Below are 56833 nucleotides of genomic sequence, written 5' to 3' on the forward strand. Positions count from 1 at the left end.
GACATCGCCGGGCCCCGCTCGGGCACGCCGGTCGCGGTGTTCTCGATGGCCGCCGACACCGGACAGATCCTCGGCCCGATCCTCGCCGGCATCATTGCCGACCGGGTCGGCATCCGGTACGCGTACGTGACGGCTACCCTGCTGATGGGCCTGGCTGCGCTCGCCTCCGCGCGGATGCCGCGCCGGACGCCGGCCGACCCTGCGAAGGAGACCGTACGATGAGCCGCTTGCCCCTGCACGACCTGGTGGCGCCGGACTGGGCCGAGGTGCTGGCCCCGGTGGAGCCGGTCGTGACCCGGATGGGTGACTTCCTGCGCGCCGAGCTGGCCGCGGGACGTGGCTACCTGCCGGCCGGTGACCGGGTGCTGCGGGCGTTCAGCCGGCCGATGGCCGATGTCCGGGTGCTGATCGTCGGCCAGGATCCGTACCCCACGCCGGGCCACCCGGTGGGGCTGAGCTTCTCCGTCGCGCCGGACGTGCAGCCGCTGCCGGCCAGCCTGCGCAACATCTACGCCGAGCTGCACAGTGACCTGGGCATCGAGCCCGCGCCGAACGGTGACCTCACCGGCTGGTTCGAGCAGGGCGTGCTGCTGCTCAACAGGTGCCTCACCGTCCAGCCCGGCAAGCCCGCCTCGCATCGCGGCAAGGGGTGGGAGGAGGTCACCGAGACGGCGATCCGTGCCCTGGCCCGGCGCGGCGGCCCGCTGGTGGCGATCCTGTGGGGCCGCGATGCCCGCAACCTGGCGTCGATGCTGGCCCCGGTGCCGGTGATCGAGAGCGCCCACCCCTCGCCGCTCAGCGCGCGCAACGGGTTCTTCGGTTCCCGGCCGTTCAGCCGGGCCAACGCCCTGCTGGTGGAACAGGGCGGTCAGCCGGTCGACTGGGACCTGCGCCACCGGGCCTGATCGGCCGGGATATACGGTCGGGCTCGCCGGTCGGGGGCGCCGGGGCCCACGGACGTCGGGCTCGCCCGGGGCCACGGACGTCGCCGGACCCCAGCCGCTTCGATCCCAGCCGCCCCGCCCCCAACCGCTTCGATCCCACAAAGCCGCCGCGCTCTCATTTCGCCGCGGCTTGCCAGCGGGCCGCAGCGAAATGAAAGCGCGGCGGCTGACGGATATCGCAGCGGCTACGGCCATCCCGGCATGACGTCGGACCGGCACCCCGCCCGGGTTCGACCCGATCAGCCAGGTCGTCAACCCCGGCACGGCACCCGGCTCGACGCGGCTCAGGCCTGGCGCACCAGGCGGGACGCGAGGTGGCGGGCCATCGGCTGCCCCACGGCCTCCATGTCGAGGACCGTGTCGAGGGTGTCGCCCACGATCCGGTACGTACGCTTCGACGCCGAGACGTCCTTGGCGGTCGAGGTCGACCAGACCCGCGCGTCCAGCTCCAGCGAGAGTCCGTCATCGTCCGACCGCAGTGTGCCCTCGGCCAGCTCGACCTGACCGGTCGGCAGGGCGAGGACGAACTCGACGTGCCCGTCACCGGTGTGGCGCAGGTAGCCGGTCTCCATGTGCAGGGGCCGGCCATCGGCGGAGCGGGTGCGCTGGGTGTAGACGAGGAACGGCTTGCCGACGAAGGCGAAGGTGATCTCCTCGTGGTACGGGAACGACGCGACGGTCGGGTATTCCCCGACGCCTTCGCCGGCCCAGGTGCCGACCAGCCGGGCGAGCGGGACAAGGTTGGGAGTGAGCTCCATGCCAGGATCGTAGCGACTCCCCTCGATGCCCCTGGGGGCATCCCCCAGGACGGGAACATCGTCGAGCCCGGGGCGTGACGCCGATCCCCTCACGACCGGCGGCCTCCTCAATCCCGGTGAGGATCGTGGAACATCGTCGAGCCCGGGGCGTGACGCCGATCCCCACCGGCCGGTCCCCACGGTGACATCACCGGACCCCGGACGCGGTGCCGCCGCAGAACTTCACCGCAGTACACCGCACGCACCGCACCGCACGCACCGCACCGCACCGAGCGCCCGGCCACCCCGGGTGCTGGTCCGTGTGGTGCCCGGCGCCTACCCTCGGGGCATGTTCTTCTTCCAGCGTCCGGCCCCGATCATGGTCACCCGGGAGCAGGCACTGCCCGGGCGTACGCACCGGATCCTGCCCACCCCCGCGCCGGCGAACCTCGTCTTCGGGGTGCCCGACGACGCGACCCCGGAGGGCTCGGAGGCGGCCTGCTTCGCGCTCGGCTGCTTCTGGGGGGAGGAGAAGATGTTCTGGAACACCGACGGGGTGACCAACACCGCGGTCGGCTACCAGGGCGGCTTCACCCCCAACCCGACCTACGAGGAGGTCTGCACCGGGCGCACCGGTCACGCCGAGACCGTCCGGGTGACGTACGACCCGGCCCGGGTCACGTACGAAGCGCTGGTACGGCAGTTCTTCGAGGCGCACGACCCGACCCAGGGCTACCGGCAGGGCAACGACGTCGGCACCCAGTACCGCTCGGCGCTCTTCCCGGTCTCGGCGGCCCAGGAGGAGATCGCCCGCCGCCAGCTCGCCGCGTACGCCGCGGCGTATGCGAAGGCGGGCTACGGGGCCATCACCACCGAGATCACCCGGCTCGACGAGGCGACCGGCGAACCGGCGTTCTGGTACGCCGAGGAGTATCACCAGCAGTATCTGATCAAGAACCCGGACGGCTACTGCCCGATCCACTCCACCGGCGTCAGCTGCGCCTGAGCGCGGGTCGCCATGGTCCGGGGCATACGAGCGCGGGTTGCCCGGTAAAGGTCGCGTACGAACGCGGCCGCTCAGACCACGAGGCCACGCCGGGGTGCGCTAGGCGATCACGCCGAACGTGTAGCCCTTGTCGCGCAGGTCGTGGATCACCGTCCGCAGCGCGTCGGTCGACAGGGTCATCCCCTCCGCGTCGTGCATCAGCACCACGGCGACCCGCGGGTCACCGGCGGCCGCCAGTCCGGCGGGCACCATCCGCGCGGCCTGGCCGGCGGTGTGGGGGGCGCGTTGCGCCGGCTCGGCGTCGCCGGTCATTGTGTTCCAGTCGATCCAGTGCACGCCCCGGTCGGCCAGGGCGGCGTCGGCCGGCGCCATCCCGCGCCACGACATGTGGCCGCCCGGGTAGCGGTAGCAGCCGGCGGCGTACCCGTCGCCGAAGACGCCGCGCAGGTCGGCGATCGCCCGGTCGTGGTCGGCGACGATGTGTTCGGCATCGGCCCGGCGCCCCGGATAGAGCTCGTGGTAGTTGTGCGACCTGCTGTGCACGCAGACGGCATGGCCCTCCGCCATCGCGCGCCGCGGGACCGCGGGATCGACCTTGGCCAGGGCCTTGTCGCCGGTGATGTAGAAGAAGGTGGCCGGCACCCCCTCCGCCTTCAGGATGTCGAGGTCCTTCGGCGTGGTGGTGCTGCTGGGCCCGTCGTCGAAGGTGAGGAAGGCGACCCGCTGCTCGGGGTAGTGCGGCGCGCGGTCACCGTCGACCAGCCAGGCGTGCACCTCGGCCGCGGAATGGGCGTACGCATCCGCGGCGTAGGAGTGGTTGGTCCCCGGGCGCAGCTCGGTGGGCACCGGCGTGGGTGTCGGGGCGGGGGTCGGGCTCGCCGCCGACCGTCCCCCCTGCACGCCGCTGGCCGGCGCACACGCGGTGAGTGCCGCCGTGGCCAGCGCCACCGTTGTCAGGGCCGCCACGATCCGTGTCACGCCCTGGCTCCGCGTCGCGGCCCGTCGCCGACCGTACGATCCGCCCACGTCCTTGCTCACCCGTCATCTCCCCCCGGCCGGGAGGGGTCCCGGCGGCCCGGCCGAGGTTAGCACCACGCGGCGTCAGGTCGGTGAATCAGCCCGGACGGTACGGTGTCCCGCCGGGCCGCTCAGTGCCGGCCAGCACCGTCAGCGTCAGCACCGATCACCGAGATACCGATCAGCGGGACAGCGATCAGCGGGTCACGCGGCAGCGAGTCGCCCGTCACTGCCGGTCGACGGCCAGGTACGAGGCGAGGGCGACGGCCCCGGTGACGGCGAAGACACTCGGCCAGGTGCCGATCTTCTTGGCCAGCGGATGCGAGACCCCGAAGGCGCCCAGGTACAGCGCGCCGAGCGCGCCGGCGGTCAGCGGGCCCCCCTTGGCGAGCCAGGTCCGGCCCGCCCAGACGGCGCCGGCGACGAGCGGGACGGTGCCGAGGGAACGGACGCCGCTCTCCCGCGCTGTGATGTAGCCGCCCAGGATGCCGCTGGCAGCGACCAGCGCGGAGTTGACGTCCTCAGCGCTGCGGAACTTCATGTTCTTGCCCATGACGCCCACTCTAGGAGGGCCCGGTCAAGAGCCGCCCGCACGGACCAGGGGTCCTGCGCGGATCAGAGCTCCGTGCGAACAGGGGCTCCGTTCGCACAGGGGCTCCGTTCGCACAGGGATCGGTGCAGAAGAACACCCCGTACAGGAAAGGGTCCCCCGCAGAAGAGGCCCGTATCCGGCGGGGAACCGACAGGCCGGGCGGGAACGGGCCATGCGCCGGCGGCCGGGATGGCACCGTGGTTGCCATGACCGTGATGCATGCCGTCGACCGGGACCAGTGGGCCGGCGCGGACTGGCCGCTGGGCGCGTCGGTCGACCCGGCGACGGGCCTGACCACCGTGGCCGTGTACGCCCCCGCGGCCACCCGCGTCGTCCTCGAGCGCTACGCCGCCGCACTCGGCCACCCGGCCGAAGAGTCGGTCGGCCTGGCCCGCGGCGCCGACGGCGTCTGGCGGGGCCGGGTCGCGGGCCTGGGCCACGGGGCGCTCTACGCCTTCCGCTGCTGGGGCCGCAACTGGCCGTACGACCCCGCCTGGACCCCGGGCAGCGGGGTCGGGTTCCGCAGCGACATCGACCCGGACGGCAACCGGTTCAATCCGAACAAGGTGCTCTTCGACCCGTACGCCCGGGAGGTGACCCACGCCCCGATGGACCCGGCACTGCGGGACCGCGGCGGCGACGGCGGATTCTGGGGCACCGGCGGCGACGACTACCACGGTCGCCCGCGCCGCGAGGCCGACACCGGCCTGTGGGCCCCCAAGGGGGTGGTGGTCGTCGATGACACCGGCTACGGGCACCGGCCGCGGTTGCCGGCCCACAAGGCGGCGGTGTACGAGGCGCACGTGAAGAACCTCACGATGCACCCGTCGTCGGCCCGGCTCGGTGAACTGCTGGACGACATGCCCGGGTTCGAGGACGTCGTGGACATCCCCGACGCGCTGCGGGGCACCTTCCGCGCCGCCGGGCTGATGGCCCCCTACCTGAAAGGCCTGGGGTTCACCACCCTCGAGTTGCTGCCCGTCCAGCAGACCGACTCCGATGACGTCGGCGACTCCCAGGGCGGGCACAACCACTGGGGCTACATGACGATGGCCTTCTTCGCCCCCAACCGGGACTACAGCGCCGACAAGAGCCCCGGTGGCCCGACCCGGGAGTTCAAGGAGATGATCCGCGCCTTCCACGACGCCGGGCTGGAGGTCTACATCGACGTCGTCCACAACCACACCGCCGAGGGCGGCGCCTGGCACGGTGATCCGGCCACCACCGGCTACACCAGCCTCGGCGGCTTCGCCGCCGGGGAGTACTACGTGATGACCGCCGGCCACATCCCGGTGGACGGCGCGACCGGGACCGCCAACCAGGTGGACTACTCCTCCGGTGCGGCGTGCGACCTGGTGATCGACTCACTCACCTACTGGACCGATGTGATGGGAGTGGACGGGTTCCGCTTCGACCTGGCCCCGGTGCTGGGCCGTACGCCACTGGCCTGGCGTCCCGACGACTGGGCCGACCAGCGGCGGTTCTTCCCGCAGCACCCGCTGCTGGAGGCGATCGCCCGGCTCGGCGAGGACAAGCAGGTGGAGGTGATCGCCGAAGCCTGGGACCTGTGGGGCTACGAGGTGGGCAACTTCCCGCCCGGCTGGGCCGAGTGGAACGGCCGCTACCGCGACGCCGTCCGCCGCTACGCGAAGGGCGACGGCGATGTGCAGACTTTCTCGGCGATGGTCAACGGCGATTACCACCACTTCGCCGACCAGGGCGGGCCACAGCGCTCGATCAACTTCGTCACCGCCCATGACGGGTTCACCTTGATGGACCTGGTCTCCTACAACACCAAGCAGAACGACCAGCCGTACCCCTTCGGCCCCTCCGACGGCGGCACCGACGCCAACGACTCCTGGGACTCCGGCGGTGACCCCGGCCTGCGCCGGGCCCGGTGGCGCAACTTCTGGGTGTTGCTGTTCTTCTCCCGCGGGGTGCCGATGGTCGTCTCCGGCGACGAGTACGGCCGCACCCAGAACGGCAACAACAATCCGTGGGCGCTCAACACCGTCGGGATGTGGAACAACTGGGCCCAGACGGCGTCCCACGTGCCCACCCGGCTGCCGGTCGACCCCCGCAATCCGGCGGCGTTCGCCTACCACGACGTCGTCGGACAGACGGTCGCCCCCGAGGGGACCAACCCGCTGTTCGTCTTCGCCGCCCACGTCACACGGATCCGGCAGCGCGACCCCGGCCTGCGGCAACGCAACTGGGGCGGCCTGGTCTTCGACAGTGGCGACGTCACCTACCTGTTCCGGCGCCCCGACCTGCAGGACTGGCCGGCGCCCGGCGACCGGGCGGTGTCGCTGGCCATCGACGGCTCCCCGGTGGGCGGCCACACCTACCTGGTGATGATCAACATGAACGATCACCGCCAGGAGTTCCGGGTGCCCGGGACGGACGGGAGCTGGAAGCGGATCATCGACACGGCGCCGTGGGCGGAGCACCACTTCAACTGCTGGGCCCCGGCCGAGGCCACCGTGATCGGCGAGGGGACGTACGTGGCCGGCCCCTGGTCGGTGGTGGTGCTGCAGGGCGAGCGCAGCCACCGGGCGGGCGACGGGCCGGGTTTCGCAGACACCGATCGGTTCCACTACGCTTCGTAGTGCTGAAGGAGGTCCACGGTGCAAATCGGAGTGCCAAGGGAGTCCTCACCATCCGAGACCCGGGTGGCCGCGACTCCGTCTACCGTCCCGCAATTACTCAAACTCGGTTACGACGTGGTGGTGGAGCGAGGAGCCGGTCACCGGGCCAGTCTCCCGGACTCCGCGTACGAGGACGCCGGCGCCCGCTTCGGGACGCCCCAGGAGATCTGGGCGTCCGACGTCGTGCTGACCTGCAACCCGCCCACCGACGAGGAACTGGCCCTGATGCGGCCGGGTGCCACGCTGGTGTCGATGCTCTCCCCTGCCCTGCATCCCGAGGTGGCCGAACGCTACGCCGACGCCGGGATCAGCGCCCTGTCCCTGGACGCCGTGCCGCGCATCTCGCGGGCCCAGGCCCTCGACGTACTGTCGTCGATGGCCAACATCGCGGGCTACCGGGCGGTGATCGAGGCGGCCGAGGCGTACGGCGGGATGTTCACCGGACAGGTGACCGCCGCCGGCAAGGTGCCGCCGGCGAAGGTGTTCGTCGCCGGTGCCGGGGTCGCCGGCCTGGCCGCGATCGGCATCGCCGGCTCGATGGGCGCCCAGGTGCGGGCGTTCGACGTACGTCCCGAGGTCGGTGAGCAGATCGAGTCGATGGGCGCCGCCTTCGTCGAGGTCGGCGCCGTGGACACGAACGTCTCCGCCGACGGCTACGCCAAGGAGATGTCCGCCGACCAGGCCGCGCTGGCCGCCCGGATGTACGCCGAAGAGGCGCGCAACGCCGACATCGTGATCACCACCGCGCAGATCCGCGGCAGGGCCGCACCGATCCTGCTGACCGCCGAGATGATCGCCGCCATGAGGCCCGGCAGCGTCATCGTCGACATGGCCGCGTCCACCGGGGGCAACACCGAGCTCACCCGGGCCGACGAGAAGGTCGTCACCGACAACGGCGTGACGATCATCGGCTGGACCGACCTCGCCGGCCGGCTGCCCCGACAGGCCTCCCAGCTGTTCGGGACGAACCTGGTCAACCTGCTCAAGCTGGTCACCCCCGGCAAGGACGGCGAGCTGGTCCTCGACTTCGAGGACGAGGTCGTCCGGTCGATGACGGTCTCCCGCAAGGGTGCCGTCACCTGGCCGCCACCACCGGTCAAGGTGTCCGCCGCCCCCACCCCGGTCCCGGCGCCGGCGGCCGAGGTGGCCGTGCCCGCCGAGGACCCGGCCGCCGTCGCGAAGCGCAAGCGGACCCGCAACCTGGTCGCCGCCGGCCTGGCGATGGTGCTCTTCTTCCTGATCGGTGGGGCGTCGCCGCTGGGGATCCTCGGGCACTGGATGGTGCTGATGCTGGCGGTGTTCGTCGGCTTCTACGTGATCTCCAACGTCACCCACGCCCTGCACACCCCGCTGATGGCCGAGACGAACGCCATCTCGGGCATCATCATGGTCGGCGCCCTGCTGCAGGTCGGCAACTCCGACCCGGTGGTGATGGTGCTGTCCTGGGTGGCGATCCTCGTCGCGTCCATCAACGTCTTCGGCGGCTTCCTGGTGACCAACCGGATGCTCGCCATGTTCCGGAAGGGCTGAGCGACGATGCACCTCACCTCCATGGTGCCGGCCGCCTACATCATCGCGGCCGTCCTGTTCATCCTCGCCCTGGCCGGTCTGTCCAGGCACGAGACCGCCCGGATGGGCAACGTCGCCGGCATGCTCGGCATGTTCATCGCCGTCGGCGGGGTGATCACCGAGGCGGTGACCACCGCGCCCCGCGGCTTCTGGGTCACCTCGCTGCTGATCGGCTCGGCCATGCTGATCGGTGCCGTGATCGGCACCTGGCGGGCCCGTACGGTCGAGATGACCGGCATGCCGCAGCTGATCGCGATGCTGCACTCCTTCGTCGGCCTGGCCGCTGTCCTGGTCGGCTTCAACTCCTTCCTGGCCGCCGGGACCGAGGGTGGCGTCGCCCACCTGATCGAGGTCTTCGCCGGCGTGCTGATCGGCGCCTACACCCTCACCGGGTCGCTGGTGGCGTTCGGCAAGCTGAGCGGGCGCCTGACGTCCAAGCCGCTGATGATCCCCGGGCGCAACATGGTCAACCTGGCGATCGTCGTGGTCTGTGTGGCCCTCGGCGTGTGGTTCGTCCTGGTGCCGGGCCTGCTGCCGCTGGCGCTGATGACGGTGCTCGGCCTGGCCCTCGGCTGGCACATGGTCGCCTCGATCGGTGGCGGCGACATGCCGGTCGTGGTCTCGATGCTCAACTCCTACTCCGGATGGGCCGCGGCCGCCGCCGGCTTCATGCTGGGCAACGACCTGCTGATCGTCACCGGTGCCCTGGTCGGCTCCTCCGGTGCGATCCTGTCGTACCTGATGTGCCAGGCGATGAACCGCTCGTTCGTCTCGGTGATCCTCGGCGGGTTCGGCGAGGGCACGACGACGTCGAGCGGACAGGCCCGGGAGTACGGCGACTACCACGAGACCACCGCCGCCGACGTGGCCCGGGAACTGACCGACGCGAAGTCCGTGGTGATCACCCCGGGCTACGGCATGGCCGTCGCCCAGGCGCAGTACCCGGTCGCCGACCTGGCCCAGAAGCTGCGTGACCGCGGCGTGCAGGTGCGGTTCGGCATCCACCCGGTGGCCGGCCGGCTGCCCGGCCACATGAACGTGCTGCTCGCCGAGGCCAAGGTGCCGTACGACATCGTGCTGGAGATGGACGAGATCAACGAGGACTTCGACGACACCGACGTGGTGCTGGTGATCGGCGCCAACGACACCGTCAACCCCGCGGCCCTCGACGAGCCGGACTCCCCGATCGCCGGCATGCCGGTGCTGGAGGTGTGGAAGGCCAAGGAAGTGGTGGTCTTCAAGCGGTCGATGAACCCCGGCTACGCCGGCGTGCAGAACCCGCTGTTCTTCCGCGACAACTCCGAGATGCTGTTCGGCGATGCCAAGGAGCGGGTGCAGGACATCATCGCCGCTCTCTGACGGCCCGGACGCGCCCTGACGGTCGCCCGGACGAGTCGACCCCCGGTCAGGATCCCTTTGGGGGACCCTGACCGGGGGTACGTCGTCGTGGGCACGCGCCCTCCACCGCGGCCTGCCCGGGTCAGGTCCCCGACCGGGTCACGTCACGGATCGGCCCGGCTCAGACCGGGTCGGCCCGGAGAGCCTCCGCATCCTCAGCGCCGACGCCCTCCGGCCGCGGCACGCTGGGCTCGGTGATGGGCGGCAGCGTCGACCACGGGAAATCGATCCAGCGGTCGGTGTAGCGCCAGACATAGTCCGCGTGCAAGCGGGTGTGCGGCTTCTCGAAGATGACCGCGGTCCGCGTCTCGGCGGCGTGCTGGAGCAGGAAGTCCTGGGTGAACTTCAGTGTGGTGCCGGTGTCGGAGACGTCGTCGGCGATCAGCACCTTCAGGCCGCGCAGATCGTGCGGCTGCGGGCTCGGGGGGAGCAGGACGGGTGCCGGGAGACGGTCGTTGATCCCGGTGTAGAACTCGACGTTCATCTCGGTGATCTGCTTGATGTCGAGGGCGTAGCCGAGCGCACCACCGAAGGGCAGCCCACCCCGGGCGATGCACATGATGATGTCGGGGACGAACCCGTCGTCGACGATCATCTGGGCGACCTCCCGGACGGCGACGCCGAAACCGGGATACGTCAGGACCTCGTGCTCCTCGCTCATGCGGATCACCCTATCCCCCTGCTTCCCGGCCCTGCGAAGGTCCGGGGTGCACGCCGCGGAGCCCGCTAGGCTGCCGCCATGGAGCTTCGCTGGGCCGGGCCCGAGGACGCCGCGCTGGTCGAGGAGGCCCTGCTCGGGATCGCCGACGCGGACCCGGCGCAGCCGGCGGCGGGCCTCGAGCAGCTGCGTGGCGACCCGGCCCTGTCGCGCTGTCCGGTGGACTTCGCCGCGGAGGGCGCGGCCGCCGAGGAGGTGGCGCCGCGCCGCCCGTTCGGCGTTGTCGCCGAGCTGGCCGGTCGGCCGGTCGGCCTGGTCTGGACGGTCTTCTCCCCCGCCGACGCCCCGGGGCCCGGCTTCGTCAGCGCCGAGGCCCCGGAGGTCCGGCTGTGGGTCCGTGACGGGTTCCGTGGCCGGGGCATCGGGCGTACGCTGCTCGGCTCGTTGGTCCTCGAGGCGCAGGCCCGCCGGCTGCCCGGGCTGAGCGTGTCGGTGGATGCCTTCTCCCCGGCGGTGCGGCTGTTCTTCGAGGCCGGGTTCCGTACGGTCGGGGCCGGCGGTCACGGCGAGACGATGCTGCTCTCGCTGCGCTGACCCTCGTGCTGCGCGGCCTCGATCGCCGCCAGCCGCTCGCGGTCCCCGGCGAGCACGATGTACTCGGTGGTCGAGCGCGCCCCGGGCCGGCCGACCTTGCGGCCCTTCCCGTCGTACACCCCGATCACCGAGCCGATGTGGCGCCGTGCGTCGAAGGCGAGGACCGCCACGTGCTCGGCCCGGTCGCGACACATCCGCTCGACCTCGGCGCGGCTGACGAAGGACTCGTCACTGATCGACACGGCGACCACCTCGGCCCGCAGGTCACCGATCACCGAGGCGAGCGCCGAGGACATCGTCCGGCGGCCGTTGAACGGGCTCTTGGTCGCATCGTCGCGACAGTCGACCCGCTTGCACGCCACCCCGTACACCTCCGGCTCGTCCCAGCGCACCAGGGTCTCCCAGATGTGGTAGTTCGTGTAGTAGCGGTGCTGGTTGTACGGCGGGTCGAGGTAGGCCAGGTCCACCGGCGGCAGCGCCCCGGCGACCGCCACCGCGTCCGCGCGGACCGCCCGCCCGGTGCCGGGGATGAACTCCGGCACCGCCAGCCGGAGCTCCTGGTACGACCGGGGCGACCATCTCTTCAGGTACGCCATCTGCAGGCCCACGGTCGAGTCCACCGCGTCGGCCGCCTCCAGCAGACTGGTCACCAGCACCGGCCACAGCGGCGTACCGGCCCAGCGCTCGTCGATCGCCGTACGGATCGCGTCGATCCGCCGCCCGTTGTGCGGCTGGAAGTAGCGCGACCGGTGGCAGTACGTCTCGGTCACGTACCCGTCGGTGCCCGGCAGGGCGTTGAGCTCGTCGACCGCGGCCTGCACCGCGGCGACGTCGACCGTCGCAGCGTCCGGCTCGACGTAGGTCCGGGCGAAGACCTCGGAGTAGCGCGCGATGTCCACCGCCGTCACGTACGCTCCCCGGCGACAGAACTCCTGCGCCACCCGGGTCGTCCCGGTGAACAGGTCGAGGGCCGTACGTGCCTCGACCGCCTCGGCCAGCCGGCCGAGGACAGGGACGAGGGTGCGCTTGGACCCGAGGTACTTGATCACGCGGTGCCGATGGTCGCAGGGTACGTGCAGATGGTCGCGGAGTACGTGCCGATGGTCACAGAGTGCGCGCCGACCAGGTGTCACAGGTGTTCGGGTCACCGGAGCGGTAGCCCTGCAGCAGCCACTTCTCCCGTTGCGCGGACGAGCCGTGGGTCCACGCCTCCCGGTCCACCCGGCCGGTGGTGTTCTGCTGGATCCGGTCGTCGCCGATGGCCTGGGCGGCCGCCCGGGCCTCGCGGATGTCCTGCTCGGTGACCTGGGCGATCGGCCCCTTGGTGTCCTTCGCCGCATTGGCGAACCACACGCCGGCGAAGCAGTCGGCCTGCAGCTCGGACCGGACGGAGGCGGAGTCGGCGCCGGTGCCGCCCTTGCTCACCTGGCCGAGCACGCCGATCTGGTTCTGCACGTGGTGGCCGTACTCGTGCGCCATCACGTACGCCTCGACCGCGGGGGTCGAGGTGGCGCCGAACTGCTGCTTCAGCGTGGTGAAGAACGACTCGTCGAGGTAGACCTTCTCGTCGGCCGGGCAGTAGAAGGGACCGACCGCCGAGGTGGCGGTGCCGCACCCGGTCTGGATCTGTCCGGTGAACATCACGAACTGGTTGGCCGGGGTGTAGCCCTTGACCACGCTGCCCCAGTAGCGGTCCAGCGAGTTCTGGTAGGCGACGAAGCGGCACTGCGGATTGGCCTCGATGTCCTTGACCGTCGTGCACTTCTGCAGGGTGTTCTGCCCGGTGGAGGTGCTGGCCGTGTCGACGGGCTGGTCGCCGCCGAGGATGTTGGCCGGGTCGATGCCGAAGAAGAGCGCCACCAGGATCAGGACCAGGCCGCCGATGCCACCGATCGCGATCCGCCCGCCACCGCCACCACCGCCCGACGTGGCGCGGGAGGGGTCGAGGTCGGCATTCTCGTTGAACTTCATCAGCGTCTCCCGCACAGATCGCCGGCGCGCCGGTCGAGGAACGGACCATCATCACCGTCGTACGGTGCTGCCCCACGATCCTACCGCGAGGCACGGCGCCGGGTCGGTGCCAGCGCCGCCGGTCAGTTCTGGCGGAAGTACGACAGCAGCCGGAGCAACTCGGTGTAGAGCCACACCATCGTGACGGTCAAGCCGAACGCGGCGACCCAGGACTGGTCGGCCGGGGCCCCTCGGCGGACGCCGTCCTCGATGGACGCGAAGTCGACCAGCAGGTTCATCGTGGCCAGCCCGATCGCGACGGCCGTCACGAGGAAGGCCAGCCCGCCGGCCTGGGGTCCGAAGCCGATGATCCCGGTGCGGACGCCGAACAGCGACAGCACGAAGTTGAGCAGATAAACGACGGCCAGTGCGCCGGTGGCGATCATCAGACCGCGCGAGATCCGGTTGGCGAAGCGCTCGAGGTTGAAGATCTTGTAGCTGGCCAGGACGAGGCCGGCGACGACGAAGGTGGCGATCACGGCCTGGACCACGATGCCGGGGAACAGACTCTCCAGGAAGCTGGAGAAGATCCCGATGAAGATGCCCTCGAGGGCGGCGTACGTGATCACCATGCCGGGGCGGACGCCTCGGCGGCCGATGACGAGGAAGGAGACCACCAGGGCCGCGACGGCCGAGCCGATCCAGGCCACGCCGACCAGCGCCGGGGGGACCAGGAGCCACGACGCGGCAGCCGCCAGGACGACGACTCCGAGGGTGAGGGCGGTCTTGGTGACCACGTCGTCCATCGTCATCCGGTCGACGGGCTGCGGGGCGGCGTACGGGTCGAAGCCCTGGCCCTGGTATTGCGGAGCATAACCGGCCTGTTGCCCGGCCTGCGGGTTGAACGAGGCCGAGCGGTTGAGCACGGGATTGTTGGAACGCATGCGCGTGAATCCTTCTGTTCAGGAGGTACGCCCCCATCGTACGGAGCCGACGGGGCGATCCGGGATGTCCGGCCCGAGCCCCGGGACAAACCCGGAGGACCCCTGAGGTCGGCCACACCCGACCGTCCCGAGGGCCGACACGACTCCCGACAGGCCCGGCGGCCTTCACTCCGCCCGGGAGAACTCCGAGGCCTCGGCGACCAGCTCGGGGGTGAGGGGGACGCCGGTGTAGCGCTCGAACTGGCGCGCCGCCTGCAGGGCGATCACCTCGGCGCCGGTGATCAGGTGTTTGTCCTGCGCGCGCCCGGCCCGGATCAGCGGGGTCAGGGCCGGGAGGGCGACCACGTCGAAGACGACGCTCGCCGCCGCGATCTGAGCGTCGGAGAAGGACTGGGTGTCGGCCTGCGGCCCGTTCATGCCCAGCGGGGTGACGTTGACCAGCACCTGCGCGCCGGGCGCGGGGTCCTCGGCGACCCAGCGGTAGCCGTACGTGTCCGCGAGGGCCGGACCGGCCGCGGTGTTGCGCGCGACCACGGTCAGGTCGTCGAACCCGGCACCGCGGAAGGCCGCCACCACCGCCTTGGCCATGCCGCCCGATCCCCGGACCAGGACCGGCAGGGAGGGGTCGACCCGGTGGCTCGCCAGCAGGCTGGCGACCGCCTCGTAGTCGGTGTTGGAGGCCGACAGCCGGCCCCCGTCGTTGACGATCGTGTTGACCGACTCGATCGCCGCCGCGGACGGCTCCATCTCGTCGACCAGCGCGATCACCGCTTCCTTGAACGGCATGGACACCGAGCAGCCGCGGATGCCCAGGGCCCGTACGCCCCGGATGGCCCCCTCGAGGTCGTCGGTCGAGAAGGCCTTGTAGATGTAGTTGAGGCCCAGCTTGTCGTAGAGGTAGTTGTGGAAACGGGTACCGATGTCGGACGGTCGCCCCGACAGCGAGATGCAGAGGGTCATGTCCTTGTTGAGGATGGGCATGGGGCCATTGTGGGCCGTCCTCCGCGCCGGGGCGCAGGGGCATCCGGGCATCACCGCAGGCCGGCGACTGCCCGGGCACGTACGACCGGGCCTGCCCGGGCACGTACGACCGGGCCTGCCCGGGGGGCACGTACGACCGGGCCTGCCCGGGGGGCACGTACGATCGGGCCTGCCGGGGGGCACGTACGATCGGGCCATGGCGACCCCTGACGTCGGCCGGCTGCCCGACGACGCCGCTCCCGACGATCTTCTCTCCCCCGGCTCCACTTCCCCCGACCCCGTTGCCTCCGACTCCGTTTCCTCCGGTCCCGGCTCGCCCGACCTGGTGGTGGGCGAGGACGGGTTGGCCCGCCCGAGGTGGGCGGTGAGCGACCCGCTGTTGTGCGAGTACTACGACACCGAGTGGGGCATGCCGATCCGCGACGAACGGGGGATGTTCGAGAAGCTGAGCCTGGAGGCGTTCCAGTCCGGTCTCTCCTGGCTGACCATCCTCCGCAAGCGATCGGCGTTCCGGGCGGCGTTCGACGGCTTCGACCCTGATCGGGTCACCGGCTACACCGAGGCGGACGTGACCAGGCTGCTGGCCGACCCGGGGATCATCCGCAACCGACGCAAGATCGAGGCGACGATCACCAACGCCCGGGCGACCGTCGCGCTGCGCGAGCACGGTGGGCTGGTCGGCCTGGTCTGGTCGTTCCGCCCGGCCACCACCCCGGCCCCGCGGACGCTGGCCGAGACACCGACCCGATCGGCCGAGTCGGAGGCCCTGGCGAAGGCGCTGCGCCGAGCCGGTTTCGTCTTCGTCGGCCCCACCACGATGTACGCCCTGCTGGAGTCGGTCGGGGTGCTCGACACCCACCTGGTCGGCTCGCACCGGCGGGGCAGCTCGGGCGTCTGGTCATGACGGATCCGTACGGGATGCCGACGAATATCGGCCCCGACCTCACATCTGCCCGGGCCGGTGCGTCTACCGGGTGATGAACATGCGAGAACCGTTCGAGCGGGTGGTGGACGACCACGGAGCGACAGTGCTCCGGGTCTGCCGCGCCGTGCTCGGCCCGGGCCCCGACGCGGACGACGCCTGGTCAGAGACGTTCCTGGCGGCTCTCACCGCATGGCCCGGCCTGGAGGAGGGGACGAACATGGAGGCCTGGTTGGTCCGGGTCGCCCACCGCAAGGCGATCGACGTGGTGCGGGCCAGGGCCCGCCGGGCAGCGCCGACCGCGACGGTGCCCGACCGGGTCTCGGTGCTCGGCACCCCGGATCCTGATGGCGACGAGCTGTGGGCCGAGGTGGGTCGCCTGCCGCAGCGCCAGCGCCTCGCCGTGGCCTACCACTGGTTCGGCGGGCTCTCCCACGCCGAGACCGCTGAGCTGATCGGGGGAACGCCGGAGGCGGTACGGCGCGCCGCGTCGGACGGCATCCGCTCACTGCGCCGCACCTATCGGACGGGGGACGCCCAGGAAGGAGGGGCACGATGATCATCGACCCCACCAGTGGAACCATGACAGACGCTGCCGCACCAGGCGTCGCCACGAGAGACGCCGCCGGGACGGACACGGCCGCACCGCGCACTGTCCCGACAGACACCACCACAAACACCGCGACCACAGACACCGCCACGACAGCCAGCACGTCGGCTCCCGCCGGGTTCGAGGCACTCGCGCCGGTCGACCCGCGCGACGTCTCGGCGCTCGAGGCCCGGTTGATCCGCGCGGCGGCGGAGCGGAGCCTGCTGGACATCGCCTACCGTACGGTCGACTCCCCCCTCGGCCCGCTGCTGCTCGCCGCCACCGAGCGGGGGCTCGTCCGGGTCGCCTTCGAGCTCGAGGGCTTCGACAGCGTTCTCGAGGCGCTGGCCAGCCGGCTCAGCCCGCGCATCCTGCGGGCGCCGCAGCTGCTCGACCCGGCGGCCAAGGAGCTGGAGGAGTACTTCACCGGCTCCCGCCGGTCCTTCGACCTGCTGGTCGACCTCGTGCTCTCGTCAGGGTTCCGACAGACCGTCCAGCGCTATCTGCCACACATCCGCTACGGACACACCCTCAGCTACCGCGCGGTCGCCGAACGGGTCGGCAACCCCAAGGCCTCCCGCGCGGTGGGAACGGCCTGCGCGACCAATCCTCTGCCCATCGTGGTGCCCTGCCACCGGGTGGTGCGGACCGACGGCGGACTGGGCGGTTACCTCGGCGGGACAGCGGCCAAGCAGACGCTGCTCACCCTGGAGAGGTCCGGGTCGGAGCGGGGGACAACGGATGACGGATGACCGACACACCTGGCCGGGAGCCACAGCGCGCCCGAGCTGATGAGGGCAGCGAGCCCGCCACCGGGCCGTCCGACACAACGGACCGGTGGCGCGCTCTACCGGGAGATCCGGCGGCGATAGGTGACCATCGCGAGGACGTACGCCACGACGAGGATCCCGACGCACCAGGCCAGAGCGATCCACAGGTCGTCGCCGACCGGCTGCTGGGTGAACAGGGCTCGGATCGCATCCACGATCGCGGTCACCGGCTGGTGCTCGGCGAAGGCGCGCACCGGGCCGGGCATGGTGGCGGTGGGTACGAAGGCCGAGCTGATGAAGGGCAGGAAGATGAGCGGGTAGGAGAAGGCGCTCGCCCCGTCCGCGGACTTCGCGGACAGACCGGGGATGACGGCGATCCAGGTCAACGCCAGGGTGAAAAGGACCAGGATGCCCGCGACCCCCATCCAGGCGCCGACCCCCGCCGCCGAGCGGAAGCCCATCAGGACAGCGACGAGCACCACGAGGGTGACCGAGATCAGGTTGGCGACCAGGGAGGTCAGCACGTGTGCCCACAGCGCCGCCGATCGGGCGATCGGCATGGACTGGAAGCGTTCGAAGATGCCGCTCTTGATGTCGAGGAACAGCCGGAAGGCGGTGTAGGAGATGCCCGAGGCGATCGTGATGAGGAGGATCCCGGGCAGCAGGTAGTCCACGTACGGTCCCGCGCCCGCGTTGATCGCGCCGCCGAACACGTAGACGAAGAGCAGCAGGAAGGCGATCGGCATGATCGTGGTCGTGATGATCGTGTCCGGGCTGCGCACGATGTGGCGCAACGACCGCCCCAGCAGGACGGCGGTGTCGCCGACAGCATGTCCGGTCATCGTTCTTCCTCTCTCATCGGGGCCGGCCGGCCGAGCCCGACGTCCGTCGTCCCGCGGTCGCCACCGACGACCGCCAGGAAGACGTCCTCGAGGGTCGGCTGCTTCTCGACGTATTCGACCGTCGCCGGCGGCAGCAGCTGCTTGAGTTCGGCCAGGGAGCCGTCCACGATGATCCGACCCTCGTGGAGGATCGCGATCCGGTCGGCGAGCTGTTCGGCCTCGCCGAGGTACTGCGTGCTGAGCAGCACGGTGGTGCCGTTGCCGGCGAGTTCTCTGACGGCCTGCCAGACCTCGAGACGCGACTGGGGGTCGAGCCCGGTCGTCGGCTCATCGAGGAAGATGATCCGCGGATCACCGATCAGGCTCATCGCGATGTCGAGCCGGCGGCGCATCCCACCGGAGTAGGTCTCCACTCGCCGGGAGGCTGCCTCGGTCAGCGCGAAGCGCTCGAGCAGTTGGTCCGCGACCCGGCTCGGATCCTTGACGTGCCGCAATCGGGCCACCAACAGCAGGTTCTCCCGCCCACTGAGGATCTCGTCGACCGCGGCGAACTGTCCGGTCAGGCTGATGGACCCACGTACCCGTGTGGCCTGCGTGGCGACATCGGCGCCGTCGACCAGGATGCTTCCGGCGTCGGCCCGCAGCAGCGTGGCGAGGATCCTGATGACCGTCGTCTTGCCGGCCCCGTTGGAGCCGAGCAGGGCGAAGACGCTGCCCCGTGCCACGTCGAAGTCCACGCCGCGCAGCACTGCCACATTCCGGTACGACTTCTCCAGGCCCCGCACCCGGACGGCCACCTCTGCGGTCCCTGAGGTCTCTGCGGTCATGTCGACTCTCCTCGCTCGGCCCGCTCGATCACGTCGGTCAGGCGAGCTCGTTCCTTGTCGATCCACCGCTTGCCCAGGTAGGCCTGGACGAAGGTGTCGGCGAACTCGACCGGGTCTGCTCCGACGATGTCCCGTACCGGCGTACCGTCGGCCGCGGCGCGTTCCCACAGGTCGGTGAGGTCACCCATCATGGTGAGGGCGACGTCACCCTCCGGGGTGCCCGCGCTGTACATGAAGTACCGGTGCAACGCCTTCGCCACCGTGCCGTACGGCTCGGGCAGCGCGTCGAGGCGAGCTCGGTACCGGTTGTATTCCCTCTTTTGTTCGAGCGATCCGGTGATCGTCTCGAGCCACTTCGCGGCCATCTCAGTTGCCTCCTTCGGGGAGCTGTTCCAGTCGTTCATGGAGGTGTTCCAGTCGTTCGGAGAGGAAGCTCCAGGTCCTCCAGAACTCTGCGAGGTACTCCTGGCCCTGGGGATTCAGCGAGTAGACCTTGCGCGGCGGCCCCTTCTCCGACGGGACCTTCTCGACATCGACCAGGCCCCGTTGCTCGACCCTGATCAACAGGGCATAGACCGTGCCTTCGGCGATGTCGGTGAAGCCCTGCCCGCGCAACCAGGCGGTGATCTCGTAGCCGTACGCGGGCCGTACGGACAGGATGGCGAGGACGATGCCCTCCAGCGTGCCCTTGAGCATCTCGGTGATCTGCCTGCCCATCTGACACCTCCACTCGCTACTCAGTGTCGCTGACTACAAATACATAGTACCGCTGAGTAGTGGTGAGACAACACCTCCGCAGCGCAGCGATCGAGGACTTCTGTGTCGTTTGCTCGACCCAGTCTTCTGCTCCCTCTCGCGGCGTGGGCGCAGCTTCGTAGGTACCCAGCTCGTTCACCCAGCAACGGCGCCGTGGAGCGAGGCGAAAGGGGCGACGAAACGGCTTGTGCTCACTTCGCCATTGCGGCCGCCGCTCTCTCCGCGTCGGTCGGGTCGCCGGTCGGAGCCGAGAGGCGCCGTGGCGTCAGCAGGACGTAGACGGCGGTGCCACCGACGAGGCCCCAGAACGCCGCACCGACGCTGAACAGCACGAGGCCGGACATGGTGACCGCGAGGGTGGTGATCGCGGCGAGTCCGGTACGGGCGTCGCTTGTCATCGCTCCCTTCAATGCGGTGAGCGCGGAGCCCAGGAGCGCGACGGCAGCGACCACGGACACCGTCTCGGCGGGGATCGCCTGGAACCCGGCCACGAGCACGCCGCCGAACGACCCGACCAGAAGATATGTGAGCCCGCCGGAGAGGCCTGCGATGTAGCGTTTCGCGCGATCCGGGTGGGACTCGGGGCCGAGCGCGATCGCGGCCGTGATCGCGCCGAGGTTGATGCCGTGCGCACCGAACGGAGCGAGCGCCGCCGACACCGCGGAGATCATGCCGACGAGCAGGCGGTCGTTCGGCTGATACCCCTGCGAGTGGAGCAGCGCCAGACCGGGCGCATTCTGGGACGCCATCGTGACGATGAACAGCGGCAGCGCGACACTCACGAGCGCCGCCGGCGTGAACACCGGCATCGTGAACACCGGGCCGCCCAACATCAACGACGGCGCGACCACCTTGAAGGATCCTGTCGACCAGGTCACCACGAGGCCTGCGGCGAGGGCGGCGAGCACCGCAAAGCGATCGAAGAAGCGCTTACCGATGAAGAACGTCACCACGATGCTGCCCGCGATCAGCGGGGCACTCGCGAACGCACCCGCTGCAGTGATGACGAACGGCAGCAGGATCCCGGCGAGGAGCGCCTGCAACACCGGACCGGGCACCTTTGACAACAGCCACCCGAACCAGCCCGTACACCCCACGATCGCCGCCGCGACCGAGGCGACGAGGAACGCGCCCACGGCCTCCGCGAACGAGAAGCCGCCGAGGGAGGCAATCAGCAGCGCCGCTCCCGGCGTCGACCAGGCCACGATCACCGGAATGCGGGTGAACAGGCTGAGCACGATGCTGCACACACCGTTCCCGATCGACAGCGCCCACACCCACGAAGCCGTCTGCGCCTCGTTCAGCCCGGCGGCTCGGGTGGCTTCGAGCACGATCAGGAACGGACCCGCGAAGTTGATCACCGCGGAGAGGCACCCGGCCACGACCGCGGAGACCGACACGTCCCGCAGCACGGCTGCGCCCCGGCTCACAGCCGCACCACCGATGCGAGGAACCGAACACCCGGGAAAGAGTGTAACGGTGTTGCATTATTGAGAGTAACGTTATTTACTGACTTCATGTCCAACGATAACAGATCGTCAGAAATTGCGGCGCTTCTGCAGTCCCGGATAGCGACGGCGATGACTGGCGAGAAGCTGCCAGGCGTGCGGGAGCTGTCGAGAGAGTTCCGGGCGAGCGCCGCGACGATCTCCGCTGCGCTCGCGGAGCTCAGCGCGGCAGGGCTCGTGCGGGCGGAGCCGGGGCGGGGGACGTTCGTCGCGGGCCGCGAGCGGCTTCCCGAACCCGATTTCTCCTGGCAGTCGCAGGCGCTCGGCCCCGCCCGCGTGGACGCGGATCGGGCGGCTCGGCTCGGCGGGTACGGCACCCCGGAGCACATCCCGCTCTCGTGGGGGTACCTCGCGCCGGAACTGCTGCCGACTGAGGATCTGCACCGCATCGGATCGCGGGCCGCGAAGAGCGCCCGCGCCTGGCTGATGACCCCTACTGCCGGATCGCCCGAGTTGCGGCGCGTGCTCGCCGCCGAGTACCGGGCCGATCCGAACGATGTGCTCGTGGTCTCGGGCGGGCAGCAGGGGCTCGTCTTCGCGATGCGCACACTCGCGGAGCCGGGATCGACCGTCATCACCGAGAGCCCGAGCTACCCGGGTGCGATCCTCGCGGCACAGAGCGCTGGGCTCGCCCTCGCCTCGGTGCCCGCTGACGGCGACGGGATCAGGGTCGACCTGCTCGCCGACGCCCTCGAACGCACCCGCGCGCGGGTGATCTACCTGCAACCGAGCTACGCGAACCCCACCGGCGCGGTCCTCAGCGCGGAGCGCCGCACGCAGGTGCTCGAACTCGCCGCCGGGCACGGGGCGTTCATCATCGAGGACGACTGGGCCAGGTACCTCAGCATCGACGGAAAGATCCCGCCGCCATTGTTCACCGAAGACCCACACGGGCATGTCGTGTCGATCCTCACCCTGTCGAAGCCGGCCTCGCCAGGGCTCAGGATCGGTGCCGTGATCGCGCGCGGTCCAGCAGGTGAACGCCTCCGCGCGTCGCGCACCGCCGACGACCTCTGCGTCGCCCCAATGGTGCAGGAGATCGCGTGCTCACTGCTCACCTCGAACGTCTGGCCACGGCACCTGAAGCGCCTCCGCACCGAACTTGCCACCCGCCGTGACATCCTTCTCACGACGATCCGCACAACCTTGCCGAGCGCGCGCCTACAAGCGACCCCGCAGGGCGGCATCCACCTCTGGGCGCAGCTCCCGCATAGCACCGACACCCGCGAAGTTGCCGCCTCCGCCTATGCCGCGGGCGTGCTCGTCGGCGACGGCCGCCACTTCTTCGTGGACGAACCCCCGGCGCCCTTCCTGCGCTTCTCCTACGGCGCCGCCACCCACGCGCAGATCATCGAAGGCACCCGACGACTCGCGGAAGTTCTGCGTGCCCAGGCGTCGGTGCTGCGGGCGGCGAACACGACGGTGCGGTGAGCCTCGATCGAGTCCCTCCTCGACCTCGAGGTGCCGGCCCCGCACAAGGCCTGGCGAGCAGGAGCTCGGCTGACGGGCTCCGGCGGCCGAACGGGTACTTTTCCGGCACTTGTCGCGGTTCCCGGACCGAGAAGGCCCCTCGATCCGCGCCGTTGCGTGGATCGAGGGGCCTTCTCTGTCGTGCCCCCGATGGGATTCGAACCCATACTGAAGCGGGTTTAAGCCGCCTGCCTCTGCCCTTGGGCTACGGGGGCCCGGGAGGATCGTACGATCCCCCCTCGTGGTGGCGTCGCAGATCGTACGATCCTCGGTCGTCACCCGACGCGCGGGTCAGTCACACGCTGATCAGTCACCGCACGGATCAGTCACCGCACGGGTCGGTCGCCACGCAGGGCCCAGGCCGCCACACCGTCGAGGATGTCGGTCTCGGAGACCAGCAGCCCGGGGACGTCGAGGCGCCGGGAGATCCGTTCCAGGATGACCGCGCCGGCGCTGATCACCTCCGCCCGCCGGGGGTGCAGGGAGGGGATCCGGCGCAGCTGCTCGACGGTCCGGGTGCAGAACCGGTCGGCCAGCGCCTGCAGCGTGTCCAGCGGCATCCGGGCGCCATGGATCCTGTCGCGCTGGTAGTCCGGCAGATCGAGGTGGGCGGCCATCAGCGAGGTCACCGTGCCGGCGACGCCGACCCACTCACGGACGGCGGCGAAGTCGAGGCCGCTCTCGTCCAGGGCCCGGTCGACGAGGTCGCGGGTGGCGGCGATCTCCGCCGAGCTCGGCGGGTCACCGGGCATCGTACGTTCCCGCAACCGCACCGACCCGATGTCGAGGGAGGTCAACGCCCGGACCGTGCCGTCGGGATCCCCCACGGCGAACTCGGTCGAGCCGCCGCCGACGTCGGTGACCAGCACCGGCCCGGTGAGGTCCACTCCGGCCGCGTGCAACCCCCCGACCGCGCCGGTGAAGGACAGCTCGGCCTCCCGGCGCCCGGGGATGACATCGGGTGCGACACCGAGCCGCTCGCGGACCCCGTCGATGAAGCGGTCCCGGTTGCGTACGTCACGCGCGGCCGAGGTCGCGACCATCCGGACGTGCCCGGGATCGACGCCGGTGGCGCGGATCATCGCGGCGTACTCATCGAGGACGCTGAACGTACGCTCCAGCGCTGCCGGCGAGAACTCGCCGGTCGCGTCGACGCCCTCGCCGAGCCGGACGATGCGCAGCTGCCGGGAGAGCTCGGCCGGCGCGCCGCCGGCCGGGTCGCCCTCGACCAGCAGCAGGCGCAGCGAGTTGGTCCCGCAGTCGATCCCCGCGGCCCGCATCAGGCGTCCCGCTCCTCGAGGCACGGCCGCTCCCAGAACTCGCCCAGCGCCGCCACGGTCTCGTCCCCCAGTGGATTGACGCCCGGTCCCGCCGCGAGCGCATGGGCGGCGAGCACGTGCAGACACTTGACCCGGGTCGGCATGCCGCCGGCGCTGATCCCGTCGATCTCGGCGACCTGGCCGAGCGCCTCACGGTCGGTCAGGAAGGCCTCGTGGGCACGTCGGTAGCCGGCAGCAAGCTCCGGGTCGGAGCCGAGACGGTCGGTCATCTCGGCCATCAGCCCGGAGGCCTCCAGGGTGGAGCAGCCGGAGGTCGCCCGCGGGCAGGTGAGGTAGTACGTGGTCGGGAAGGGCGTCCCGTCGGGCAGCCGCGGTGCGGTCGCCACGACGCCCGGCCGGCCACAGGGGCAACGCCAGGCGACACCGACCACGCCGCGGGGCATCCGGCCGAGTTGTTCGGTGATGACCTGCTCGTCGTGGGGGCTCATCGGTTCGACCATGGGGCCCAGTCTGGCATGCCTACGGCGGGGCGAGCCGCCCCGATCAGGGGTGGGGCGTCCGATCAGGGGTGGGGCGTCCGATCAGGTGGGGGGCGTCCGATCAGGGGTGGGACCGTCCCGATCAGGGGCGGGGCGTCCGATCACGGGGTGGGACCGGTCTCCGGCACCGAGGTGAGCGTCCGGGGCCCGCCCGGGGTCGACTTCCCGGTGGCCGGCGACTTCCCGGTGACCGTCGCGCCGGCCGCGGGGGCCGGGCTCGACGCGGCGGACGGTTCGGTCGTCGAGGACCCCACCGGGACATCGGAGGCGGGGGTGGGACGGTCGGCGGTCGTCGTGGTGCCCCAGAGCTTGAGCCACCAGGCGTCGGCGGCCGGGGTGGCCTGGTCGGCTCGCTGGCTCTCCAGACGGGCACCCTCGACGGGCTTGCCGTCGGCCCCGATGACCCGGTAGCCGGTCTCCCCCGGCATCACCCAGCCGAGCCGCCCGCGGGCCTGCTGGCGGACGTAGGCGGGGTCGTTCCACTCCGCCAGCTGGCGGTTGAGGTCCTCGATCGCGGCCTGGCGCTGGGTGATCTCGGTGCGCAGCTCGGCGAGCTGGCGTTGCTGACGGAAGTAGATCTGCAGGCTGGCCGCCGCCGAGATGACCAGCACCCCGACGACCGTCGCCAGCAGCACCAGGCGCATCGCGGCGCTCGTCCCGGCCGGCCGCGCCCGGTCCGCCGCTGCGTCCGAGGTGGCATCGTCCGCGCCGGGAGCGGATGCCGGACGGGAGCCGTCCCGATCCCGAGGTGTGCCTCGGTCCGGTCCGGCTCCCGTCCTGGTCTGTCCCTGGTCTGCCACGCCCTCCAGTGTGGCCGATCAGGTCAGGAAATCACGCGGTGAAACGCGGGAAGGCGCTGCGGCCCGCGTACTCGGCGGCCTCGTCCAGCTCCTCCTCGATGCGCAGCAGCTGGTTGTACTTGGCGACACGGTCGGTACGGGCCGGAGCGCCGGTCTTGATCTGGCCACAGCCGCAGGCGACCGCGAGGTCGGCGATGGTGACGTCCTCGGTCTCACCGGAACGGTGCGACATCATCGTCCGGAAACCGTTGCGGTGCGCGAGGTCGACGGCGTCCAGGGTCTCGGTCAGCGAACCGATCTGGTTCACCTTGACCAGCAGGGCGTTGGCGGCCTTCTGGTCGATGCCGCGCTGCAGGCGCTCGACGTTGGTGACGAACAGGTCGTCGCCGACCAGCTGGACCTTGTCACCGATCTCGGCGGTGATCTTCTTCCAGCCTTCCCAGTCCTCCTCGTCCAGCGGGTCCTCGATGGAGACGATCGGGAAGCGGTCGACCCACTCCTCGTAGATGGCGATCATCTCGTCGGAGGTCTTCTCGGAGCCCTCGAAGACGTACTTGCCGTCCTTGTGGAACTCGGAGGAGGCGACGTCGAGCGCCATCGCGATGTCCTCGCCCGGCTTCAGGCCGGCGGCGACGATGGCCTCGGAGATCAGCTCCAGGGCGGCGACGTTGGCCGGCAGGTTCGGGGCGAAGCCGCCCTCGTCACCCAGGCCGGTGGACAGGCCCTTGGCCTTGAGGACCTTCTTGAGGGAGTGGTAGACGCGCGCGCCCCACTCGAGGGCCTCCCGGAAGGTGGAGGCGCCGATCGGGGCGATCATGAACTCCTGGACGTCCACGTCGGAGTCGGCGTGGGCGCCACCGTTGAGGATGTTCATCATCGGCACGGGAAGGATGTAGGCCGACGGACCGCCGATGTAGCGGTAGAGCGGCAGGTTGGCCGACTGTGCGGCGGCGTGGGCGACGGCCAGCGAGACGCCGAGGATGGCGTTGGCGCCCAGCTTGCCCTTGTTCGGGGTGCCGTCGAGTTCGAGCATGGCCTGGTCGAGGAGGCGCTGCTCGGAGGCCTCGAGGCCCAGCAGCTCGGGGGCGATCTGCTCGATGACGTTCTCGACGGCCTTCAGGACGCCCTTGCCGCCGTAGCGCGCATCGTCGCCGTCACGCAGCTCGACGGCCTCGAACTGCCCGGTCGAAGCGCCGGAAGGGACGTCGGCGCGGCCCTGGGAGTCGTCGTCGAGGATGACCTCGACCTCGACAGTCGGGTTGCCGCGCGAGTCGAGAATCTCGCGGGCGTCGATGAATTCGATGCTTGCCACGGTGGTTGCCTTTCGATCAGCCTCTGACATGCGCAGGGGCTGCCGGAGGGCAGCACTCCCGCGTTCGGGTCCAGCCTAGACACATCGGTCCGCGCCGGTGGGAGGTACCCCCACCCAGCACCGCGGCAGGGCGCGGCTCAGGTCTCCTCGGAGTCGGTCTCGGTGTCCGGCACCGCCCGACCCGGACCGGCCTGCCCGGCGGCCTCGGCCCGGACGACGGCCTGCTCGAGGTCGCGCAGCGCGTCGCGGGTGACCTGCTCCGGGTCGAGGCCGCTGGCCCGGGCCCGGCTGACCAGGCCGAGGACCGTACGGCCCAGTTCCTCGGCGGTGATCGCCTCGGTCGGCAGCGCGACGCCCTGCCCGGCCAGGTCGACGTCGTGCGACGCGGCCCGGCCGATCACCTTGCTCGCCCGGTGCATCGCGGACAGCTGCTGCGGGATGCCGTCGAGGGTCGACGTACGTCCCTTGAGCCGGCGCTTGCGCTGCTCCCAGGTGGCGTCCAGGTCCTCGGGGACGTCCTCGGTCGCGAAGATGTACGGGTGCCGGGCGATGAGCTTGTCGGCGACACCGCGCGCGACGTCGTCGAGGTCGAAGCCGGCACCGCCCGGTTCGGCGGCGATGGTGGCGTGGAAGACGACCTGCAGCAGCAGATCGCCGAGCTCCTCGCGAAGATGGGCGGGATCGCCGGTCTCGATCGCCTCGACCGTCTCCATCGTCTCCTCGACCAGGTACTGGACGAGCGAGCGATGGGTCTGGCCGGCGTCCCAGGGGCAGTCCTGGCGCAGGATGCCCATCACCTCGACGAAGCGGTCGAGCTGCGGGTACGGGGTGCCGGGCGGTGCGGACGGGACGGCGCGCAGCGGGCGGGGATCGTCCCGAGCCACCACGACCTCAGTTCGTGGTGACCGGGATCGACAGCGAGCCGGTGCCGACGACCAGGCTCATCTGCTTGGTGTCCCAGGTGCCGAAGCGCGGGTTCACCGCGATGCTGGTGGTGGCCTGCTGGGCGGCCATCGCCTCGGCACCGAACGCGTTCTGGGCATGCACGACGTCGCCGATCGCCTCCGCGTACGGCACCGCGTCGCGGTTGGCCTCGAGCTGTGTCCCCCCGGGGACGGTGGCGAGCGCCGCCTCGCGGTCGGCCGGGGTGATCGGCTTGCCGGCCTTCACGGCCGCGCCGTCGGCCAGGGCCTGCGACACCAGGGCCGCCACCACGAGCTGCTGGTCGCGCAGCGTCGCGCTGCCCTGCCCGCGCACGGTCGCGGCCACCGCCGTGGCCGTCGTCTCGACCTCGGCGACGGACACCCGCCGCCCGTTGATCACGACCGCATCGGAGCCGGAGCCGCCGGCACAGCCGGTCAGGGTGAGGATGAGGGCCCCCGCAACAGCGAGGGCGGGCAGTGCGCGAAGCGCCATGGTGTCTCCCGTCGAACGTCTGGTCGTCCGGCCCGATCCTACGCGCCTCGGCGCGGACGTCCGGCCGCACCACCCTTCGACGCCCCGACCGCCACGGGAGCGGGCTGCTTCGTGCCGGCAACAGGCTGCTCCGTCCCCGGAACGGGCGGCAGGGTCAGCACCTCGCGGACCACCTGGTCGGCCCAGCCGAGCAGGTCCCGGTTCTGCAGCGGTCGCCCGCCCAACGGCGAGGTGGTCGGCCGCGGGATGATGACCTGGCCGGCGGAGGCCTTGTAGACGCTCCTGGGGTGCAGCCGGGCGAGCTTGAGCTGGCGCGACTCCGGCAGGCGGACGGGGGAGAACCGTACGTTGGAGCCCTGGACGGTCACCTCGCGCAGCCCGGCCTCCTGGGCCCGCAGCCGGAACGCGGCGACCGCCAGCAGTGTCTCCACCGGGTCGGGCAGCGGGCCGTAGCGGTCCTCGAGCTCGGCCCGGACCTCGGCCAGGTCGGCGTGGGAGCGCACCTCGGCGATCGTCTTGTACATCTCCAGGCGCAGCCGCTCCGAGCCGATGTAGTCCTCCGGCAGGTGCGCGTCGACCGGGAGCTCGATCCGGGTCTCCGGCTCCTCCTCGGCGGCGGCATCGCCGCGGTACTCGGCCACCGCCTCGCCGACCAGCCGGACGTACAGGTCGAAGCCGACGTCGGCGATGTGGCCGGACTGCTGGCCGCCGAGCATGTTGCCGGCGCCGCGCATCTCCAGGTCCTTGGTGGCGATCGCCATGCCCGCGCCGACGTCGGTGTTGGCGGCCAGCGTCGCCAGCCGGTCGTGGGCGTCCTGGGAGAGCGGCTTGTCCGGTGGGTAGAGGAAGTAGCAGTAGCCGCGCTCGCGGCTGCGCCCGACCCGGCCGCGCAGCTGGTGCAGCTGGGACAGCCCCATCTGGTCGGACCGCTCGACGATCAGGGTGTTGGCGGAGGCGATGTCCAGGCCCGCCTCGACGATGGTGGTGGCGACCAGCACGTCGGCGCGCCGCTCCCAGAAGTCCAGCATCACCTGTTCGAGCTGGCGCTCCCCCATCTGGCCATGGGCGGTGACGACCCGGGCCTCGGGCACCAGCTCGCGGATCCGGGCGGCTGCCCGGTCGATCGTCTGCACCCGGTTGTGCACGTAGAACACCTGGCCCTCGCGCAGCAGCTCGCGTCGGATCGCCGCGGTGACCTGGCCCTCGTCGTACGCCCCGGCGAAGGTGAGCACCGGGTGGCGCTCCTCGGGCGGGGTGGCGATGGTCGACATCTCCCGGATGCCGGTGATCGCCATCTCCAGGGTGCGCGGGATCGGGGTGGCCGACATGGCGAGCACGTCGACGTTCATCCGCATCTTCTTGAGCTGCTCCTTGTGCTCGACGCCGAAGCGCTGCTCCTCGTCGATGATCACCAGGCCGAGGTCCTTGAACACCACCTCCCCGGAGAGCAGCCGGTGCGTCCCGACGATCACGTCCACCTTGCCGGCGGCCAGGTCGTCGAGCACCGCGCGGGCCTGCTTGTCGGTCTGGAACCGGGACAGCGCGGCGACCCGGACCGGGAAGCCGGCGTAGCGCTCGGCGAAGGTGTTGAAGTGCTGGGTGACCAGCAGCGTGGTCGGCACCAGGATGGCCACCTGCTTGGAGTCCATCACCGCCTTGAACGCGGCCCGGACCGCGATCTCGGTCTTGCCGTAGCCGACGTCGCCACAGATCAGCCGGTCCATCGGGACGGTCTGCTCCATGTCGTGCTTGACCTCGTCGATGGCGGACAGCTGGTCGGGGGTCTCGGTGTAGTCGAACGCGTCCTCCAGCTCGCGCTGCATGGTCGAGTCGGCGCTGAAGGCGAAGCCCTTGGTGGCCTGCCGGGCCGCGTACAGCCGGACCAGCTCGCCGGCGATCTCCTTGACCGCGCTGCGCGCCCGGGACTTCCGCTTGGCCCAGTCCGAGCCGCCCATCCGGTCCAGGGCGGGCACCTCGCCACCGACGTAGCGGGTGACCTGGTCGAGCTGCTCCATCGGGACGAACACCCGGTCCCCCGGCTGGCCCTTCTTGCTCGGGGCGTACTCGATCACCATGTAGTCGCGGGTGGCCCCGGCGACCGTACGCTGCATCATCTCGACATAGCGGCCCACGCCGTGGTGCTCGTGCACCACCGGGTCGCCCGGCTTCAGCTCCAGCGGGTCGATCGCCTTGCGCCGGCGGGCAGGCATCTTCCGCTCGGCCCGGTCCGTCTGGGCCTGGCCGGACAGGTCACCGGCGGTCCAGATCGCGAGGCGGACGTCCTCGGCGAGGAAGCCGTGCCGGATGCCGGTGGTGACCAGCTCCACCACGTGCTCGACCGGCGGCTCGGTGACATCGGTGACGACCCTGGCGGCGACGTCGTGCTCCGCCAGCAGGTCGGCGAGGCGCTGCGTGGTGCCGTGGCCCTCGGCGGACATCACGACCCGCCAGCCGTCGCGGACCGCAGCAGCGATCTCGGCGACGGCCCGCTCGGTGTCACCGGCCCAGCTGTGCGCGTCGCGGGCGTGGATCGTCCGCACCGGGGTGGCCCCGGCGCCGATGTGGGCGAGCGCCTCCGCGGCCGCGTCGCGCTCCTCGTCCGGTCCGGCGGCGAACGGCGACATGGTCCACCAGGACTGGCCCAGCTCCAGCGCGTGCGCCCGGACCGCACCGAGCTCCCGGTAGGAGGAGGCCCGCAGGTCGATCGGTGCGGCGCCTCCCGAGGCGGCGGCCGCCCAGCCGGCCTGGAGGAACTCCTCGGAGGTGGTGACCAGGTCCGCGGCCCGGGTCCGGACCAGCTCCGGGTCGGCCACCAGGACCAGCGCGTCGGGCGGCAGGACGTCGAGCAGCAGCTCCATCCGGTCGACCAACGCCGGCGCGAGCGACTCCATGCCGTCGGCGCCCAGTCCCTGGGCGATCCGGTCCAGCATCTCGGTGAGCTCCGGGTGATCGGCGACCAGGGCCTCGGCCCGCGCCTTCACCTCGGGGGTCATCAGCAGCTCGCGGCACGGGGAGCAGACGACCTCGTCGAGCGTGCGGTCGGTGGAGCGCTGGTCGGCGACCATGAAGTAGCGCAGGTCCTCGACGGTGTCGCCGAAGAAGTCGATCCGGACCGGGTGCTCCTGGGTCGGCGGGAACACGTCGACGATGCCACCGCGGACGGCGAACTCACCGCGCCGCTGGACCATGTCCACCGGCAGATAGGCGGCCGCGACGAGGGCCTCGGCGACCTCGGAGATGTCGTGGTCCTCGCCGCGGCGCAGCCGGACCGGCGTGATGTCGGCGAGGCCGGCGACCTGGGGCTGCAGCACGGCCCGGACCGGCGCGATCACCACCCGTGGGGCGGGCAGCTCGTCGTGGCCGGCGAGGCGGCGCAGCACCTCGAGTCGGCGGCCGACGGTGTCGGAGCGCGGGCTGAGCCGCTCGTGCGGCAGCGTCTCCCAGGCCGGGTAGTACGCCGCGGCGTCGGGGCCGAGCAGGGCCTGCAGGGAGGCGGACAGTTGTTCCGCCTCGCGGTAGGTCGCGGTGACCAGCAGGAACGTACGGCCGGTGCGGCGGACCAGCTCCGCGGTGAGGAACGCCCGTACGGCACCGGGCGCGGTGATGTCCACCGAGTGCAGGACACCGGCCCGGGCGTCCGAGACACACTCGGCGACGACGGGGTCGGTGCCCAGAAGGTCGAGGATGCCGGCGAGCCTGCCCGTCACGTGTTCGGTCACCGGACAACGGTAGCGCGCGGCCCTGACACTGCTCCTGCTCGCGCATCCGCACTGTTGTCCACGTACCCACCGCCCCCAAGACCCACCGCGCCCGGGCCTGCTGCACGGACCAGCCCGGCCACCGAGCCACCGAGCCACGCGGCCCCGCGGACCACGAGGCCGCGGCGTTGTCAGCCCGATCCCCTACCCTTGCCATGTGAGCGTCCCGCAGCCGCCCGACCCCCAGCACGGCCCCTGGCCGGGCTCCCCCCAGCCCTCGCCCTGGGCCCGTCCGGCCGTGCCGCCGTTCCCGGGGTACGGCATGCCTACCGGCCCCTACCGCCCGGTGCCGATCCGTACGGTCCGCCGGGCCGGCGCCCCACTGGCCGGCATCATCCTCGCCGCCATCGGCGCGGCGGTGATCGCGTACCTGGCACTGTCCGGGGCGACCACGGTCGGTACCTTCGTCGGCGCCGTGGTGCTGTCGACCGTGGGGGCGGTGGTGGTGATCGCCTGCTACATGTGGCTGGACCGCTGGGAGCCCGAGCCGCCGACCTATCTCATCTGGGCGTTCCTGTGGGGTGGCGGCGTGGCCACCGCCGGCGCGATGCTGTTCGAGGAACTGCTGGCCGCCCTCGTGTTCGACCACAACGACATCCTGGTCGCCTCGATCGCGGCGCCACTGGCCGAGGAGGGGCTGAAGGGCGCCTTCCTGCTGATCATGCTCACCGGGCTGCGCCGCCGCGAGATGACCTCGCTGACCGACACGCTCGTCTACGCCGGGATGGCCGGCATCGGCTTCGCGTTCGTGGAGAACCTGCTCTACTTCTCCACCTCGGAGTCGGTGGGACAGACCACCTTCATGTTCTTCGCACGGATCCTGATGGGAGCGTTCGCGCACCCGTTCTTCACCACGATCACCGCCCTCGGCGTGCACGCCGCCACGCAACAGCGCTCCGCCGGCGCGAAGGTGACGATGGTCCTGCTCGGCTTCTCCGGGGCGATGCTGCTGCACGGCCTGTGGAACTTCTCCTCCTCGTTCAGCATCACCGCCTACGTCCTGACCTATCTGGTGGTGATGGTGCCGGCGTTCGTCGTGCTGACACGCCAGGCGATCCGGTCGCGGCGGCTGGAGGGCATGGTGGTCCGCCGGGAGCTGCCCGAGATGGTGTGGAGCGGACTGATCAGCCCGGAGGAGGCCGGTTGGCTGGGGTCACTGCGGACCCGGGCGGCACGCACCCGGGGACTGCCGCGTGACGAGGCACGCGCGGTGGCCACCTTCACCGATGCGGTGACGGAGCTGGCCTTCGTCCGCGACCGGATCAAGCGCGGCTGGTCGACACCCGAGCAGCAGGCCCAGCAGGCCGAGCTGGCGATGTTCGTCGCCGACCTGCACGCCGCCGCGGCACCGGTGATCGAGCCGATGACCGGTGGGATCCCGGTCGTGCCGCCGATGGCGCCGCCGCCGAACGCGCCGTTGCCCCCGTTCCAGCCCCGACCGGGCGGTTGGCGCGGCTGAGTGCCGGGTGACGACGGGGGCGCACGTGGGGCGCCGGGCGAGAACGGAGCGCCGGACGCTGGTGGGGCATCGGGCGAGGAGAGCCGGGCGCAGGTCTAGGAGTTGTAGCGGTTCTGCGCCGCGGACAGCCCCTCGGTGAGCAGCATCTCCACCGCGTCGGCGGCTCGGGCCACCTCGACGCCGACGGCGTCGCGCTGGGAGGCGGGGAAGCCGGAGAGCACGAAGTCGGCGGGCGCCTGTCGGCCCGGCGGCCGGCCGATGCCGAACCGTACCCGGAGGAAGTCCCCGGAGTGCAGGTGGGCGCGCATCGACTTCAGGCCGTTGTGGCCGTTGTCGCCGCCGCCCTTCTTCAGCCGTAGCTGGCCCAGGTCGAGGTCCAGCTCGTCGTGGATGGCGACGATCTCGGCAGGCGTGACCCCATAGAAGGTGGCCAGCCGGCCGACCGCGATGCCCGACTCGTTCATGTAGGTGCGGGAGCGGACCAGGGCCACGCGTACGGCACCCGGCGCGGGAACGCCCGGACCGAGCGGGCCGATCCTCGTCTCGGCGACCTCCGCGCGCATCTTCGGCACCGATCTCAGCGCGACCCGGGCGCGGCGGGCGAGTTCATCGACCACCATGTACCCGACGTTGTGTCGGGTGTGGGCATAGGTGGGGCCCGGATTGCCGAGCCCCACCACCAGCCACATGTCAGTCAGTCCTTCGGATCGATCGGTGTCGTCGGATCCCGCGGTGTCCGCGGGGGATCACTCGGCCTCGGGCTCCTCGACGGCCTCGGGCTCCTCGACGGCCTCGACGGCCTCGTGGGTCACCGACAGGATGGTCTCGTCCTCGTCGCCGACGAAGCTGACCCCGGCCGGGAGGGTCAGATCCTTGGCGATGACCTGCGCGCCGGCCTGCAGGCCCTCGACGTTGATCTCGATGTCACCGGGGATGTCGGTGACCGGGGCCTCCAGGCTGATGGTGTTGCGGTCGACCACGACGGTGGTGCCCGGGGCGGCCTCGCCGGTGACGAGGATGGCGACCTCGACGACGACCTTCTCGTTGGCGCGTACGGCCAGCAGGTCGACGTGGATCAGGTGGCGCTTGATCGGGTCACGCTGGATCTGCTTGGCCAGGGCCAGGCGCGGGGTGGACTCGCCGGCGACGTTGAGCTCGAGCAGGGCGTTGTCGGTGCGCAGGGCGAGCATCGCCTCGTGCCCCGGCAGGGACAGGTGCAGCGGGTCCATGCCGTGGCCGTAGAGCACGGCCGGGACAAGGTGGGCGCGGCGGGCGCGGCGGGCAGCACCCTTGCCGAACTCGTCGCGGACCTGGACGGAGAGGGTGGCATCAGCCATGGTGGCCTCCTGGTGTCGGGCCGTCACGCGGGCGGCCGGGATGCTGGTTCTGCCGCCAGGGCCGGGACGTACGCGTCGACCGGCACGCCGCGACCACGGGTCAACGGCACACCACGTCGATCACGTTCGGCGTACCTGCGTACGCCTCCCCTCGCCGAGGCAACCCGGACAGGCTATCACGTCGTGATCCGGACGAGCGGGAGCGGGATGCCACCCCGGGCGACCCGGCGACCCGGCGACCCGGCGACCCGGGCGCAGGATACGAACGGGACGGGCGGGCCCAGGAACGCGGACCGGGCGCCGGCACCCCGAGGAGGTGGTGCCGGCGCCCGGGCAGGACGCGGTGTCGACGACGAGCGGTGCCGACGATGAGCTGTCAGCGACGAACAGTCAATGACAAAGAGTCGGCGACGAGCCGTCGCGAGGAGTGCTCAGTGGCGAGTGCTCAGTGGCGAATTGTCGGCGAACAGCTTGGTGACCGAGCCGTCCTCGAACACTTCGTGGATGGCCTGGGCCAGCATCGGAGCGATGGACAGCACGGTCAGCTTGTCCACCGGCACCTGGGTGCGGATCGGCAGCGTGTTGCAGACGATGACCTCCTCGAAGGCCGAATCGTTCAGCCGCTGCGCCGCCGGGCCGGACAGCACCGGGTGGGTGGCGGCGGCGATGACCTTCTTGGCACCGCGCTGCTTGAGCGCCTCGGCGGCCTGGCAGATGGTTCCGGCGGTGTCGATCATGTCGTCGACGAGCAGGCAGACGCGCCCCTCGACATCACCGACGACCTCGTGCACGGCCACCGTGTTGGCGATGTTGGGGTCGCGACGCTTGTGGATGATGGCCAGTCGGCTGCCGAGCCGGTCGGTCCACATATCCGCGAGGCGCACCCGACCGGCATCGGGGGACACGACGGTCATCTCGTCGGTGTCGTACTTCGCGGCGACATACTCGGCGAGCACCGGCAGACCCCACAAGTGGTCGACCGGGCCGTCGAAGAAGCCCTGGATCTGCGCGGCGTGCAGGTCGATCGACATGATCCGGTCGGCGCCGGCGGCGCTGAACAGGTCGGCGACCAGACGGGCCGAGATGGGCTCCCGCCCGAGGTGCTTCTTGTCCTGGCGCGCGTACGGGTAGAACGGGGCGATCACGGTGATCCGCTTGGCCGAGGCACGCTTCAGCGCGTCGACCATGATCAGCTGCTCCATCAGCGATTCGTTCACCGGCGACGCATGCGACTGGACCACGAAGGCGTCCGAGCCACGGACCGATTCCTCGTACTGGACGTAGATCTCCGAGTTCGCGTAGGTCACCTGGCGGGTGGGCACCAGCTCGGTGTCCAGATGCCGGGCGATCTCCTGGGCGAGCTCGGGATAGGCGCGACCGGTGAAGAGCATCAGGTGCTTCTCGGTCGGCAGCTTGAAACCGCTCACGTGTGCTGGTCTCCTCGGAGTTGTCGGGGGTGCCGGCCCCCGGTGATGTGTGTCGCCGCGCTGACCCACGGCGGGACGCGCCGACAGTGGCTCTGCCGGCGCGGGGTGTGTCGATCCTCAGTCGAGGCCGGAGCCACGGGCGCCGGCGGCACCCTGCGTGGTCACATCCTCGGTGACGGTCGATCCGGCGGCGACGTACGCCCCGTCGGAGACCGTGACGGGAGCCACCAGCACACTGTGGGCACCGATGAAGGCACCGGCGCCGACATGCGTTGTCTGCTTGGACTTCCCGTCATCGTTCGCGACGATGGTACCGGCACACAGCGTGGCTCCGGCGCCGATCTCGACATCCGCCGCGTACGCCTGGTGGGCGACCGTCGTGCCTGCCCCGACCACCGCGCGCTTCGTCTCGACGAACGCGCCGAGCCGGACGTCCTCGGCGAGCTCGGTGCCGGGACGCAGGTAGGCGAACGGCCCGACCTGGCAGCCGGACCCGACGGTGGCGAGCAGCCCCTGGGAGCGGCTGATCGTCGCCCCCTCGCCGACCTCGACGTCCTTCAGCGTGGTGTCCGGCCCGATCACTGCACCGGTGGCGATCGAGGTCGCCCCGAGCAGCTGGGTGCCGGGCAGCAGGGTGACGTCGGGGGCGATGTCGACGGAGTCCTCGATCCAGGTGGTGGCCGGGTCGACGACGGTGACACCGGCGAGCATCCACTTCTCCCCGATCCGCCGGTTCATCTCGGCGCCCATCCGGGCCAGCTGGAGGCGGTTGTTGACCCCCTCGGTCTGCCACAGGTCCTCGGTGACGTACGCCCCGACGCGGCGCCCGACGGCGTTGGCGTGGGCGATCACATCGGTGAGGTAGAGCTCGCCCTGCGCGTTGTCGGTGCCGAGACTGGCCAGGCCGTCGTGCAGGACGTCGGCGTCGAAGACGTAGATGCCGGAGTTGATCTCGGTGATCGCCCGCTCCGCCTCCGAGGCGTCCTTGTGCTCGACGATGCGGGCGATCCCGGCGTCGCCGCCGCGGACGATCCGGCCGTAGCCGGTCGGGTCGGGCACGTGCGCGGTCAGCACGGTGACCGCGTCCCCGGAGCTGCGGTGGTCCTCGACCATGGCGCTCAGCGTCTCGCCGCTGAGCAGGGGGACGTCGCCGTACGTGACGACGACGATGCCGCTGATCTCCCCCAGCGGCGCCAGGCCGCACATCACCGCGTGACCGGTGCCCTTCTGCTCCTCCTGCACCGCGGTCAGCACCGCCGGGGCGACCTCGCGCAGGTGCGCCTCGACCTGTTCGCGCTGGTGGCCCACCACGACGACCAGGTGCTCCGGCGACACCTGTTCGGCGGCGTCGACCGCCCAGGCCAGCATCGAGCGGCCGGCGACCTCGTGCAGCACCTTGGCCCGGGACGACTTCATCCTGGTCCCGGCACCGGCGGCGAGCACCACGACAGCGCCCACACCTCCGCCTGCCGTTGCGTTCGTCGTCACGTCGTCACTCGCGGTCACCGTCGTCTCCTTGGGCAGGGGCTCTTGAGCAGGCACGCCCCGAGGTGACCGGTCCCGCAGGACCGGAGGACCACTCCGCGGCGTGTCCTCACCCTATCGCGCAGCGCCCGTACGGCCGGTGAGGCGGGCCCTACCGGTCGACCGGGCCGCCGGTGCCGGTGGACGTGGCAGTGGGTGCGTTGAGCCCGGCCAGGTTCGGGGTGGTGGTGACCGCACCCCGGCCGTTGCCCTTGGCCATCTGGCGGAACGCGTTCTCCATCACCCGCCGGACGAAGGAGACCGAGGCGTCGGTGATGTTGTACTTCGCGTTCGGGCCGTTGAGCACCTTCACCCACATCATCGAGCCGGTGGCCCAGACCCCGGCCGTGCCGGTGGAGTAGTAGGTCATGTCCGAGTAGGTGTGCTTGTTGGTCCCGCAGGCCACCGGAGAGTGCGCGGCGACGGTGAGCGAGTCGGGGGTGCCCTGGATCGGGTAGGCGCGGTCGATCTCGATGCCGACGACGCCGGGGATCCGGTCGCCCTTCTTGACCCCGGCGCCCTCGAAGAGCGGGAAGGACGGGTCCTCGATCACCATGTCGCCGTAGGCGGGGAAACATTCGTAGAGCATGCCGGTCAGTGAGTTCTCCGGGTCGGGGTGGGGCCGGGAGCGCCACATCACCGTGGTGTCGACCGCGTCCTTCTTCGGGTCGGAGGTGTTCTTGTACCCGACCACGACGCGCCGGTCACCGGTCGCCCCGTCCTCCAGCCGGACCCGCCAGTAGACGGCGTTGGCGCCGAGGAAGGCCAGCGACGTGCCGGTGTCGCGGGCCTTCTCCACGGCCGTACGCTCCGGGACCGTCCAGTACTCGTCGTGGCCCATGCTGACCATCCCGGAGGCTCCCTGCAGCAGGTCCGGTTCCCGGTCGAGGTCGACCGACGTGACGTACGCCAGGTCGACGCCGAGCCCCTCGGCGAGCTGGATCGTGGCGAGTTCGTCGCCGAAGAACTGCTGGGCGCCGTTGCCTTTCTGCGGCCGGTCGAAACTGACCCGGGTCGCACGGCTGTTGCCAGGCCCGTCGTAGAGCGAGTAGCCGCCCCAGTCGTTGTACGCCTGGTCGGTGATGACGGCGTTGACGATCACCAGCCGCCCGGCGGTGGAGCGGCTGCGGACGGTGACCGGCACGTAGCGCGACCTGCCCGCGGCGGTGAGCTTGAGCAGATAGGAGCCCTCCGGCCAGCCGGTGGTGGTGACGTCGGCGGTCTTCGACCACGTGGCCACGACCATGTTGCCGGCCTCGATCACCGGGTCCGGCTGTTTGACACCCTTGAGCGGCTGCGGGGACTGCCAGACCAGCCGGGCGCCGGTGCCGCCGTACGATCCGACCCGGTAGGCCGCGACGGCGACGTCCCCCAGCGTCGAGGTGACGTGGAGGCCGAACGACTCCCCCGGCAGCACCGAGGTGCGGTCCGCATAGCCGGCCAGCTGGGCGTCAGTGGCCACCGCGGAGCCGGGGATCTGCCAGTCCTCCGTCCCGGGCCTGGCGTTCTCCGCGACGGTCCACGGCTGGGCCGGCGACGCCGAGGTGGTGGCGTGCGGGCCGGTCGGCGGGGTGCTGGGCGCCGCGCAGGCCGTCAGGAGCAGGCAGACGACCAGCAGGGCCGCGCCGGCGCGGCGCCGGCCGGATCGGATTCGCATGCCGGTGAGACTAGTGCGCCGCTGGGGCGGCGGGCCACGGCTGCCCGGGGCACCGACTCGGGTCACGCTCAGGGCCGAAGAGCCCGGAGGTGAAGCCCTCAGAGGTCAAGGGCCCAGGAGTGAAGAGCTCAGAAGTGAAGGGTCCAGGAGGCGGAGCCCTCAGAAAGCGGAGGACTCAGAAAGCGAAGAGCTCAGGAAGCGAAGCCGGCGTGGACGTGGTCGTGGTGGGTGTCGTCGGTGAAGAATGCCGAGCCGGACAGCGCGTACGGTCCACCGACGTTGTAGGAGCCGGCCTTCGCCGCATCGCGCATGTAGGAGGTCACCAGCGCCTGCGGAGTCGACCCGGCGACCACGGCCTGCCCGTCGATCCGCCAGGTGTCGAAGGCCCGCCCCCGCGGATGGTCACTGAGCCGGCTGGTGCCGAACACGTAGGTGGGGTGGCCGGAGCGGACCACGCTCACCCCGATCCGGTAGGTCCGGGCGAGCCCCAGCATCGCCTCGAGCACCGAGTCGTGCACCTGCCCCGAGGCGATGTCGGCCGCCGAGGCGGGCGGAAGGTCGATCCGCTCCGAGGTCAGCACCTCGTGGGCGAGCGGCGAGGGGGTGACCGCCGGACCGGGGTCGGACGGGTGGATCTCGGTGACCCGCCAGCTCGGCGAGGCCTCGACCAGACGTACGTCGTACGTCGCCCCACCGGTGGTGACCGCACCCGCGGCGTCACGGGTCCAGGCCCGGGTCACCACGAGCACGCTCGCGGTGCTGGCGAGGATGCCGCCGTACTGTGCCTCGATCACCTGCAGCACCGACGCCTCGGCGTCCGAGACGACCGGGCCGGCGGCCGCGACCAGGCCCTGGTCCTGACCGAGGGCACTGAGCCGGGCCCGGGCTGCGGCCGCCCCGGACTGACCCGGCCCCCAGGTGCCCAGGGCCTCGACGAGGCGGGTCGCGGCGAGCTTGACCTCGGGACGTACGTCGCGCGGGTCCGCCGGCCAGGCGGCAGCCGCGGGCAACGGGGTCACGGTGGGGCCCAGCGTGGGGGTGCCGACCGGGCCGGGTGGGCTGGCCGCTGGTGTCGCACCGGCGGACCCGGCACCGCCGGTGGATCGGGCACCGCCGGTCGGGCCCGGGCGGGTGCAGGCGGACAGCAACACGCCGGCGCCGGCCAGCAGCAGGGCCCGGCGCCCGACGTGTGGCGGGTCAGCGGTCACCCTGACAGTGTGCGTCGCAGGAGCTGAGTCGCGGATGATGAGTCACGGGAGCTGCCTCGCAAGTGACGAGTCGGACCCGCCCGCTGCCGCTGGACGTGCCGCGTGAGCGGATCGGCGAGGATCATGAACGGTGAGCTTCGACAATCCCGCGGAGGGGCGCGATGCACCACGACATTCCGCTGGCCATCCTGCTGACGATCGCCAAGACGATCGTCTTCGCCCTGGCCGCGACCCTGCAGCACCAGGCGGTGGGGCAACAGTCCGGCGGTCCTCACCGACGCGAGACCCTCAGCCTGCGCCAGTTGTGGGCCCTGATCCGGTCGTCGCGCTGGTGGCTCGGCGCGGGACTCAACGGGGTCGGCGCCCTCCTCTCCATCGGCGCGCTGCTCCTGGCCCCGCTGACCGTCGTGGCTCCCCTCGCGGTCCTTGCGGTGCCCTGGACCGTCATGCTGGCCAGCCGCGTCCACCACTTCCGCGTCCCGCCCGTGATGTGGGGCGCGGTCGGCCTGACGGTCACCGGCACCGCATGGTTCGCCGTAGTGGCCGTCCTCCACACGGCCGAGCACGACACGTACGCCGGCTCCGGGGTCCTCGTGGGCGTCCTGGTCGTGTTCGCCATCGCCGGGCTGCTCGCCCTCGTCGGTGCACGCGGGCCGCGGGCCTGGCGCTGCCTGGCCTGGGCGAGCGCCGGATCGGTGATCTTCGGGCAGGAGTCCGGTCTGATCAGAGTGATCGGGGAGTACATCCGGCACGAGGACTGGGCCGGCTCGGTCAGCTTCTGGGCCCTCGGGGTGGCACTGGTCGCCGGCTCCCTGCTGGCCGCCGCCTTCACCCAACAGGCCTTTGCACACGGCCCGGCGGAGACCGTGATGGGCACGACGAACGCGGCGGCGCCCATGGTCGCCGTCATCTTCGGCGTCGCAGTGCTGGGCGAGGGCGCGGCGCTCACGGTGCCGGCCGCCGTGATGATGATCGTCTCCGGGCTGCTCGCGATCACCGGCGTGATCCTGCTCTCCCATTTCCATCCCCACGCCCGACGGATGCCCCAGCCCTCTCCGAGCTGAACACGCCCTGCCCGAGCTGACCACGCCCTGCCCGAGCTGACCATGTGGCCAATCACGGGGAGGACGGTCGGAGCCCAGTTCCCGCGGACCTTGCGGGCTTTCCGCGGATACCTGGGTATCCGCGGAAACGCGCGGACGTCCGCGGGAATCCTCGCCCTCGGCGCCCGATGGCGACGGCCCTCGATGGCTCCCCGGGCAGGAGTCGAACCTGCGTCGCTTGTCCTGATTCAAAGTCAGGCGGGCCCTGCCGACAGACCAACCGGGGAATGGCGTGAACCGCCCCAACTGTACGCAACGAACGGGCTCGCCGTCACCACGGCCCACCGGCAGGATCGCTCCATCGTCACCATGGCCGCTCCACCGTCACCATGGTGGCCCCACCGGCAGGATCGCTCCACCGTCACCATGGCCGCTCCACCGTCACCATGGCCGCCCCATCGGCAGGACAGCCCACCGTCACCGCGACCCACGCCGGGACCGCCCACTGTCAGGACGGCCCCACTGCCAGGACAGTGGCCGCTATCCCCGCTCGGGCCCCATGGCCCGGGGCAGCGGGTGGTTCGACCACTGCGACCAGGAGCCCGGGAAGAGAGCGGCGTCGAAGCCGGCGATCGCCAACGCGGCGATCTCATGGGCGGCGGTGATCCCGGAGCCGCAGTAGACGCCGATCGGGACCCCGTCACGTACGCCCAGGTCGGTGAACCGCCGACGCAGCTCATCGGCGGGCAGGAACCGGCCGTCGGGAGCCAGGTTGTCGCCGGTCGGCGCGCTCACGGCACCGGGGATGTGCCCGGGGTGCGGGTCGATCGGCTCGGTCTCACCGCGGTAGCGCTCCCCCGCCCGGGCATCCAGCAGCACGCCGGCCCGGGCGAGCTCGGCCACCCGGTCCAGCTCGACCGTGGGTGCCTGTCCGGAGTCGAGGACGACATCACCCGGCTCGGGGCTGGCCTCACCGGTCTCCAGCGGAAGTCCGGCCGCCTGCCAGGCCTGCAGGCCACCGTCCAGCAACCGCACGGCGTCGAAGCCGGCCCAGCGCAGCAGCCACCAGGCACGGGCTGCAGCCAGGCCGCCGGTCGCGTCGTACGCCACCACCCGGTCCCCCTGGCGGATCCCCCAGCGTCGGGCGGCCGCCTGGAAGTCGGTCGGGTCGGGCAGCGGGTGACGGCCCTCGGCGGCCGCCCCGGGCGAAGCCAGCTCGGTGTCCAGCGCCACGTAGACCGCTGCGGGCAGATGCCCGTCGCGGAACCGGTCGTGACCGTACGGGTCGCCGAGCGCCCACCGGACGTCGAGCAGCACCGGCGCCTCCCCGCGGGAGATCTGCTCGTCCAGCTCCTGGGCAGTGATCAGTACGCTCATGCCAGCACGCTAGGCAGCAGCCGCCGCGAGGTCCAATCCGGCCGGCCCGGGCCCACGGCCCGTGGGCGGGACCCGATCGAGCCGGACTGTGGGCGGGACCCGATCGGGCCGGCTCGTGAGCGGGACGATCGAGCCGGCTCGGGCCCCGCCCACGGCAGCGGTCCGCAGGCCGCACCGACCCGACACGTACGCGGTCTGGAAGACTGGGCCCGTGGCATCCAGGAGCACCCCCGCAACACCCGCCGGCGAGACACCCGCCGGAGGTGGTGTCGTGCCCGGCCGGGCACGCGAGGGACGGACCCGGATGACGGCGGCGCAGCGGCGCGAGCAGCTCATCCACGTCGCCCGGGTGCTGTTCGCCGAGAAGGGGGTGGAGGGTACCACCGTCGAGGAGATCGCGGCCAGCGCCCACGTCTCCAAGCCGGTCGTGTACGAGCACTTCGGCGGCAAGGAGGGCCTCTATGCGGTGATCGTCGACCGCGAGCAGCGGACGTTGCTGGAGGCGATCCGGTCGGGCATCGACCAGGCGAAGGGGCCGCGGCGCAAGGTGGAGGCCGGCACGCTGGCCCTGCTGGGCTACATCGAGACCAACCCGGACGGCTTCCGGATCATCTCCCGGGACGCCCCGACCGGCTCCACCGGGACGTCGTTCGCCACGATCCTCTCCGACGTCGCCTCCCAGGTGGAGGACATCCTCGGCGATGAGTTCCGTCGGCGGGGCCTGAAGGAGGAGATGGCCCCGATGTACGCGCAGATGCTGGTCGGGATGATCGCCTACACCGGGCAGTGGTGGCTCGACGAGCGGGACCAGGACCGGGCCACGGTGGCCTCGAACATCCTCAACCTCGCCTGGAACGGCCTGTCGCGGATGGTCGTCGATCCACAGATCTACACACCGCTCGACTGACGTACGTGACGTACGTGTTCCGCTGACGTCCGTGGCCCGTACCCCGCCGACGCGAGTGTTCCGCTGATGTCCGTGGCCCGTACTCCGCCGACGCGAACGTCCTGCCGACGCCCGTGCCACACGGGTGCGGCACCGACCCAACGGCTACCCGCCGGTCGGGGCCGGGTGCTCCAGCTCCCCGGCCAGGGTCCGCAGCAGGTCGGCGAGCTGGGCCGCGTCGTCGCCCGGCAGGACCGCCAGGATCCGTCGCTCGGCCGCGAGCAGGTCGACCAGGGCCCCGTCGACGGTCTCGAGACCCGCCCGGGTGAGGGTGACGACGACGCCGCGACCGTCGTGCGGGTCGGGGCCGCGCCGGACGAGCCCACGGGCGGCGAGCCGGTCCACCCGGTTGGTCATCGTGCCGGAGGTGACCATCGTCTCCTGCAACAGCCGGCCCGGTGACAGCTGGTAGGGCTCCCCCGAGCGCCGCAACGCTGCCAGGACGTCGAACTCCCAGGACACGATCGCATGCTGGGCGAAGGCGGCACTGCGCGAGTGGTCCAGCTGCTTGGCGACCCGGGTCACCCGGCTGAGCACCTGCATCGGCGCGAGGTCGAGGTCGGGACGCTCGCGACTCCAGTCGGCGATGAGCCGATCAACCTCGTCCTGCATGCGGGAATCCTATCGACGCGGGTGCGGTCACGACGTGGATGTCCCGCCCCGGCAGACCGACGCGCAGGGCGGTGGCCAGCACGGTCGCGTGCACCGCGTCGCGGGCCAGGAAGGCGCAGGTCGGGCCGGAGCCGGACACCATCCGGCCGACCGCCCCGGCCTCCTCGCCCGCCGCCAGCGTCGCAGCCAGGTCGGGCCGCAGCTCCAGGGCCGGCTCGGCGAGGTCGTTGCGCAGCGTCCGGGCCAGCGCGACCGGGTCCCCGCCCGCCAGTGCCGCCAGCAGCCCGTCGGGCACGACCGGGGCCGGCACGCTCGCCGGCGGGTGCAACCGGTCGAACCGCCGGAACACCGCCGGGGTGGACAGCCCCTCCCCCGAGGTCACCAGCACCCAGTGGAAGACGTGGTCGACCCGTACGCCCGTCAGTCGCTCCCCGCGGCCGTGGCCGACCGCGGTCCCGCCGAGGAGGGTGAACGGGACGTCGCTGCCCAGCACCGCGCCGAGCTCCAGCAACGCCTCGCGGGGCAGGCCGAGCCCCCACAGCCGGTCGCAGGCCAGCAGCGCGGCGGCGGCGTCGGCGGAGCCGCCGGCCATCCCGCCGGCGACCGGGATGCCCTTGGCGATCGCCAGGTCGACGCCCCGGCGCGGGGCGTACGTCTCGCCGAGCAGGCGGGCGGCCCGGACCGCGAGGTTGTCCTCGGGTGCGCCCACCAGGTCGGCGCCCGGACCCTCGACGGTGACGGTGACCACCCCGGCCGGCGCGGCGGTCGCGGTCAGCTCGTCGAAGAGCGAGACCGACTGGAAGACGGTGGCCAGGTCGTGGAAGCCGTCCTCGCGGCGCGGCCCCACGCACAGGGCCAGGTTGATCTTGCCCGGCACCCGCACCCGGACGGGGTCGCCGGGCTGCGTCCCGGTCACAGAAGAGCCGGGCGCCGAGGACTCGGCCACAGGTGTCCCGGTCACAGAAGAGCCGGGCGCGGACGGTTCGGTCACCGGCATCCCCGCGCCGGACGGCCCGGTCATCGGGCGCTCGGTCACTGGCCGCTCAGTCACGGGGCACCTGCTCGGCGATGGCGGCGAAGTCGGCCACGGTGAGGGTCTCCCCGCGCGAGGTGGGATCGATCCCGGCCGCCACCAGGGCCTGGCTCGCGGCGGCCGACGAGCCGAAGACACCGGCCAGCGCCGAACGCAGCATCTTGCGGCGCTGGCCGAAAGCGGCGTCGATGACGGCGAACACCTGTTCGCGGGTGGCAGTGGTCGGCGGGGCGGGCCGGCGGGTGATCCGCACCAGCCCGGAATCGACGTTCGGCACCGGCCAGAACACCGTCGGCGGCACGTTGCCGACCCGGGTCGCCTCGGCGTACCAGGCGACTTTGGCGCTGGGCACGCCGTACGTCCGCGACCCCGGCCCGGCGACGAGCCGGTCGGCGACCTCGGACTGCACCATCACCAGACCGTGCTCGATCGAGGGGAACAGCGCCAGCAGGTGCAGGATCACCGGCACGGAGACGTTGTACGGCAGATTGGCGACCAGTGCGGTGGCGGGGGCACCGGGAAGCTCGGTCACCGCCAGCGCGTCGCCGACGACGAGGGTGAAGCGGTCGGCCTGCCCCGGTGCCCGCTCCGCCACGGTCCGTGGCAGCCGGCCGGCGAGCAGTTCGTCGATCTCGATCGCGGTGACGGATCCGGCGACCTCGAGCAGTCCGAGGGTCAGCGACCCCAGACCGGGCCCGACCTCGACGACCCGGTCGTCCGGCCCGAGCCCGGCGAGGGCGACGATCCGGCGGACGGTGTTGGCGTCGGTGACGAAGTTCTGCCCGCGGGTCTTGGTCGGGCGCAGCTCCAGTTCGGCGGCCAGCGCCCGCACCGTGCTGGGATCCAGCAGGGCCGGCCCGCTCGGCGACGCCGCCTCGTCGCGCTGCGTCGTGTTCTCCTCGGGTGCTCCCACGGGTCCGTACGTTATCAGCGCAGCCGGCCGGCGGAGCGCCGTGACGGTTCCGGTGCCGGGAGCCGGATCAGCGCAGGCCGAGCTTCGAGGTGCAGGCGGGCCAGGCACCCCAGCCCTGGGCGGCCTGCACCTTGGTGGCGATGGCGATCTGCTCGGCCTTGCTGGCCGAGCTCGGCAGGCCCGAACCGCCGTACGCACGCCAGGTGGACAGGTTGAACTGCAGGCCGCCGTAGTAGCCGTTGCCGGTGTTGATCGCCCAGTTGCCGCCCGACTCGCACTGGGCGATCTGGTCCCAGACACCCGCCGGCGCCGAGCTGCTGCTGGAGCTGGAGCCGGACGACTTCGTGGTGCTGGTGGTGGCCTTCTTGGCCGTGCTGGTCGTCGTGCTCGACGACGTGGTCGGCTTCGGGGCCGGCTTGGGTGCCGCGACCGGCTCCGGCTTCGGGGCGCGAGTGATGGCGACCTTCAGGCCGTCGGTCAGCACGGTGGTGAGACCGGGATCGACCTTGTCCCCGTCGGCGAGGGAGACCTTCTGCTCCTTGAGCAGGTCGTCGACGGTCCGGGTGGTCGAGATGACCTCCTGGGACCTGCCGTCGACATCGAGCTGGACCTTCTTGGGCGTCTCGACGCTGAACGACAGGCCCTCGCGGCCGATGCCGCTGGACCGGCTGGTCGAGACGAGCGTGTTGGCGTCGGCCAGCTGCAGCATCCCGAGCACCTGGTCGACCGAGGTGGCGGTGGTCCAGATGGTGCGCGCCTGGCCGTCGATGGTGACGGTGACCGGACGGGCGTACTGGACCGAGATCTGCTCGCCCTCGGCGAGGGTGGAGTCGGCGGACGGGGCGACGACGTCATGCTCGCTGAGTGTGATGCCCTTGGTGGACAGCGCCTGCCCGACGGTGCCGGCGTACGTCCGGAACTGGGTGGGCGTCCCGTCCAGGGACACCGTGACGGTCTTGGCGAGGGCCTCGTTGACACCCACCGTCCCGAGTCCGAGCGTCAGCACGGTGCCGGTGGCGATGAAGGCGATGGTCTTCTTCTTCACGAAGGGGTTCTCCCGCTCGACTGTCGGGCGATGCGCGCCCAATTCCTGCAACGTCACGGAACGATAACGTCGCAACCTGTTCGTGATCAAATCGGCCGATCGGCGCGGCGCCGCCGCGGACCGTCGGGCGGGTCCCTGCGCAGCTCGGCGACCGCGTTCCGTCATGGCGTGTTTCCCCTTGTCAGCAGGCATGGTGAGGTCAGCGGGCGGGGTCGGGGCCGGCGCTCCGGGCCGGCCAGGAGCCACCGAAGGCATCGTGGGTGTTCTGCACCAGGACGGCACACAGCTCGGCGATCGCGATCCCGCGCCGCTCGGCCAGGAACCGGACGGTGTGCGGGACGAGGTAGCTGGCGTTGGGCCAGCCGCGCCGCGGCACGGGAGTGAGGAAGGGCGCGTCGCTCTCCACCAGCACCCGGTCCAGCGGCGCCACGTCGAACGCCTCCCGCAACGCCTCGTTGGCCGGGAACGTCACCGTGCCGGGGAAGGACAGCCAGGCGCCCCGGTCGAGGAACATCCGGGCGTCGGCGGCATCGCCGGAGAAGCAGTGCATGACGAGCCGGTCGGGCACGCCCTCGGCGTCGAGGATCTCCACGATCGGCCGGTGGGCGTCGCGGTCGTGCACCACGACCGTACGGCCGTGCCGGGCGGCGATGGCCAGGTGCGCGGCGAACGCCTCGCGCTGGGCGCTGCGGCCGCGTCCCTCCGAGGTGCGGTAGTAGTCCAGGCCGGTCTCCCCCACGGCCCGGACGACGTCCGGACGCGGATCACCGGCCAGCGTCTCGATCTCGCGCAGCGCCTCGTCGAGGCCGGCCCGCCCGGCCCGCTCGGCGAGGCGGGCGGCGTCATTGGGGTGGAGGGCGACGGTGGCGACCACCGACGGCTCCCGGGCGGCCAGCTCGAGCGCCCACCGGGAGCTCTCGACGTCGCAGCCGACCTGGACGGTGCGCGTGACGCCGACCGAGCCAGCGCGCTGCAGCAGGTCGTCCACGGCGAGGCCGGTGTACTCCGCGGTCGTGTCCAGGTGGGTGTGGGAATCGGTGACCGGCGCGGGCAGCGCCTCGGGCATCGGTGCAGGGGTGTCCTTCACGGGCCGCATCCTACGGCCCTCCCGTGTCGCGGCGTCAGCGCCCCCGGCAGCAGTGGGATCGGGAGCACCTCGGACGGTGGCGTCAGCAGCGCCACCGGCAATGGGGTCGGACGTTCCTCAGCCAGCAGGGTCAGGGGCGCCACGGGCGACTCGGGGCGGAAGCGTCTCAGGCGTCCGTGTCGAGGGCGGCCCGGTAGAGGTCGTTGCTGCCCAGACCGGTCTGGGCGGCCACCTGCTTGGCGGCCTCCTTGAGCCGCAGCCCGCCCTCGTGCAGCTGCCGCACCCGGGCGACCGCCGCCCCCTCGTCGACGACCGGCTCAGCCGCCCCCTGGACGACCACGGTGATCTCCCCACGGGCCCCCGTCGCGGCCCAGTCGGCCAGCTCGGCCAGCGGCCCGCGGACGACCTCCTCGTACGTCTTGGTGAGCTCCCGGCAGACCGCCGCCGGACGGTCCGCGCCGAGCACCGCGGCGGCATCGGTGAGGAAGTCGGCCAGCCGGTGCGGCGCCTCGAAGAACACCATGGTGCGCCGCTCGTCGGCGAGATCGGTGAACCGGCGGCGGCGCTCCCCCGACTTGCGCGGCAGGAAGCCCTCGAAGCAGAACCGGTCCACCGGCAGCCCGGACACGGCCAGCGCGGTGAGCACCGCCGACGGGCCGGGCACGGCGGTCACCCGGATGCCCGCCTCGACGGCGGCCCGGACCAGCCGGTAGCCCGGATCGGAGACCGACGGCATGCCCGCGTCGGTCACCACCACCACGCGGTGGCCGTCGCGCAGCTCCTGCACCAGCCCGGGCGTACGGAACGCCTCGTTGCCCTCGAAGAAGGAGACGACACGCCCGGCCACTTCGAGCCCCATCCGCCGCAGCAGGTCGAGGAACCGGCGGGTGTCCTCGGCGGCGATGACGTCGGCCTGCGACAGCGCGGTCCGCAGGGCCGGGGAGACCGCATCGATGTCTCCGATCGGGGCTCCTGCGAGCACCAGTAGCCCTTCGCCGGGCGTCGCTGCAGCCTGCACTCTGATCTCTCCTTGCCGGTGGCTCCGTACGATGGCGGCGTGAGTCTGCCACCCGATCCACTGCCCGAGGCCGAGTCTGCCACCCCGCCCGCCGCGCGCAGGCGTCACGACCGGCGGCCGGACGCGCGGACGGTGGTCGAACGGCTCCGTCCCCCGATGCCGGACGCCCGGCGCGGCTGGGCACTGGTCGGTATCGTCTCGCTGGTCGCCTTCCTGCTGCGGATCTGGAACCTCGGCTACCCGAACAAGCTGGTCTTCGACGAGACGTACTACGCCAAGGACGCCTGGTCGGTGCTCCGGTACGGCTACGAGCGGACCTGGGCCGACAACGCCAACGACCTGATCGTCCACGGGGCGCTCGACCAGATGGGCACCTCGGCGGAGTTCGTCGTGCACCCGCCGATGGGCAAACTGCTGATCGGGCTGGGCGAGGCGATGTTCGGGATGAACTCCTTCGGCTGGCGGTTCATGGCGGTGGTGTTCGGCACCCTGCTGGTGGCCGCGACGATGCTGCTCACCCGCCGACTGTCCCGATCGAACCTGGTCGCCGGCATCGCCGGCATCCTGCTCAGCGTCGACGGGCTCGCGTTCACGATGAGCCGGCTCGCGCTGCTCGACATCTTCCAGGCGACCTTCCTGGTGGCCGCGGTGGCATGCCTGGTGCGGGACCGGGACGCGATGCGGTCCCGGCTGGCGGCGCATCTGGAGGCGGCCGGGGCGGCCGACCTGGGCGGAGCGTACGGGCCGCGGCTGTGGTGGCGGCCGTGGCGGCTGGCGGCCGCGGTGCTGTTCGGCTGCTCGATCGCGACGAAGTGGAACACCGTCTACGCGTTGGCCGCGTTCGGGGTGCTGTCGTTGGCCTGGGACATCGGCGCCCGCCGGCTGGCCGGGGCCCGCCGGCCCGCCCTGCCGGGTCTGCTGCGGGACGGGGTGCCGGCGTTCGTCCAGCTGGTGCCGGTGGCGCTGGCGGCCTACCTGGCCACCTGGATCCCCTGGCTGACCAGCACCGGCGGCTGGGACCGGCAGTGGGCCGTGCAGAACCCTGATGCGCCGCTGGCCCGGGCCCTGCCGCACGGCCTCGCCTCGCTGATCGCGTTCCACCGGGAGATCTACCAGTTCCACACCGGCTCCTACATCAACCACGCGACCCACCCGTACGCATCAGGGCCGTGGGGCTGGCTGATCCTGGCCCGGCCGCTCGGGCTCGACGCGGTGAACGGCATCGCCCCGGGCACCGACGGCTGCCCGGCGAACAGCGCGGAGAACTGCATCCGGGTGATGACGACGCTGGGCACCCCGCTGCTGTGGTGGGGGGCCGCGGCGGCGCTGGCGGCGGCGATCGTGCTGTGGATCGGCCTGCGCGACCAGCGGTTCGCAGTGCCGGTGGTCGGCGCGCTGTCGATGTGGCTGCCCTGGTACCAGTACACCGAGCGACCGCTGTTCTTCTTCTACGCGATCTGCATCGTCCCGTTCACGGTGACCGCGCTGGCGCTGTGTCTGGGCCGGATCATCGGGCCCGCCGACGGCGGCTGGCGCCGGGTGGTCGGGGCCACGATCGCCGGGGTGTTCGTCGCCCTGGTGATCCTCAACTTCGCCTGGTTCTGGCCCCTCTACACCGACGGCCTGCTGACCTGGTCGCAGTGGTGGTCGCGGATGTGGTTCCCCAGCTGGGTCTGACCGGCCCGGTCGGCACCCGGGTCATCCGCGGGTCGCTCCCGGACGAATCGGCACCCGGGTCACTCCCGGACGAAGCGGTTGCGCACCCGCGCCGCGCCGACCAGGGCCAGGCTGCGCGCTTGCCGGCCGACCCGCCCGCGCGGGTGCACCGGGCTCCACGGCAGCCGGGTGCTGGCCCCGACCACGTGGTCGGCGATCTGCAGCGCCCCGGCGGTCGCGGCGGCCATGTGGTCGTCGCCGAAGCCGGTCGCGACGTGGATCCCGTTGCTGCGCAGCCCGACCTCGCCGACCAGCGGCAGCCCGTCGTAGCTGCGGAAGCAGCCGTACTGCCAGGCGTGGGTGAGCTCCAGGTCCGGCAGATGTGCGGCCGTCCAGGCGGCCAGTTCCGCGGCGGCCGTACGGTCCCCTCGCCCGGTGAGGTGGGCCCGGCCGGCGACCACCACCTGGCCCGGGCGGAACCCGGGCCGCAGCACGTACGGCCGGTCCGGGTCGTCGATCACCCGGTAGGCGCCGGGCAGGTCGTAGCCGTGACCGGCGAGGGCGTGCACGGTGGTGGGCAGCAGCCGGGGCCCGACCAGGCCGAAATCGGGATCGGGGGCGCCGGTGGCGAGCAGCACCGCCCGGGCCCGGACGACCGCGGTCGACTCGACCCCGGCCTCGTCACTGCTGCGGAAGTGTGCCCGGATCGGGGCGCCGGGGACCAACTTGCCCAGTCTGCTGCCCTCCTGGACCAGCCCGCCCTCGGCGACGACCGCGCGGCCGAGGGCCTCGGCGTACTGGCGCGGCTGCAGGGCGATCGCGTCGTCGATCCGGAGCGACGGGCGGGTCGGGAACGGCAGGCCCGGCTCGTCCTCGGCCTCGGGGTTGATCCCGGCGGCGCGCATCGCGGACCGCTCCCGCTGCAGGTAGTGGGCCCGGTGGCCGTCCTCGACGGCGGCGTGGCCGGGCAGCGCCAGTGCCGGCACGCCACCGGCGGCGGCCTCCCGGCGGATGAAGGCCAGCGCCCGCTCGAGCTCGGCGACGTACGTCACGACGGCCTCGCTGCCGTGGGTCTCCTCGATCACCTGGCACGAGGTGCCGTGCAGGATCGAGGCGACGCCGGGGGTCGCCGCACTGGTGCCGGCGCCGATCCGGTCGGCGTCGACCACCACGACCCGGGCCCCCGCGCGGGTGGCGGCGAGCGCCGCGGTCAGCCCCACGATGCCGGCCCCGATGACCAGCAGGTCACAGTCCCGGTCCTCCACCGGCCCACAGGTCCGGGGACTCGTGCCCCACAGCGGCGTGGTCAACGGCAGGTGTTCGACGGCAGGCATGCCCTCAGACTAGCGATCCGGCCCGGCCCCCAGGACGGACAACCCGGACGGACGCACTCCGGACGCACGCGTGCTCTGCACCGACGCGTACCCGCGCCGACGCACGCCCGGGACCGGTGCCCGCCTCAGGCCGCGCCACGCTCAGGACGGCGCGCTCACGTCGGACGCCGCTCAGGCCGGTCCGGCGCCCCAGGCGTTCTGTCGCTCGCGGCGCTCCGACTCGATCAGCTCATGCTCCAGGTCGAGGGCGGGGTGGGCGTTGGCCGGGTAGCTCACCGGACGGGCCGGCACGCCGGCGACGGTGGTGAAGGCCGGCACGTCGGACAGCACGACGCTGCCCGCACCGATCTTGGCGCCCTCGCCGACCTTGATGTTGCCGAGCACCGTGGCGCCGGCGCCGATCATCACGCCGCGGCCGATCTTCGGGTGGCGGTCGCCGCCGACCTTGCCGGTGCCGCCCAGGGTGACCTCGTGCAGCATCGAGAAGTCGTCCTCGATCACCGCGGTCTCGCCGATCACGATGCTGGTCGCATGGTCGAAGAGGATGCCCTTGCCGATCCGGGCCCCGGGGTGGATGTCCACCGCGAAGGCCTCCGACGTACGGCTCTGCAGGTAGAGCGCCAACGCCTGGCGGTCGTGGACCCAGTACCAGTGGGCGATCCGGTGCGCCTGCAGGGCGTGGAAGCCCTTGAAGTACAGCAGCGGCTGGGAGTAGCCCCGGGTCGCCGGGTCACGCGAGAGGACGGCGGCGAGGTCCTCACGGACCGCGGCCCCGATGCCGGGCTCGGCATCCAGCGCGGCCTTGATCATGTCGAACAGGGTGAGCTCGGTGAGCGTGGTGCTGTTCAGCTTGCTGGCCAGGATGTGCGCCAGCGACGACTCGAGGTCCGGGTGCCCCAGCACGACGGAGTGCAGGAAGCTGGCCAATGTCGGCTCCTGCGCCGCGTCACGCGCCACCTCTTCACGGATCCGTTGCCAGATGTGATCGGTCATCCCACGTCCTTTCGACGACCTCGACCGGTCGGATCGACCCACCGAGGTGTACGTGAACTTATGGATACCATCACATCACCTGAGTATCAAGACCCGTGCCGCACCCTCGGGATCCGGCTCGGGCCGATGCCGAGCCGCGGAGTCCGCCTCGCGTCGACGCGCCCAGCCGCATCGGCCCCACGCCGAAGGGCGCGTGGCCAGCTGGTATTACACCTTTCGGATGATCTTTGTTTCAGTCCCGTTCGTGATGATCGGCGCCGCCCAGCCTGGTGGAGTCGAGGGCATGGCAGTTTCTCTCATGCGTACGCCCTTCTCCGACCGGTTGACCTCCCGGCGCGGGGCGTGGATCGCTCTCGGCGTGTCGATGATCGTCCTGGTGGCGCTGTTCGGGCTCTTCGGCGGCGCGAAGGCCCCGGCCCGGGCCGGGCAGGCGCCGGTCGGCGCGGAGTCGACCCAGGTGAGCGAGCTGATGGACCGCTTCCCGAACGCGGACCGTCAGTCGGTGCTCGTCGTCGCCTCCCGTACGGACGGCGGTCAGCTCTCGCCGAGTGACCTCGACGGCCTCAGGGGGCTCCTGCCGGCGCTCGAGGAGCGGGCCGGTGCCGGCTCCTCCGGGCCGATCCCCAGCGAGGACGGCCGGGCCGCGATCCTGATCACCCCGATCACCGTGGGGGCCGACACCACCGAGACGGCGGCGATGATCACGTCGCTGCGCTCGGCGGTCGCCGCGCACACCCCCGCCGGGCTGGTGCTGCAGGTGACGGGCGGGCCGGCGTTCGGGGCCGATGTCGCCTCGGCGTTCGACGGCGCGGACTTCACCCTGCTGATGGTGACGATCCTGATCGTCGCGATCCTGCTGATCGTCACCTATCGTTCGCCGGTGCTGTGGCTGATCCCGTTGATCGTCGTCGCGCTGGCCGATGGGCTCGCCGGCCGGGTCACGGCCGCGGCCGGGTCGTACTGGAACCTTTCCTTCGACGCCGGCATCATCAGCGTGCTCGTGTTCGGTGCGGGCACGAACTATGCGCTGCTGCTGATCTCCCGCTACCGCGAGGAGCTGCAGCGGACCGACGACGACCGTCAGGCGTTGAGCACGGCCTGGCGCAAGGCGGTGCCAGCGATCCTCGCGTCGAACGTCACCGTGGTGCTGGCCCTGCTGACCCTCACCTTCGCCACGATCCCGATGACCCGCGGCCTGGGTGTGCCGGCCGCGATCGGTCTGCTGATCGCGCTGGCGGCGGTGCTGTTCGTCCTGCCCCCGTTCCTGGCCGTGTGCGGACGGAAGGTGTTCTGGCCGTTCGTTCCTCGCCCGGGCGAGTCGCGCGGGCAGGGTCGGGCGTGGCGCGCCGTCGCGTCCCGGGTCGCGAAGCGTCCGGTGGTGGGCCTGCTGGCGGGGCTCGCGCTGCTCGGGGTGATGGCCACCGGCCTGTTCGGCACCTCGGTGGGGCTCGACCAGCTGGCGAAGTTCCGGGTGCAGTCCGAATCGGCAGCCGGTCTCGAAACGCTCTCGGCGCACTTCCCGCCCGGCGAGGCCCAGCCGATCTTCATCATCACCGACAGCGCGGCGACCGATCAGGTGGTGGCCGCCGCCAGCGGGGTCGAGGGTGTCGTACGCGCCCACCCGGCCGGGCGGACCGCGGACGGGGCGTTGACCAAGGTCATGGTGACCAGCGAGTACTCCCCCGGCACCGAGCCGAGCCTGGCCCAGATCACCGAGCTGCGCGACGCCGTGCACCCCATCGCGGGTGCGGAGGCACGGGTGGGTGGCGCGGTGGCGACCGAGCTGGATGCCCGGGCGGGCAACGATCATGACCTGGCGCTGGTCGCGCCGCTGGTGCTGGCGGTGAGCTTCGTGGTGCTGCTCGTCCTGCTGCGCTCGCTGGTCGCGCCGGTGCTGCTGCTCGCGGTGAACCTCACCAGTGCGGTCGCCGCGATCGGGGCGGGGGCCTGGCTGAGCCGGGTCCTGTTCGGTCAGCCGGCACTCGACCTGCAGGTGCCGATCCTCGCGTTCCTGTTCCTGGTCGCGCTGGGCATCGACTACACGATCTTCCTGGTCCACCGGGTCCGGACCGAGGCCCGTCGGCTCGGCACCCGGGCGGGCATGGTCGAGGCCGTCGCGCACACCGGCAGCGTGATCACGAGCGCGGGCATCGTGCTCGCCGCGGTCTTCGCCGCGCTCGGCGTGCTCCCGCTGGTCACCCTGGGCCAGCTGGGCCTGATCGTCGGGGTGGGGGTGCTGGTCGACACCCTGGTGGTGCGTACGGTGATCGTGCCGGCAATCTTCAGCCTCCTCGGCGACCGCATCTGGTGGCCCGGGAAGCTGTGGGCCCGCCAAGGAGAATTGAGCCATGAGCTTCGTACACATACCGCTGACGCGCGCTGACCCCTCGGGGTCGGCGCCGGCCGGATCGACGGTGCCCGCCGGGGCGACGGCATCCGAGGGGGCGACGCCACCGGTGGGACCGGTGGCGCCCGCCGGGCCGATCGTGCGGGCGATGGAGATCGGTCAGCACCTGATCGCCGTCGTGCTGACCTCGATCGGTGTGATCCGCGCCATCGGTGACGGTGTGGGGCTGCCGACGGCGATCATCTCGGGAGTCGCGATCCTCGCCTGGCACACCGCCGGCACGATCCTGCCGGCCAGGACCCACTCGCGCCGTCTCGCGGTGTGGTGGCTGATCGGCTTCGCGGCGATCTGGATCGTGGCCGTCGCGGTCTCCGACGAGTTCGTCTGGCTCGCGTTCCTGCTGTGGCTGCTCGCCGGGCACCTCCTGCGGGTCAGGTGGGGGCTGCTGTTCTCCGGCCTGGTGCTCGCGGTGGTGATCGTCGCCCCGATCCTGCACCACGGCACGACGAGCTACGCGAACGTGTTCGGCCCGCTGATCGGCGGAGTCTTCGCGTTCGGCATCTCGCGCGGCTACCTGCAGCTGCTGCGCGACGCCGCCGAACGGGAGCGCCTGGTGGCCTGGCTCACCAGGGCGCAGCGCGAGATGGCCGAGCTCCAGGACGAACTCGCCCTGGCGCAACGCCACTCCGGGGCGATCGCCGAACGTACGCGGATCTCCCGCGACATCCACGACACGATCGCCCAGGCGCTGTCCTCGATCCGGCTCCTCGCCCACGCCGGGAGCAACCGGACCGACGACCCCGACGCCGCCCGTACGCTCGCCCAGGTGGAGGCGCTGGCCGGCGGCAGCCTCGCCGATGTGCGCCGGATCGTCGCCGCGCTCGCGCCCGCCGAGCTCGAGGACGACGCGCTGGCGGCAGCGCTCCAGCGGATGCTCGACCGGGCCAACGACGAGACCGGGCTCCAGGTCGATCTGCACGTGGACGACAC

Annotated in this window: 52 protein-coding genes and 2 tRNA genes (2 of these 54 only partly in view); 17 read left to right on the forward strand and 37 right to left on the reverse strand. The window is 71.6% G+C overall.

Annotation, left to right across the window (positions count from 1 at the left end; all coding sequences use genetic code 11):
* Nucleotides 1-222 carry the final stretch of an MFS transporter gene (locus VB059_RS06330; RefSeq protein WP_323421178.1) on the forward strand. It extends 1008 nt beyond the left edge of the window, so only the last 222 of its 1230 coding nucleotides appear in the window; the start codon falls outside the window, past its left edge; it ends in the stop codon at nt 220-222.
* On the forward strand, nt 219-905 hold the full coding sequence (locus VB059_RS06335) for a uracil-DNA glycosylase (protein WP_323421179.1): 687 nt from the start codon (nt 219-221) through the stop codon (nt 903-905). Before VB059_RS06330 ends, VB059_RS06335 begins: the two co-directional genes overlap by 4 nt.
* A 323-nt stretch (nt 906-1228) precedes the next feature.
* On the opposite strand, the gene VB059_RS06340 is transcribed toward VB059_RS06335, so the two are convergent.
* A complete protein-coding gene (locus tag VB059_RS06340) occupies nt 1229-1702 on the reverse strand; it encodes an FABP family protein (RefSeq protein WP_323421180.1) in 474 nt (157 codons plus the stop codon).
* A 328-nt stretch (nt 1703-2030) separates the two neighbouring features.
* On the opposite strand from VB059_RS06340, the gene msrA reads away from it, so the two are divergent.
* A complete protein-coding gene (msrA, locus tag VB059_RS06345; RefSeq protein ID WP_323421181.1) occupies nt 2031-2687 on the forward strand; it encodes a peptide-methionine (S)-S-oxide reductase MsrA in 657 nt (218 codons plus the stop codon).
* A 99-nt stretch (nt 2688-2786) separates the two neighbouring features.
* Here the strand turns inward: msrA and VB059_RS06350 are convergent, their stop codons facing one another.
* Both VB059_RS06350 and VB059_RS06355 read right to left on the reverse strand, forming a co-directional pair.
* Entirely contained in the window at nt 2787-3665 is an 879-nt protein-coding gene (locus VB059_RS06350) for a polysaccharide deacetylase family protein (RefSeq protein WP_323421182.1), read from the reverse strand.
* 265 nt (nt 3666-3930) lie between these two features.
* The gene (locus tag VB059_RS06355; protein ID WP_323421286.1) at nt 3931-4245 is read right to left on the reverse strand and encodes a hypothetical protein; all 315 of its coding nucleotides are present in this window, start codon (nt 4243-4245) and stop codon (nt 3931-3933) included.
* 257 nt (nt 4246-4502) lie between these two features.
* Between VB059_RS06355 and VB059_RS06360 the strand changes: the two genes are divergently transcribed.
* The 3 genes from VB059_RS06360 to pntB are packed head-to-tail and all read left to right on the forward strand — an operon-like array spanning nt 4503 to nt 9872.
* Nucleotides 4503-6905, forward strand: a complete 2403-nt coding sequence (locus VB059_RS06360; RefSeq protein ID WP_323421183.1) for an alpha-amylase family glycosyl hydrolase — start codon at nt 4503-4505, stop codon at nt 6903-6905.
* Nucleotides 6906-6923: 18 nt separating this feature from the next.
* Entirely contained in the window at nt 6924-8474 is a 1551-nt protein-coding gene (locus VB059_RS06365) for a Re/Si-specific NAD(P)(+) transhydrogenase subunit alpha (protein WP_323421184.1), read from the forward strand.
* 6 nt (nt 8475-8480) lie between these two features.
* Nucleotides 8481-9872, forward strand: coding sequence for a Re/Si-specific NAD(P)(+) transhydrogenase subunit beta (gene pntB / locus VB059_RS06370; RefSeq protein WP_323421185.1), 1392 nt, complete (start codon nt 8481-8483; stop codon nt 9870-9872).
* 160 nt (nt 9873-10032) lie between these two features.
* Here the strand turns inward: pntB and VB059_RS06375 are convergent, their stop codons facing one another.
* A complete protein-coding gene (locus VB059_RS06375; protein WP_323421186.1) occupies nt 10033-10572 on the reverse strand; it encodes a phosphoribosyltransferase in 540 nt (179 codons plus the stop codon).
* 78 nt (nt 10573-10650) lie between these two features.
* Between VB059_RS06375 and VB059_RS06380 the strand changes: the two genes are divergently transcribed.
* Nucleotides 10651-11163, forward strand: coding sequence for a GNAT family N-acetyltransferase (locus tag VB059_RS06380; protein ID WP_323421187.1), 513 nt, complete (start codon nt 10651-10653; stop codon nt 11161-11163).
* Here the strand turns inward: VB059_RS06380 and VB059_RS06385 are convergent.
* The 4 genes from VB059_RS06385 to VB059_RS06400 all read right to left on the reverse strand — a co-directional run bounded on the left by VB059_RS06385 (nt 11130) and on the right by VB059_RS06400 (nt 15038).
* Nucleotides 11130-12212, reverse strand: coding sequence for a DNA adenine methylase (locus tag VB059_RS06385; protein WP_323421188.1), 1083 nt, complete (start codon nt 12210-12212; stop codon nt 11130-11132). The two genes, VB059_RS06380 and VB059_RS06385, sit on opposite strands and share 34 nt — an antisense overlap.
* 55 nt (nt 12213-12267) lie before the next feature.
* Nucleotides 12268-13134 (reverse strand): neutral zinc metallopeptidase, encoded by an 867-nt coding sequence (locus tag VB059_RS06390; RefSeq protein ID WP_323421189.1) that lies wholly within the window; start codon nt 13132-13134, stop codon nt 12268-12270.
* A gap of 122 nt (nt 13135-13256) precedes the next feature.
* The gene (locus VB059_RS06395) at nt 13257-14057 is read right to left on the reverse strand and encodes a Bax inhibitor-1/YccA family protein (RefSeq protein ID WP_323421190.1); all 801 of its coding nucleotides are present in this window, start codon (nt 14055-14057) and stop codon (nt 13257-13259) included.
* Between the two features lie 165 nt (nt 14058-14222).
* Entirely contained in the window at nt 14223-15038 is an 816-nt protein-coding gene (locus VB059_RS06400; protein ID WP_323421191.1) for a shikimate 5-dehydrogenase, read from the reverse strand.
* Nucleotides 15039-15234: 196 nt separating this feature from the next.
* Between VB059_RS06400 and VB059_RS06405 the strand changes: the two genes are divergently transcribed.
* From VB059_RS06405 to VB059_RS06415, 3 genes are all read left to right on the forward strand, one after another.
* Nucleotides 15235-15942, forward strand: coding sequence for a DNA-3-methyladenine glycosylase I (locus VB059_RS06405; RefSeq protein ID WP_323421192.1), 708 nt, complete (start codon nt 15235-15237; stop codon nt 15940-15942).
* A 79-nt stretch (nt 15943-16021) separates the two neighbouring features.
* Complete coding sequence (locus tag VB059_RS06410; RefSeq protein ID WP_323421193.1) at nt 16022-16519, forward strand: sigma-70 family RNA polymerase sigma factor; 498 nt, start codon at nt 16022-16024, stop codon at nt 16517-16519.
* Between the two features lie 23 nt (nt 16520-16542).
* Nucleotides 16543-17301: a methylated-DNA--[protein]-cysteine S-methyltransferase gene (locus VB059_RS06415; RefSeq protein ID WP_323421194.1), complete on the forward strand. Its 759-nt coding sequence runs from the start codon at nt 16543-16545 to the stop codon at nt 17299-17301.
* A gap of 95 nt (nt 17302-17396) precedes the next feature.
* Here the strand turns inward: VB059_RS06415 and VB059_RS06420 are convergent, their stop codons facing one another.
* From VB059_RS06420 to VB059_RS06440, 5 genes are all read right to left on the reverse strand, one after another.
* Nucleotides 17397-18161 (reverse strand): ABC transporter permease, encoded by a 765-nt coding sequence (locus VB059_RS06420; protein WP_323421195.1) that lies wholly within the window; start codon nt 18159-18161, stop codon nt 17397-17399.
* On the reverse strand, nt 18158-18988 hold the full coding sequence (locus VB059_RS06425) for an ABC transporter ATP-binding protein (RefSeq protein ID WP_323421196.1): 831 nt from the start codon (nt 18986-18988) through the stop codon (nt 18158-18160). The genes VB059_RS06420 and VB059_RS06425 overlap by 4 nt, the downstream gene beginning before the upstream one ends.
* Nucleotides 18985-19353, reverse strand: coding sequence for a DUF1048 domain-containing protein (locus VB059_RS06430; protein WP_323421197.1), 369 nt, complete (start codon nt 19351-19353; stop codon nt 18985-18987). The genes VB059_RS06425 and VB059_RS06430 overlap by 4 nt, the downstream gene beginning before the upstream one ends.
* A 1-nt stretch (nt 19354) precedes the next feature.
* On the reverse strand, nt 19355-19705 hold the full coding sequence (locus VB059_RS06435; protein ID WP_323421198.1) for a PadR family transcriptional regulator: 351 nt from the start codon (nt 19703-19705) through the stop codon (nt 19355-19357).
* 230 nt (nt 19706-19935) lie between these two features.
* Nucleotides 19936-21174, reverse strand: a complete 1239-nt coding sequence (locus VB059_RS06440; protein ID WP_323421199.1) for a benzoate/H(+) symporter BenE family transporter — start codon at nt 21172-21174, stop codon at nt 19936-19938.
* A gap of 87 nt (nt 21175-21261) precedes the next feature.
* Between VB059_RS06440 and VB059_RS06445 the strand changes: the two genes are divergently transcribed.
* On the forward strand, nt 21262-22683 hold the full coding sequence (locus VB059_RS06445) for a PLP-dependent aminotransferase family protein (RefSeq protein ID WP_323421200.1): 1422 nt from the start codon (nt 21262-21264) through the stop codon (nt 22681-22683).
* A gap of 181 nt (nt 22684-22864) precedes the next feature.
* Here the strand turns inward: VB059_RS06445 and VB059_RS06450 are convergent.
* The 8 genes from VB059_RS06450 to mfd form a co-directional block, all read right to left on the reverse strand.
* Nucleotides 22865-22937, reverse strand: a tRNA-Leu gene (locus VB059_RS06450).
* A 111-nt stretch (nt 22938-23048) separates the two neighbouring features.
* Entirely contained in the window at nt 23049-24002 is a 954-nt protein-coding gene (locus tag VB059_RS06455) for a Ppx/GppA phosphatase family protein (RefSeq protein WP_323421201.1), read from the reverse strand.
* Complete coding sequence (locus tag VB059_RS06460; RefSeq protein ID WP_323421202.1) at nt 24002-24502, reverse strand: DUF501 domain-containing protein; 501 nt, start codon at nt 24500-24502, stop codon at nt 24002-24004. Before VB059_RS06460 ends, VB059_RS06455 begins: the two co-directional genes overlap by 1 nt.
* A 140-nt stretch (nt 24503-24642) precedes the next feature.
* The gene (locus tag VB059_RS06465) at nt 24643-25185 is read right to left on the reverse strand and encodes a septum formation initiator family protein (RefSeq protein ID WP_323421203.1); all 543 of its coding nucleotides are present in this window, start codon (nt 25183-25185) and stop codon (nt 24643-24645) included.
* A 187-nt stretch (nt 25186-25372) separates the two neighbouring features.
* On the reverse strand, nt 25373-26653 hold the full coding sequence (eno, locus tag VB059_RS06470) for a phosphopyruvate hydratase (protein ID WP_323421204.1): 1281 nt from the start codon (nt 26651-26653) through the stop codon (nt 25373-25375).
* Between the two features lie 137 nt (nt 26654-26790).
* Nucleotides 26791-27447, reverse strand: coding sequence for a MazG family protein (locus VB059_RS06475; protein ID WP_323421287.1), 657 nt, complete (start codon nt 27445-27447; stop codon nt 26791-26793).
* A gap of 97 nt (nt 27448-27544) precedes the next feature.
* Nucleotides 27545-28069 carry a hypothetical protein gene (locus VB059_RS06480; protein WP_323421205.1) on the reverse strand — a complete coding sequence of 175 codons (525 nt, stop codon included), beginning with the start codon at nt 28067-28069 and terminating at the stop codon, nt 27545-27547.
* A 38-nt stretch (nt 28070-28107) separates the two neighbouring features.
* Nucleotides 28108-31788: a transcription-repair coupling factor gene (mfd, locus tag VB059_RS06485; RefSeq protein WP_323421206.1), complete on the reverse strand. Its 3681-nt coding sequence runs from the start codon at nt 31786-31788 to the stop codon at nt 28108-28110.
* A gap of 196 nt (nt 31789-31984) precedes the next feature.
* Here mfd and VB059_RS06490 point away from each other — a divergent pair, with 196 nt between their 5' ends.
* A complete protein-coding gene (locus tag VB059_RS06490; RefSeq protein WP_323421207.1) occupies nt 31985-33286 on the forward strand; it encodes a PrsW family intramembrane metalloprotease in 1302 nt (433 codons plus the stop codon).
* 95 nt (nt 33287-33381) lie between these two features.
* Here VB059_RS06490 and pth read toward each other — a convergent pair whose 3' ends face one another.
* The 6 genes from pth to VB059_RS06520 all read right to left on the reverse strand — a co-directional run bounded on the left by pth (nt 33382) and on the right by VB059_RS06520 (nt 40439).
* Nucleotides 33382-33984, reverse strand: a complete 603-nt coding sequence (pth, locus tag VB059_RS06495) for an aminoacyl-tRNA hydrolase (protein WP_323421288.1) — start codon at nt 33982-33984, stop codon at nt 33382-33384.
* A 48-nt stretch (nt 33985-34032) separates the two neighbouring features.
* A complete protein-coding gene (locus VB059_RS06500; RefSeq protein WP_323421208.1) occupies nt 34033-34623 on the reverse strand; it encodes a 50S ribosomal protein L25/general stress protein Ctc in 591 nt (196 codons plus the stop codon).
* Between the two features lie 431 nt (nt 34624-35054).
* Nucleotides 35055-36050 (reverse strand): ribose-phosphate diphosphokinase, encoded by a 996-nt coding sequence (locus VB059_RS06505; protein WP_323421209.1) that lies wholly within the window; start codon nt 36048-36050, stop codon nt 35055-35057.
* 117 nt (nt 36051-36167) lie between these two features.
* Nucleotides 36168-37466 carry a bifunctional UDP-N-acetylglucosamine diphosphorylase/glucosamine-1-phosphate N-acetyltransferase GlmU gene (gene glmU / locus VB059_RS06510; RefSeq protein WP_323421289.1) on the reverse strand — a complete coding sequence of 433 codons (1299 nt, stop codon included), beginning with the start codon at nt 37464-37466 and terminating at the stop codon, nt 36168-36170.
* A 220-nt stretch (nt 37467-37686) separates the two neighbouring features.
* On the reverse strand, nt 37687-39231 hold the full coding sequence (locus VB059_RS06515) for a N,N-dimethylformamidase beta subunit family domain-containing protein (protein ID WP_323421210.1): 1545 nt from the start codon (nt 39229-39231) through the stop codon (nt 37687-37689).
* A 191-nt stretch (nt 39232-39422) separates the two neighbouring features.
* The gene (locus tag VB059_RS06520) at nt 39423-40439 is read right to left on the reverse strand and encodes a hypothetical protein (RefSeq protein WP_323421211.1); all 1017 of its coding nucleotides are present in this window, start codon (nt 40437-40439) and stop codon (nt 39423-39425) included.
* A 161-nt stretch (nt 40440-40600) separates the two neighbouring features.
* Between VB059_RS06520 and VB059_RS06525 the strand changes: the two genes are divergently transcribed.
* Nucleotides 40601-41503: a hypothetical protein gene (locus VB059_RS06525; RefSeq protein WP_323421212.1), complete on the forward strand. Its 903-nt coding sequence runs from the start codon at nt 40601-40603 to the stop codon at nt 41501-41503.
* 184 nt (nt 41504-41687) lie between these two features.
* Here the strand turns inward: VB059_RS06525 and VB059_RS06530 are convergent.
* Together VB059_RS06530 and VB059_RS06535 are read right to left on the reverse strand one after the other, a co-directional pair.
* Nucleotides 41688-41769: transfer RNA gene (locus tag VB059_RS06530), tRNA-Gln, on the reverse strand.
* A 253-nt stretch (nt 41770-42022) separates the two neighbouring features.
* A complete protein-coding gene (locus VB059_RS06535; RefSeq protein WP_323421213.1) occupies nt 42023-42859 on the reverse strand; it encodes a sulfurtransferase in 837 nt (278 codons plus the stop codon).
* Between the two features lie 211 nt (nt 42860-43070).
* Here VB059_RS06535 and VB059_RS06540 point away from each other — a divergent pair, with 211 nt between their 5' ends.
* Entirely contained in the window at nt 43071-43766 is a 696-nt protein-coding gene (locus VB059_RS06540) for a TetR/AcrR family transcriptional regulator (protein ID WP_323421214.1), read from the forward strand.
* 144 nt (nt 43767-43910) lie between these two features.
* Here the strand turns inward: VB059_RS06540 and VB059_RS06545 are convergent, their stop codons facing one another.
* From VB059_RS06545 to rsmI, 6 genes are all read right to left on the reverse strand, one after another.
* Nucleotides 43911-44417: a MarR family winged helix-turn-helix transcriptional regulator gene (locus VB059_RS06545; RefSeq protein ID WP_323421215.1), complete on the reverse strand. Its 507-nt coding sequence runs from the start codon at nt 44415-44417 to the stop codon at nt 43911-43913.
* Nucleotides 44401-45333 (reverse strand): 4-(cytidine 5'-diphospho)-2-C-methyl-D-erythritol kinase, encoded by a 933-nt coding sequence (locus VB059_RS06550; RefSeq protein WP_323421216.1) that lies wholly within the window; start codon nt 45331-45333, stop codon nt 44401-44403. The genes VB059_RS06545 and VB059_RS06550 overlap by 17 nt, the downstream gene beginning before the upstream one ends.
* Before the next feature lie 127 nt (nt 45334-45460).
* The gene (gene rsmA / locus VB059_RS06555; protein WP_323421290.1) at nt 45461-46300 is read right to left on the reverse strand and encodes a 16S rRNA (adenine(1518)-N(6)/adenine(1519)-N(6))-dimethyltransferase RsmA; all 840 of its coding nucleotides are present in this window, start codon (nt 46298-46300) and stop codon (nt 45461-45463) included.
* 130 nt (nt 46301-46430) lie between these two features.
* On the reverse strand, nt 46431-47408 hold the full coding sequence (locus VB059_RS06560) for a ubiquitin-like domain-containing protein (RefSeq protein WP_323421217.1): 978 nt from the start codon (nt 47406-47408) through the stop codon (nt 46431-46433).
* Between the two features lie 199 nt (nt 47409-47607).
* Complete coding sequence (locus tag VB059_RS06565) at nt 47608-48504, reverse strand: TatD family hydrolase (RefSeq protein WP_323421218.1); 897 nt, start codon at nt 48502-48504, stop codon at nt 47608-47610.
* 157 nt (nt 48505-48661) lie between these two features.
* Complete coding sequence (gene rsmI / locus VB059_RS06570) at nt 48662-49513, reverse strand: 16S rRNA (cytidine(1402)-2'-O)-methyltransferase (RefSeq protein ID WP_323421219.1); 852 nt, start codon at nt 49511-49513, stop codon at nt 48662-48664.
* A gap of 156 nt (nt 49514-49669) precedes the next feature.
* Between rsmI and VB059_RS06575 the strand changes: the two genes are divergently transcribed.
* Nucleotides 49670-51190 carry a dolichyl-phosphate-mannose--protein mannosyltransferase gene (locus VB059_RS06575; RefSeq protein ID WP_323421291.1) on the forward strand — a complete coding sequence of 507 codons (1521 nt, stop codon included), beginning with the start codon at nt 49670-49672 and terminating at the stop codon, nt 51188-51190.
* A 59-nt stretch (nt 51191-51249) separates the two neighbouring features.
* Here the strand turns inward: VB059_RS06575 and VB059_RS06580 are convergent, their stop codons facing one another.
* Both VB059_RS06580 and cysE read right to left on the reverse strand, forming a co-directional pair.
* Nucleotides 51250-52503, reverse strand: a complete 1254-nt coding sequence (locus VB059_RS06580) for an FAD-binding oxidoreductase (RefSeq protein WP_323421220.1) — start codon at nt 52501-52503, stop codon at nt 51250-51252.
* Between the two features lie 171 nt (nt 52504-52674).
* On the reverse strand, nt 52675-53496 hold the full coding sequence (cysE, locus tag VB059_RS06585) for a serine O-acetyltransferase (protein ID WP_323421221.1): 822 nt from the start codon (nt 53494-53496) through the stop codon (nt 52675-52677).
* A 283-nt stretch (nt 53497-53779) separates the two neighbouring features.
* On the opposite strand from cysE, the gene VB059_RS06590 reads away from it, so the two are divergent.
* Both VB059_RS06590 and VB059_RS06595 read left to right on the forward strand, forming a co-directional pair.
* The gene (locus VB059_RS06590; protein ID WP_323421222.1) at nt 53780-55879 is read left to right on the forward strand and encodes an MMPL family transporter; all 2100 of its coding nucleotides are present in this window, start codon (nt 53780-53782) and stop codon (nt 55877-55879) included.
* Nucleotides 55845-56833, forward strand: partial view of a sensor histidine kinase gene (locus tag VB059_RS06595; RefSeq protein ID WP_323421223.1) — the 5' portion only. It continues 358 nt past the right edge of the window; the window shows 989 of its 1347 coding nt (coding positions 1-989); the start codon lies at nt 55845-55847; its stop codon lies beyond the right edge, outside the window. Before VB059_RS06590 ends, VB059_RS06595 begins: the two co-directional genes overlap by 35 nt.

This window comes from Raineyella sp. (assembly GCF_034933565.1).
In the GTDB taxonomy this organism is placed as follows: domain Bacteria; phylum Actinomycetota; class Actinomycetes; order Propionibacteriales; family Propionibacteriaceae; genus Raineyella.

Coding starts and splice junctions, on each gene's coding strand:
- VB059_RS06335 (WP_323421179.1), top strand. CDS start 219: ATGAGCCGCTTGCCCCTGCACGACCTGGTGGCGCCGGACTGGGCCGAG.
- VB059_RS06340 (WP_323421180.1), bottom strand. CDS start 1,702: ATGGAGCTCACTCCCAACCTTGTCCCGCTCGCCCGGCTGGTCGGCACC.
- msrA (WP_323421181.1), top strand. CDS start 2,031: ATGTTCTTCTTCCAGCGTCCGGCCCCGATCATGGTCACCCGGGAGCAG.
- VB059_RS06355 (WP_323421286.1), bottom strand. CDS start 4,245: ATGAAGTTCCGCAGCGCTGAGGACGTCAACTCCGCGCTGGTCGCTGCC.
- VB059_RS06360 (WP_323421183.1), top strand. CDS start 4,503: ATGACCGTGATGCATGCCGTCGACCGGGACCAGTGGGCCGGCGCGGAC.
- pntB (WP_323421185.1), top strand. CDS start 8,481: ATGCACCTCACCTCCATGGTGCCGGCCGCCTACATCATCGCGGCCGTC.
- VB059_RS06375 (WP_323421186.1), bottom strand. CDS start 10,572: ATGAGCGAGGAGCACGAGGTCCTGACGTATCCCGGTTTCGGCGTCGCC.
- VB059_RS06380 (WP_323421187.1), top strand. CDS start 10,651: ATGGAGCTTCGCTGGGCCGGGCCCGAGGACGCCGCGCTGGTCGAGGAG.
- VB059_RS06390 (WP_323421189.1), bottom strand. CDS start 13,134: ATGAAGTTCAACGAGAATGCCGACCTCGACCCCTCCCGCGCCACGTCG.
- VB059_RS06395 (WP_323421190.1), bottom strand. CDS start 14,057: ATGCGTTCCAACAATCCCGTGCTCAACCGCTCGGCCTCGTTCAACCCG.
- VB059_RS06400 (WP_323421191.1), bottom strand. CDS start 15,038: ATGCCCATCCTCAACAAGGACATGACCCTCTGCATCTCGCTGTCGGGG.
- VB059_RS06405 (WP_323421192.1), top strand. CDS start 15,235: ATGGCGACCCCTGACGTCGGCCGGCTGCCCGACGACGCCGCTCCCGAC.
- VB059_RS06410 (WP_323421193.1), top strand. CDS start 16,022: ATGCGAGAACCGTTCGAGCGGGTGGTGGACGACCACGGAGCGACAGTG.
- VB059_RS06415 (WP_323421194.1), top strand. CDS start 16,543: ATGACAGACGCTGCCGCACCAGGCGTCGCCACGAGAGACGCCGCCGGG.
- VB059_RS06420 (WP_323421195.1), bottom strand. CDS start 18,161: ATGACCGGACATGCTGTCGGCGACACCGCCGTCCTGCTGGGGCGGTCG.
- VB059_RS06425 (WP_323421196.1), bottom strand. CDS start 18,988: ATGACCGCAGAGACCTCAGGGACCGCAGAGGTGGCCGTCCGGGTGCGG.
- VB059_RS06430 (WP_323421197.1), bottom strand. CDS start 19,353: ATGGCCGCGAAGTGGCTCGAGACGATCACCGGATCGCTCGAACAAAAG.
- VB059_RS06435 (WP_323421198.1), bottom strand. CDS start 19,705: ATGGGCAGGCAGATCACCGAGATGCTCAAGGGCACGCTGGAGGGCATC.
- VB059_RS06445 (WP_323421200.1), top strand. CDS start 21,262: ATGTCCAACGATAACAGATCGTCAGAAATTGCGGCGCTTCTGCAGTCC.
- VB059_RS06455 (WP_323421201.1), bottom strand. CDS start 24,002: ATGCGGGCCGCGGGGATCGACTGCGGGACCAACTCGCTGCGCCTGCTG.
- VB059_RS06460 (WP_323421202.1), bottom strand. CDS start 24,502: ATGGTCGAACCGATGAGCCCCCACGACGAGCAGGTCATCACCGAACAA.
- VB059_RS06465 (WP_323421203.1), bottom strand. CDS start 25,185: ATGCGCCTGGTGCTGCTGGCGACGGTCGTCGGGGTGCTGGTCATCTCG.
- VB059_RS06475 (WP_323421287.1), bottom strand. CDS start 27,447: ATGGGCATCCTGCGCCAGGACTGCCCCTGGGACGCCGGCCAGACCCAT.
- VB059_RS06480 (WP_323421205.1), bottom strand. CDS start 28,069: ATGGCGCTTCGCGCACTGCCCGCCCTCGCTGTTGCGGGGGCCCTCATC.
- VB059_RS06500 (WP_323421208.1), bottom strand. CDS start 34,623: ATGGCTGATGCCACCCTCTCCGTCCAGGTCCGCGACGAGTTCGGCAAG.
- glmU (WP_323421289.1), bottom strand. CDS start 37,466: ATGAAGTCGTCCCGGGCCAAGGTGCTGCACGAGGTCGCCGGCCGCTCG.
- VB059_RS06515 (WP_323421210.1), bottom strand. CDS start 39,231: ATGCGAATCCGATCCGGCCGGCGCCGCGCCGGCGCGGCCCTGCTGGTC.
- VB059_RS06525 (WP_323421212.1), top strand. CDS start 40,601: ATGCACCACGACATTCCGCTGGCCATCCTGCTGACGATCGCCAAGACG.
- VB059_RS06535 (WP_323421213.1), bottom strand. CDS start 42,859: ATGAGCGTACTGATCACTGCCCAGGAGCTGGACGAGCAGATCTCCCGC.
- VB059_RS06545 (WP_323421215.1), bottom strand. CDS start 44,417: ATGCAGGACGAGGTTGATCGGCTCATCGCCGACTGGAGTCGCGAGCGT.
- VB059_RS06565 (WP_323421218.1), bottom strand. CDS start 48,504: ATGCGGCCCGTGAAGGACACCCCTGCACCGATGCCCGAGGCGCTGCCC.
- VB059_RS06575 (WP_323421291.1), top strand. CDS start 49,670: ATGCCGGACGCCCGGCGCGGCTGGGCACTGGTCGGTATCGTCTCGCTG.
- VB059_RS06580 (WP_323421220.1), bottom strand. CDS start 52,503: ATGCCTGCCGTCGAACACCTGCCGTTGACCACGCCGCTGTGGGGCACG.
- cysE (WP_323421221.1), bottom strand. CDS start 53,496: ATGACCGATCACATCTGGCAACGGATCCGTGAAGAGGTGGCGCGTGAC.
- VB059_RS06590 (WP_323421222.1), top strand. CDS start 53,780: ATGGCAGTTTCTCTCATGCGTACGCCCTTCTCCGACCGGTTGACCTCC.